Source organism: Variovorax sp. GW458-11-26-14-LB1, from assembly GCF_059423965.1.
Map to the genome: position 1 here is coordinate 1 of NZ_JBWKYW010000053.1, position 48,368 is coordinate 48,368.

The window sequence follows — 48,368 nt, forward strand, 5'->3', positions numbered from 1 at the left end:
GGCGGGAGACGGTGGCGGCGGGTGCGGGCGAAACAGCGGGCGTTTCGGCGGCGACTGGTGCGGCACCGTCTTCCGTGGCGGCGTCTTCCGTCGTGGCGCCTTCGGCGACGACGTCTTCAGTGGGCGGCGTCACCGGCACGCTCAGCGATGCATCGCGCGGCATGGCTTCGGCCATGGCGGGCGGTGTGGGTTCGGTGGCTTCGGTCGATTCGACGGGAGCGACGGGTTCGGCTTCTGCGGCAGTCGCATCGACTGGCAATGCTGCTTCGGTCGGCTCAGGAGCCACAGCGTCAGTGAGTGCAACAACGTCAGTTGCTTCAACAGGCGCAGCCGCTTCGGCTTCGCCTTCGACAACCGCAGCAGCCTCCGGCGCAGGCACTTCCGGCGTCTCGACCACCGCAGCGTCCGCCACAGGGGCTTCTTCGCTCAAGGCCAGTTCGGCCTGGGCAGGCGTTTCAACGACAGGTTCGGCGACGGCGGTTTCGACCGGCACTTCCGCCTCGGCTTCCACCACCGGCACCTCGACCGTCTGCAGGTCGAGCAGCGCGCGCGCGAACAGGTCCAGCTCGCCGCCGACCACGAGGCCCACGGCCTTGGCGGCATCGACGACCGGCGCCAGCGTCGCGGGCGACAGACCCGGCGAGCGGTACACGGCGCGGATCGGCGTGCCTTCGACCAGCGCGGCCGTGAACGGCCCGCCGATGAAAGTGGCGTCGGGCAGCTCGGCCTGCAGCGTCGCGAGCGAGGCGGGCGCCTCACGCGTGTCGGCCACGGTCACGACCGCGCCGTGGCGCGCGCACCAGCGCGCCATCGCCAGCCCGGACGCGCCGAGGCCGAGGATGAGAACGGGGAGGTCTTTCAGGTGCCGCATGGTTGTGTTGTTACCGCAGCTTCAGCGTCGACAGGCCGATGAGGCACAGCAGCATCGTGATGATCCAGAAGCGCACGACGACTTGCGTCTCGCGCCAGCCGCTCTTCTCGAAGTGGTGGTGCAGCGGCGCCATCTTGAGCACGCGCCGGCCTTCGCCGAAGCGCTTCTTCGTGTACTTGAAGTACGTGACCTGCGCCATCACCGAGATCGCCTCGACCACGAAGATGCCGCCCATGATGAAGAACACGATCTCCTGGCGCACGATGACCGCGATGGTGCCCAGCGCGCCGCCCAGCGCCAGCGCGCCCACGTCGCCCATGAAGACCTGCGCCGGATGGGTGTTGAACCAGAGGAAGGCGAGCCCCGCGCCGGCCATGGCCGAGCAGAACACCAGCAGCTCGCCCGAGCCCGGGATGTTGGGGAACAGCAGGTACTTGGAGTACACCGCGCTGCCCGTGACGTAGGCAAACACGCCCAGCGCAGAGCCCACCATCACCACCGGCATGATCGCCAGGCCGTCCAGGCCGTCGGTGAGGTTCACGGCGTTGCTCGCGCCCACGATCACGAGGTAGGTGAGGATCACGAAGCCGATGCCGCCCAGCGGGTAGCTGACTTCCTTGAAGAAAGGCACCAGCAGGTTGATCTTGGGCGGAAAGTCGAGGTCGAAGCCCGAGCGCACCCAGGCGTAGAACAGCTCGAGCACGCGCCAGTTGGAGCTCTCGGAAATGCTGAACAGCAGGTAGAAGCCCGCGAGCAGGCCGACCAGCGATTGCCAGAAGTACTTCTCGCGCGAGCGCATGCCTTCGGGGTCCTTGCGCACCACCTTGCGCCAGTCGTCCACCCAGCCGATGGCGCCGAAGCCCATCGTGACCCACAGCACGATCCACACGAAGCGGTTCGAGAGATCGAACCACAGCAAGGTAGCGAAGGCGATGGCGAACAGCACGAGCACGCCACCCATGGTGGGCGTGCCGCTCTTGGTCAGGTGCGTTTCCATGCCGTAGCCGCGGATCGGCTGGCCGATCTTGAGCGCGGCGAGGCGACGAATGACGTACGGGCCGGCCACCAGGCCGACGACGAGCGCGGTCAGCGCGGCCATGAGGGCGCGGAACGTGAGGTAGTTGAAAACGCGCAAGAACCCGAACTCGGGCGACAGCGTCTGCAGCCATTGGGCCAGGGACATCAGCATGGTGTGTTGCGCGGCTCATGCGTCATGACCGGCCTCCTTTTGTTGTTGTGCTTCGATCGCCTGCACCACGCGCTCCATCTTCATGAAGCGCGACCCCTTGACCAGCACGCTGCCCAGCTGCGGCAGGCGGGCGAGCACGGCCGCGCGGAGCGTGTCGAAATCGTCGAAATGGCGTCCATCGACACCATCGTTGTTGTTGAAAGCCGTCGCCGCATGCACGGTCTCGCCGCCCAGCGTGTAGACGGCGTCGAGGCCGCGCTGGCGCGCCCAGGCGCCGACCTCGGCGTGGAATTCCGGTGAGCGGTCGCCGACCTCGCCCATTTCGCCGAGCACCAGCAGGCGCGGCGCGGGCAGGCCGGTGAGCACGTCGATGGCGGCAATCACGGAATCGGGGTTGGCGTTGTAGCTGTCGTCGACCAGCGTGAGCGCGTGCCCGCCGGGCAGCACGACCTCGCTGGCGCGCGAACGGCCTTTGACCGGTTCGAAGGCCGACAGGCCCGCGGCGATGGTGTCGAGCGACACGCCGGCCGCCAGCGCGCAGGCGGTGGCAGCGAGCGCGTTGCCCACGTTGTGGCGGCCCGCGATGTGCAGGCGCGCGTCGAAGGCGCCCAGTGGCGTGCGCACGCGCACGCGCCAGGCGCCCTGCTGCCATTCGGCGCTGTCGAGCGAGATGTCGGCGTCGGCGTGCTCGCCGAAGGTCAGGCAGCGGCGCGAACCGCTCTGGCGCGCCAGGTCGGTCCACAGCGAGGTGAAGGTGTCGCCGTAGGGGAACACGGCCGTGCCGTCGTCGGGCAGTTCGGCGAACACGGCGGCGTTCTCGATGGCGACCGCCTCGACGCTGGCCATGAACTCCTGGTGCTCGCGCTGCGCGTTGTTGACCAGCGCGATGGTCGGGCGCGACATGGCGGCCAGCCGCGCGATCTCGCCCGGATGGTTCATGCCCAGTTCGAGCACCGCCAGCTGGTGCTGCGCGCGCAGGCGCAGCAGCGTGAGCGGCACGCCGATCTCGTTGTTGAAGTTGCCAGCCGTGGCCAGCGCGCGGTCGGCGCGGAAGGCGGCGAGCACGGCCGCGATCATCTGCGTGACCGTGGTCTTGCCGTTGCTGCCGGTGACGGCGATCAACGGCAGCTGGAACTGCGCGCGCCAGCCGGCGCCTAGCGCACCGAGCGCGATGAGCGAATCGGGCACCTCGAGGCCAGCAAGCCCCGCGGCTTCGAGGCCGCCGTGCGCAATGGCGGCCACGGCGCCCTGCTTCTTCGCGTCGGCCAGGAAGTCGTTGGCGTCGAAGCGCTCGCCCTTGAGCGCGACGAACAGGTCGCCGGCGGCCAGGGTGCGGGTGTCGGTGTGGACGCGCGCGATCACGGTGGCCGGATCGCCCACGAGGCGCGAACCCGGCACCCATTGCTGCGCCTGCGCCAGCGTGAGGTTGAGCGGGGTGGAGACGGGCGTGGCCATGGCGGTCATGCGGCACCCCGCTTCGCGAGCGCGTCGAGCGCGTGGGTCTTGTCGGAGAACGGCAGGCGCTGGCCGGCGATCTCCTGCCACTCCTCGTGGCCCTTGCCGGCGATCAGCACCACGTCTTGTGGTGCGGCCTGGGCGATGGTTTCGGCGATGGCGCGCGCACGGTCGACCTGCACGCGGGCCGCTTCGACGCGCGTGAAGCCGCGCAGCGCCTGGCTGATGATCGCGTCGGGGTTCTCGTTGCGCGGGTTGTCGCTGGTGAGCACGACATGGTCGGCCTGCCGCTCGGCGACGGCCGCCATCAGCGGGCGCTTGATCGGGTCGCGGTTGCCGCCGCAGCCGAACACGCACCACAGCGCGCCGCCGCGCTGTTTGGCCAGCGGGCGCAGGCCCGCGAGGGCCTTGTCGAGGGCGTCGGGCGTGTGGGCGTAGTCGACCACGGCCAGCGGCGCGCCGTCGGTGGGTTGTACGCGGTCCATGCGGCCCGGCACGCTGCTGAGGTGGGCGCAGGCGGCCACGGCCTGGGCGAGCGTGAGGCCCAGCGCGCGCAAGGTGCCGAGCACGCCGAGCAGGTTGGCGACGTTGTACTGGCCGATGAGCCCGGTCGCGAGCCGTTCGGCCGGCGCCGTGCTGCCGTGCTCGGCCACGGTGAACTGCAGGCCCTGCGCGTCGTAGCCGATGTCGCGCGCCACCAGCCGCGCGGGCTTGCCGCCGGCCGAGACGGTCCAGACGTCGAGCGCGCCGATGCCGGCGTCGAGCAGGTTGGCGCACAGGCTGGCGCCGTGCATGTCGTCGATGTTGATCACCGCGGCGCGCAGGCCGGGCCAGCGGAACAGCTCGGCCTTGGCCTGCCAGTAGGCGTCCATGCTGCCGTGGTAGTCGAGGTGGTCCTGCGTGAAGTTGGTGAACACGGCGACCGCGATGCGGCAGCCGTCGAGCCGGCGCTCGGCGATGCCGATCGACGAAGCCTCGATGGCGCAGGCACCGAAGCCCTCGGTGACGAAGCCGCGCAGCGCGCGCTGCAGCATCACGGGGTCGGGCGTGGTCAGGCCGGTGTAGGTGAGTTCGGGCGGCACGCCGATGCCCAGCGTGCCAACCACGGCGCAGGGCGACGGGGCGCCGCGCTCGGTGGTGCCGTCGGGGCGCATGGCGCGCACGCCGCCGGCCGCGCGCAGCGTGGACAGCGATTCGGCCAGCCACCACGCGGTGGAGGTCTTGCCGTTGGTGCCGGTCACGGCCAGCAGGTCGAGCTGGGCCGAGGGGTTGTCGTAGAAGGCGGCGGCGATCGGGCCGGTGGCGGCCTTGAGGCCGGGGTAGCTCACGATGCGCTCGTCGCCGTCGAAGCCGAAGGCGTCCACGCCCTCGTGCTCGACGAGGCAGGCCACGGCGCCCTGCGCCAGCGCGGCCGCCACGTGCTGGCGGCCGTCGGTGGCGGCACCGGGCCAGGCGATGAAGGCATCACCCGGGCCGACCGCGCGGCTGTCGGCGAGCAGCGCGCCCTGCACGCGCTCTTTCAGCCAGAACGCGGCGGTGATGGGGGAAGTGAGTGTCAGCATGTCAGAAGCTCTCGGGGACGTCTTGCGTCTGCACGAGGGGTTTGACCGCCAGATCGGGCGGGACGTTCATCATGCGCAGGGTCTGCTGCACGACTTCGCTGAACACCGGCGCCGCGGCGAGGCCGCCGAAATACTGGCCGTCGGTCGGCTCGTCGATCATCACCGCGACGATGATGCGCGGCTTCTCGATGGGCGCCATGCCGGTGAACCAGGCACGGTACTTGTTGCTGGCGTAGCCCTTGCCGACCTGCTTGTGGGCCGTGCCCGACTTGCCGCCGACCGAGTAGCCCACCGTTTGCGCGCGCGTGCCGGTGCCGCCCGGGCCGGCGGCCATCTGCAGCATCTTGCGCACGGCGAGCGCGTTGGACGGCGAGAACACCCGCACGCCGACCGGCGGCTCGGTGTTCTTCAGGATGGTGACCGGAATGATGGAGCCGTCGTGCGCGAACGAGGTGTACGAATGCGCCATCTGGAACAGCGACGCCGACAGGCCGTAGCCGTAGGCCATGGTGGCCTGCTCGACCGGCTTCCAGGTCTTCCACGGACGCAGCCGGCCCGTCACGGCGCCGGGGAACTGGATCTGCGGCTTCTGGCCGTAGCCCAGCGCGGTGTAGGTGTCCCACATCTCGTGGGGCGTCATCTTCTGGGCGATCTTGAGCGCGCCCACGTTGCTCGACTTCTGGATCACGCCCTCCACGGTCAGCGCCCCGTAGTTGTGGGTGTCGCTGATGGTGAAGCCGCCCAGCTGGTAGCGCCCGGGCGCGGTGTCGATGATGGTCGAGGGCTTCACGCGGCCGGCCTCCAGCGCCATCGCCACGGTGATGGGCTTCATGGTCGAGCCGGGCTCGAAGGTGTCGGTGAGCGCGCGGTTGCGCAGCTGCTCGCCGGTGAGGTTCTGGCGCTTGTCGGGCACGTAGCTCGGGTAATTGGCCAGCGCCAGCACTTCGCCGGTGGTGCTGTCGAGCACCACCACGCTGCCGGCCTTGGCGCGGCGCGCGGTGACAGCGTCGCGCAGCTTCTGGTAGGCGAAGAACTGCACCTTGCTGTCGACGCTGAGCTGGATGTCGCGGCCCTCGACCGGCGGCACCTGCTCGCCCACGCCCTCGACCACGCGGCCCAGCCGGTCCTTGATGACGCGGCGCGAACCGGCCTTGCCGGCCAGCTCCTTGTTGAACGCCAGCTCGATGCCTTCCTGGCCGTTGTCTTCCACGTTGGTGAAGCCCACCACGTGCGCGGCCGCCTCGCCCTCGGGGTACTGGCGCTTGTATTCCTTGCGCTGGTAGATGCCCTTGAGGTTGAGCGCGGCGATCTGCTTGGCGATGGGCTCGTCGACCTGGCGCTTGATCCAGACGAAGGTCTTGTCTTCGTCTTCCAGCTTCTTGTCGAAGTCCTTCTGCGGCATGCCGAGCAGCTTGGCCACCTGCTTGAGCTTGGCGCGCACCTCGGGGTCGTCGCGCTCCACGTCTTCGGGAATGGCCCAGATGCTGGGCGCCACCACGCTGGAAGCGAGGATGAGCCCGTTGCGGTCGAGGATGCGGCCGCGGTTGGCCGGCAGCTCCAGCGTGCGCGCAAAACGCACCTCGCCCTGGCGCTGGAAGAAGCTGTTGTTGAAGACCTGCACGTACGCGGCCCGCCCCGCCAGCATGACGAAGCCGAAGGCGATGCCGGCGACGATGAACTTGCTGCGCCACACCGGCGTCTTGCTCGCGAGCAAGGGGCTGGTGGTGTAGCGCACGCTGCGGTTGCCGCGGCTCATCGGGCGGGCCTCGCGGTGGTGCCGGGCTTGGGCGGCGTGGTCGGCGGCAGCGGCGCGACGGCCGGGATCACCGAGCCGTCGGGGCGCACGTACTGCGTGATGGCCGGCGAGGCCGTGCGCATCTGCAGCTGTTCCTTGGCCAGCTTCTCCACGCGCAGCGGCGTGGCCTGGGCGCGCTTCTCGACCTGCAGGCGGTCATGCTCGGTTTCGAGCTTGCGCGTCTCCTGCAGCGCGCGGTCGAACTCCGTGTAGAGCTGGCGCGACTGGTACTGGGTGTGCACAAGGTACAAAGCCGTCGCAATGACGGCCAGCAGAAGAAGCAGGTTGATGCGCGCCATGGCTACCCGGCCTCCGTGCGTTCGGCCACCCGGAGGATGGCGCTGCGCGAGCGCGGGTTGCCGCGCACTTCTTCTTGGGACGGCTTGATGCGCTCGAGCGCGTGCAGCTTCATCACCTTGGGCGCAGCGAAGGGCGCGCGGCGGTCGTAGACCTCCTTCGAGTGCTTGGCGATGAACTGCTTGACGATGCGGTCTTCGAGCGAATGGAAGCTGATCACCGCGAGCCGGCCACCGGGCGCGAGCACCGACAGGCTGGCTTCTAGCGCTTGTTGCAGCTCCTCAAGCTCGGCGTTGATGAAAATCCGAAAAGCCTGAAATGTGCGCGTTGCAGGGTTCTGGCCCTGCTCGCGGGTTTTGACCGTGCCAGCCACGAGCTCGGCCAGTTCGGTGGTGGTTGAAATTGCGCCCCGTTCTTGTCTGCGAGCAACAATCGCCTTTGCAATCTGAACAGCAAACCGTTCTTCGCCATAGTCACGGATCACCTCTGCAATTTGTTGAAGTTCGGCCGTTGCCAGCCATTCGGCCACGCTCTCGCCGCGCGTGGTGTCCATGCGCATGTCGAGCGGACCGTCGAAACGGAAACTGAAACCGCGCACCGGGTTGTCGATCTGCGGCGAACTCACGCCCAGGTCCATCAGCAAGCCGTTGACGCTGGCGTCGGGCAATTCGCCCAGCGAGCGGAATCCCTGGTGGCGGATAGAAAAACGCGCATCCGAGATGCGCGCTGCTTCGGCCACCGCTTCTGCATCCTTGTCGAATGCGATGAGCCTGCCTTCCGGCGCCAGCCGCGCGAGGATGGCGCGCGCATGTCCTCCGCGGCCGAAGGTGGCGTCCACGTACGTGCCCGTGGCTGCCGCGCTGCCGGAAAGAAGGGCTTCCACCGCCTCGTTCAACAAGACGGTCGTGTGGGTCAGGGGGGTGTTCACGGGGCTCCTCAGAACGCGAAGTCCTGAAACACATCCGGCATCTCGCCCTGGGTGGCCTCGGCCTCCTTGGCCTCGTAGGTGGCCTTGTCCCAGAGTTCGAAGTGGTTGCCCATGCCCAGCAACAGCGTCTCGCGGTTGATGCCGGTGGCGGCGCGCAGCTCGGGCGACACCAGCACGCGGCCGGTGCCGTCCATCTCGACGTCCATCGCGTTACCGAGGAAGACGCGCTTCCACCACTGCGCCGACATCGGCAGCGCAGCAATGCGTTCGCGGAATTTTTCCCATTCGGGGCGGGGGAACACCATCAGGCATCCGTGCGGATGCTTGGTGATCGTGAGCTGGCCGCCTGCCGTGGCGCTCAGGACGTCGCGATGCCGGGTCGGCACGGAGAGCCGCCCCTTGGCATCCAGACTGAGCGATGAAGCGCCTTGAAACACGACCACGAAACCCCTGTGGTGGGAGGTGCCGCGACACCCGGAAGGGGCGTTGCCCGCACTTTTTCCCACTTAACTGCACTTTTTTCCACTGTAGCAGGAAACACTTGCGACGCAACTGGGGCTCGGGGGTATTTTTTGTAATGGAATCAACGACTTAGCGCCGATTTCCAAACCTGGAAATCGGCGAATTGTGTTGAAAATGAAGTACTTAGCTCACGCAGTGAAAGTGATGCGTGAAGGACGACCCCGTTACAGGGGCCGAGGGAGGCGGCTTCAGAGGATGAAGCGCGAAAGGTCTTCGTCGTGACTTAGTGCCGCGAGGCGCTCGTCGACATACGCGGCATCGATGCGGACCGTCTGGCCCTCGATGCGGGTGGCATCGAAGCTTACCTCATCGAGCAGGCGCTCCATCACGGTCGAGAGACGGCGTGCGCCGATGTTCTCGGTGCGCTCGTTCACCTCGAAGGCGATGGCCGCCAGCCGCGTGATGCCGTCGGACGCGAAGTCGAGCGTCACGCCTTCGGTGGCCAGCAGCGCCTGGTACTGCTTCACGAGCGAGGCACGCGTCTGCGTGAGGATGCTCTCGAAGTCCGACACCGAGAGCGATTGCAGCTCGACGCGGATCGGAAAGCGCCCCTGCAGCTCCGGAATGAGGTCGCTCGGCTTGCTCAGGTGGAAGGCGCCGCTCGCGATGAACAGCATGTGGTCGGTGCGCACCACGCCGTACTTGGTGGACACGGCCGTGCCCTCCACGAGCGGCAGCAGGTCGCGCTGCACGCCCTGGCGCGAGACGTCGGAGCCCTGCGCTTCGCTGCGCGTGGCGACCTTGTCGATCTCGTCGATGAACACGATGCCGTTCTGCTCGGCGTTGGCGATGGCCTGCGTGCGGATCTCGTCCTCGTTGACCAGCTTGGCGGCCTCCTCGTCGATCAGCAGGCGCATCGCCTCGGCGATCTTCAGCTTGCGCGTCTTGCGCTTGCCGCCGCCCAGCTGGCCGAACATGCCGCGCAGTTGCTCGGTCATCTCCTCCATGCCGGCCGGGCCCATGATCTCCAGCGGCGCACGCGTTTCGGCGAGGTCGAGTTCGATTTCCTTGTCGTCGAGCTGGTGCTCGCGCAGCTTCTTGCGAAAGGCCTGGCGCGTCGGATTGGGGCTGTCGAGTGCGGGCGCAGCACCGTCGACACCACGCGCCGGAGGCAGCAGCGCGTCGAGGATGCGCTCCTCGGCCGCGTCTTCGGCGCGGGCGCGCACCTTCACGCTTTCGGATTCGCGCGTCTGCTTGACGGCGATCTCGGCGAGGTCGCGAATGATGGAGTCGACGTCCTTGCCCACATAGCCCACCTCGGTGAACTTGGTGGCCTCGACCTTGATGAACGGCGCGTCGGCCAGGCGGGCCAGGCGGCGCGCGATTTCGGTCTTGCCGACACCCGTCGGGCCGATCATGAGGATGTTCTTGGGCGTGATCTCGTGGCGCAGCTTCTCATCGACCTTCTGGCGGCGCCAGCGGTTGCGCAGCGCGATGGCCACGGCGCGCTTGGCGGCGGGCTGGCCGACGATGTGGTTGTCCAGCTCGGAGACGATTTCCTGGGGGGTCATGGACATGGTCAGAGCGCTTCCACCGTGTGGTTCATGTTCGTGTAAATGCAGATTTCTCCGGCGATCGCCAGCGATTTGCGCACAATCTGCTCGGCCGAGAGCTCGGTGTTGTCGATCAGCGCCTTGGCCGCCGACTGGGCGTAGGCACCGCCCGAACCGATGGCGATCACGCCGTCTTCAGGCTCCAACACGTCGCCATTGCCGGTAATGATGAGCGAAGTCGTGGCGTCGGCCACGGCCAGCATGGCCTCGAGCTTGCGCAGCACGCGGTCGGTGCGCCAGTCCTTGGTGAGCTCGACCGCCGCGCGGGTCAGATGGCCCTGGTGCTTCTCGAGCTTGGCCTCGAAGCGCTCGAAGAGCGTGAAGGCATCGGCGGTGGCGCCGGCGAAACCCGCCAGGACCTTGCCGTGATAGAGCCGGCGCACCTTGCGCGCCGTGCCCTTGATGACGATGTTGCCGAGAGTGACCTGCCCGTCCCCGCCGATGGCGACCTGATCGCCTTGGGGGGTCTTGCGGCGCACGCTCACGATGGTGGTGCCATGAAACTGTTCCATCGCAGCCATCTGGGGATGGGCCCCGCCAATGCAACCCTTGCGGTCGGACAAACTGCTGGCGGAAAACACGGCCGCGCAGGGGCCGCGGAACCCCTGTGACGGGGTCAGTTCTTGCGGACCGCGACCGTGGCGTGGTCGGTGATGCCGATCAGCCCGAACAGCGCGGCGATCAACCGATGGGCATCGACGAACTGCACCCGCTCACCGTTCGCATCGCGCTCGCGGACCCAGCTCAGCAGCGTGCCGGCCGCCGTCAGGTCCATGCGCAGCAGGGCCGCGCATGAGATGACCGGCGCCGTCGTGTGGCGCAGGTCGTGGTCCAGGCGCTGCCAGCACGACAGCGAATCGCCGCGCAGGTCGCCCGCCAGCGCGGCAAAGCCGCTGTCGGTGGACGGGAAGCTCTCGGAATCGCCCCCGACCGACAGCAGCGACCAGACCGAGCTCGGCCGGCTTGCCGGCGGCGCGGCCAGCGAGGTGCACTCGCCCTTCGGGTCCTGCCAGGACGGCGGCGACACCTCGTAGGTGATGCAGTAGTTGAGCGCCACCAGCTCGAAGTCGTCGGGCAGATGCATCATGCGCAGCGCCGCCAGGCGCAGCTGCCACCAGGCGTCGTCGGGATGGCGCTCGTTGTTGGGCGTGGCCGCGGCCAGCACGGCCATGAGTTGCGAGGCGCCGAAGAAGCGCAGCTGCACCAGCGAATCGGACCAGTGCGCGAACAGGATGCGCAGCGGCGCGGCGGCCGGCGGATCGATCTCGGTGAGCGCGCGCCAGTCGAGCGTCCAGACCATGCCGGCCTGCGAGAGCGCGCGCGTGAGTGCCATGAGCCCTTCGCGCGTCAGGTGTGCGGGGCTGGCCCAGTCGGCGGCGCCCGTCGTGTCAGAGGCCGCTTCGGCGTCCTCGCTGGCGGTGACGGCCTTCACGCTGCGCGCGAGTTCGTCGAGCGAGACCCAGTCGGGTCCCATGCGCTTCATGCGCTGCGCATAGCGCATGCGGGCGGCCGCGAACTTGGCGGCGTCGCCGGTGGCGCGGTACAGGTCGAACAGCGCACGCCAGCGGGCGTCGTCGCGCTCCAGCGTGACGGCTGCGGTGGCGTCGTCGGCGGAGAACGCACTTTCGGCGGCCAGCGCTTGCAGCAGGATGGCTTCGGCGCCGGTGTCGTCGCCGTGCGCGAAGCGGATCACCGCTTCTTCGAGCGCGCCGTCGTGCGCGAGGCGCGATGGCTGCGGTGCCGGGGCGGCTGCCGCAACAGCAACCGCTGGCGCTGCGCCCACGGGTTCGGAATCGGCCGGTGCGCCCTGCCCGACCGGCAACTGGTCGCCGCCACTGTCAACCGGCGGCAGCGTTTCAGCGCCCGCGTCGGGCGGCGGATTGACCAGCGTCTCGCCGTTCGGCCCGCGGCCCTTCCACCACTGCTGCGACATCTGCTCTTCGATCTCGTCGATCTTCTTGAGCGTGAGCGCGCGGCCTTCGGATTTTTCGGAGGTGCTGTTGAGGTTGAACGACGACGGCGTGACCGTTGCCTCGAAGGCATGGGCCGCCGCCTCGCGTTGGCGCAGCTTGCGCAGCATGTCGAACTCGCGGCGGCGCACGAAGTCGTTGCGCTGGCGCCGCTCGATCATTTCCTTCAGCATCTCGCGGCTGTAGGTCTGCTCGGGCAGCGACGAGTCGGAGGACGGCGTGTCCAGCTCCGACCAGTCTTTCAGGGGATTTCGAACGAACTTGGCCACCTTCGAGAAAAGGCGGCCTGACTCTTCCTTTGGCATTCAGAGAAGGTTATCGAAAGCGCGGGTTCCGTTCTACCGTGCAGCCGTTCAATCCCCGAACATTTTCTGCTTCAGCTCGCGGCGCTGCTGCGCTTCGAGCGAGAGCGTGGCGGTCGGGCGGGCCAGCAGGCGGCCGACGCCGATGGGCTCGCCGGTCTCGTCGCAGTAGCCGTAGTCGCCGGCGTCGATGCGCTGGATCGACTGCTCGATCTTCTTGAGCAGCTTGCGTTCGCGGTCGCGCGTGCGCAGTTCGAGCGCGTGCTCTTCCTCGATGGTGGCGCGGTCGGCCGGGTCGGGCACGACCACGGTGTCTTCGCGCAGGTGCTCGGTGGTCTCACCGGCGTTCTCGAGGATGCCGCGCTTGAGTTCTTCGAGCTTCAGGCGGAAGAACGCCATCTGCTTGTCGTTCATGTACTCGTCGTCGGGCATCGCGATGACCTCGGCGTCGCTCAGCTCGGCGGGCGTCTTGGTCTTCCAGTTGTTGGCCAGCTTCGGGTCTTTCTTGACGGCCAGGGGCGGCGGCGGCACCAGCGCGGTGGAAGGCGCCTGCGAGAAGCTGGATTTGGCGGCGGTCGAAGCCACGGATTGCGGCATCGAGGGCACGGTCAGTTGCGACAGCCGGGACACGCGGCCACCACGCGCAGCGGGAGCGGGCGTAGCGGGGATCGAGGGTGTCGCCGGGGCGGAAGAAGAGGCGGCAGCCGTTTTTTTCATGGGGGTCGGGGGAGCAGAAAGGGCGGCCGCAGGACGGCCGACCGGTTGGGATGACGTAGGCGCCGCGCCCGCGGACTTGGTTGCGGGCTTGGCGGACTTCTTGGCAGCCGCGGTCCCGGTCTTGGCCGGGGTTGCCGCAGGCTTCTTGGCAGCGCTTTTCTCTTTCGCGGCAGAGGCAGCAGCAGCGGTGGCAGAAACCTTCTTCGTCGCGGGTACAGCCTTCACAGCCGTCGCCTTCTTTGCGGCGGGCTTGGTGGCTGGCGTGGCCTTGGCGGCGGGTTTCTTCACGGTGACTGGCTCCTTGTACGAACTGGAACGCGCTTTCACTGGGTGTCTCCTCCCAAGGGAACCGTTGCGGGTGTCAGGCCGCGTCGGCTCACGTTGTCGGGGGCGTCCTCAAGTGGTGAACCCCGGGGTTATACCCCCGAAAGCCCGCCAAAAACCCTTGGCGCCCCGTGCCGTAAGTCATATCTCGCCCCTGTGGACGAAGCATGGCTCCCGGAACAGGCGCGCGATTGTATAGAGAACTCGAAACGCAAGGCCATCGGGTGACGCACTGCCCTGCTCCGTTAGCATCGCCCGGCGCCGCCACAGGGGGTGGCGCAGGCACGCTGCGGGTCGGGGAGACACCGCGGCGGCCCTTCAAACAACCGATCGGAAAATAATCTTGAGCAAAAAAGCAGTATTGGGAGTCCTGGCCGCGGCCATCGCCGTCGCCTACGGCGGCAGCACCTGGTGGGCCGGCACGCAAATCAAATCGAGCTACGACGTCGCCCTGGGCGAACTGCCCAAGCAGACCGCGCTGGTGCGCGTGATCGAGCGCAGCTACGAGCGCAACTTCTTCGGCGCCGTGAGCACCGTGACGCTCGAACTGGGCTGCCCGGCCGAGGCCGAAGCCGCCACCGCCCCTGCCGCGTCGGCACCCGCCGCCGCGCCGGCCGCCGCCACGACCGACGTCGCCGAGGCCGCGACCGAAGGCGACGAAGAAGAACCCGCCGAAGACGACAGCGACGCCGCGGCCACCCCGCCCAAGCCCGTGCGCATCACCATCCGCGACACCATCCGCCACGGCCCGATCGCCGGCGCCGCGCTGGCCGCGGCCGTCATCGACAGCGAGCTGGCGCTCGACGCCAAGGCGCAGGCCGAGGCCGAGAAGCTGTTCGGCAAGGCCAAGCCCCTGACCGCGCGCACCCAGGTCGGCTTCGGCGGCGGCTTCACCAGCGACTTCACCGTCGCGCCCGCCAAGCTGGCCGAAGAAGGCAAGGGCGAGTTCGCCTGGCAAGGCGCACAGGCCCGCCTGGACATGAACGCGGCCCGCACCCACGTGCGCTACGACATGACGATGCCCGGCCTGGACGTCAGCACCGCCTCCAAGGGCGTGCAGCTGAAGATGGGCAAGTTCACCGCCAAGGCCGACATGGACGGCAGCGCCGGCTGGATGCTTGCCACCGGCAAGTCCGAAGGCCGCCTCGACAGCTTCGAGTTGAACGCGCCCAAGGGACTGGGCCTGGGCGCGGGCACCGAGGCCGCCCCCGCCAAGGCGATCAAGGTGCTGCTGCAAAGCATCGACCTGACCGGCGAAGCCACCATCAAGGACGGCCTGTACGCCTCCGAAGGCGCCTTCAAGGGCAAGGGCAAGGTCAACGAGACCGCCATCGACAAGTTCGAGATCGCCAGCAGCGCACGCCGCATCCAGGCGGCCGGCTACAAGAAGCTGGCCGACGCCTGGCTGCAGTCGACCGCCGGCGCCGGCTGCGGCCAGCGCAGCAAGGCCCAGAAGGACGCGATGCAGGCGCTCATCGAACAGCTCGCGCCCGACCTCAAGGCCATGGCCAAGCACAGCCCCGAAGCCGGCCTGGACCGCATGCTGGTCGAAATCGGCGGCAAGAGCGCCGAGCTCAGCTACTCCGTGGCCCTCGCCGGCGTGACCGACGAAGACCTGAAGCTGCCCGGCAACGCGCTGGTGCTCCAGCGCGGCGTGCTCAAGGCCAATGCGCGCGTGCCCGTGAAGTGGATCGAGAAGCTGGCCGAAACCGGCGCCGAGAGCGGCCAGATGCCGCCGCCTGAAATGGTCGCGGGCCTGATCGAACAGGCCGAGCAGAACGGCTACGTGAAGCGCGCAGGCGACGACGTGGTCAGCCAGGTCGAGTTCAGCGAAGGCCAGCTCAAGCTCCTGGGCAAGCCGATGGGGAATTTCGGCAAGTAGCCGTTGTCTGCCCCATGAAAAACGGCGCTGACCTCGCGGTCAGCGCCGTTTTTTCATTTCAAGCGGGCTTGCTCAGACCAGGCACTGCTCCAGCCCCTGCTCCAGGATCTCGCGCGGCAGCTCGATGCCGATGAACACCATGCGGCTCTGGCGGTTTTCGTCCTTGCCCCACTCCGGTCCCAGGTCGCTGCCCATCAGCTGGTGCACGCCCTGGAAGATCACCTTGCGCTCGGTGCCCTTCATGTTCAACACGCCCTTGTAGCGCAGCATGCGCGGGCCGTAGATGTTCACGATGGCGCCCAGGAAGTCCTCGAGCTTGGCCGGGTCGAAAGGCCGGTCGGCCTTGTAGACGAAGCTCTTCACGTCGTCGTCCGTGTGGTGATGGTGGCCGTGGCCCTCGTGCTTGTGCGAGGGGTGGTCGCACGCCTCGCCATGCGCGTGGTCATGGTCGTGATGGTCGTGGTCGTCTTCCTTCAGGAAGTCGGGATCGATGTCCAGCTTGGCGTTCAGGTTGAAGCCGCGCAGGTCGAAGATGTCCTTCAGCGGCACGTCGCCGAAGTGCGCCTTCTGCTGCGGCGCGCGCGGGTTCATGTGCTTCAGGCGGTGAATGAGCGCCTCGGTCTCCTCGGCCGACACCAGCTCGCTCTTGCTGATGAAGATCTGGTCGGCAAAGCCCACCTGGCGGCGCGCTTCCTGGCGGTCGTTGAGTTGCTGCGGCGCGTGCTTGGCGTCGACCAGCGTCAGGATCGAGTCGAGCAGGTAGCTCTCGGCGATCTCGTCGTCCATGAAGAAGGTCTGCGCCACGGGGCCGGGGTCGGCCAGGCCGGTGGTCTCGATCACCACGCGGTCGAAGTCGAGCAGGCCCTGGCGCTTCTTGGCGGCCAGCAGCTGCAGCGCCTCGCGCAGGTCTTCGCGGATGGTGCAGCAGACGCAGCCGTTGCTCATCTGCACGATCTGCTCCTTCGACTCGGTCACGAGGATGTCGCTGTCGATGTTCTCCTCGCCGAACTCGTTCTCGATGACCGCGATCTTCTGGCCATGGGCCTCGGTCAGGATGCGCTTGAGCAGCGTGGTTTTGCCCGAGCCGAGAAAGCCGGTCAGGATGGTCGCGGGAATGAGGGCCATGGAAAAGTGCTCCGGAAACGGAAAACAGAAAAAGGCGGGGGATTGGCGGGCAGTTTAGCCAATGCCACTGAGTTGCGTTGCCGACGGGGTCAAGCCCTCGTTCACAGGGGCTTTCTCACCACCACCAGCCCCTTCAGGTACTCCCCTTCCGGGAACTCGATGGTCATCGGGTGGTCGGGCGAGGCGCCCAGGCGCTCGGCGATGTAGCCGTCCACGCCCGCGTCCAGCCCCGCCGAGGCCACGATCTTGTGGAACAGGTCGGCGCTGATGCCGCCCGAGCAGGAAAACGTGAGCAGCACGCCGCCGGGCTCCAGCAGCTTGAGCGCCAGGCGGTTGATGTCCTTGTAGGCACGCGCCGCGCGCTCGGCGTGCGCCACCGTGGGCGCGAACTTCGGCGGGTCGAGCACGATGGCGTCGAAGGTGCGGCCCTGGTCGATGAACTCGCGCAGCACCGTGTTCACGTTGGCGTCGAGAAACTCCGTGGCAATGCCCTGCCCCTCGAAACCGTTGAGCGCCAGGTGCGCGCGCGCCCGCTCGAGCGCGGGCTGCGACGAATCGACCGACACCAGCGAGGCACCCTCGAGCGCCCCGGCGGCCTTCAGGCCCGCGAGCGCCGCCACGGTGAAGCCGCCCGTGTAGCAGAAGCAGTTGAGCACGCGGCGAAAACGCCGGTGCTGCGCCAGCTCGGCAAAGCGTTGGCGGCTGTCGCGCTGGTCGAGGTAGAAGCCGGTCTTGTGGCCGGTGGCGATGTCCAGCGACAGTTGCCAGCCGTGCTCGCGGATGGTGATCTGCGTCGGGCCCTCGCCGCGCAGCCAGCCCGTGACGGGCTTCAGGCCCTCGCGCTCGCGGCCGCTGGCGTCGGAGCGCTCATACAGCCTGGTGAGCCCCGTGGCCTTGAGCAGCGCATCGGCCAGCACGTCTTTCCAGCGCTCCACGCCGGCCGACAGAAACTGCGCCACCAGCGTGTCGCCATAGCGGTCGACGATCAGCCCCGGCAGGCCGTCGGCCTCGCCGTGCACCAGCCGCACGCCGTCGCTCTGCAGGTCGAACAGGCCGCGCGCATGCACCGCGCGCGCGCAGACGGTGGAAAAAAAAGCAGCGTCGATGCGCTGCTTCTCGTCAAAGCTCCAGGCCCGCGCCCGGATCTTGGAGGTGGGGCCGAAGGCCGCCCACGCGAGGAAGTGGCCGTCGTGCGACTCCACGCGCACCGTTTCCCCCGAGTCCGCGCCGCCGCGCGCAATGGCGGATTCGAAGACCCAGGGATGGCGGCGTTGGAGCGAGCGCTCCTTGCCCGGCTTGAGGCGGAGGGTTTTCATGGGAGATGAATGAAAGAAGAAATGAAAGACGAAAGAAAACGATGCAGGCGACGGGCCGTGGCTACTTGCCGTCCTTGTCCGGCCGGGCCTTGGCGCGCGGATGCGCCGCGTCGTAGACCTTGGCCAGGTGCTGGAAGTCCAGCCGCGTGTAGACCTGCGTGGTCGCGATGTTGGCATGGCCCAGCAGCTCCTGCACCGCGCGCAGGTCGCTGCTCGACTGCAGCACGTGGCTCGCGAACGAGTGGCGCAGCATGTGCGGATGCACCGGCGCGGCCAGGCCCGCCTTCAGGCTGCGCTCGCGCAGCAGCTTCCACACCGCCTGCGACGACATGCGCGCGCCGCGCGCACTGACGAACAGCGCCGGCTCCTGGCGCTCGCCGCGCACCGCGAGCCAGTCGCGCAGCGCCTCGGCCGCCTTGCTGCCCACGGGCACGCTGCGCCGCTTGCTGCCCTTGCCGAGCACGTGGGCTTCCATGGCGTCGAGATCGACCCAGCCGAGCGCCGTGGCGCTGGCCTGTGCGTCGAGCCCCGTGAGCTCGCTCACGCGCAGGCCGCAGCCGTAGAGCATTTCGACGATGGCGCCGTCGCGCGCTTCGGTCCAGGGGTCGGCATCGGGGTCGTACAGCTCGGCCAGGCGCACCGCGTCGTCCACGCCCAGCGCCTTCGGCAGCGGCCGGCCCGCCTTGGGCGCGTGCACGTCCTGCACCGGGTTGAAGCCAATCAGCCCTTCATGGCCGAGCCAGCGGTAGAAGCTGCGCCAGCACGACAGCACCAGCGCAATGCCGCGCGGCTCGCGCCCGGCGCTGTGCAGCTGCGCCATCCAGCGGCGGATGTGGGCGGTCTGCACGCGGTCCAGCGGCAGGTTGGCCTCGGCGGCGTGGTCGGTCAGCGCGCGCAGGTGGAAGGCATACAGCTCGACCGTGCGCGGCGCGAGCCGACGCTCCACGCGCACGTGTTCGAGGTATTTGTCGATCCATTCCATGGTGTAGTCGTGCTCCGTGCGCCACGCGGCGCCCGCGCTAGCTAGAACAGATAACCGAGCGATGCATTGTTCACGATGGCGGCGGGCTCACGCAATGCGCCCTTGAACAGCATGCCCCAGCGGCGCCAGCACGAGGTGGGCGCGGCGGCGTACTGCACGTCGAAGGCCTGGTCGAAGCCGCTGGCACGCACCAGCCGCTCGATGCGCCACAGGTGGTACGGCTCCGACACGATGATCACGCTGCGCACGCCATTGGCTTCGAGCACCGTGCGCGACAGCGACAGGTTGGCGCGCGTGGACGACGACACCGACTCCAGCACCATCGGCCCCGTGTAGCCCTCGGCCGTGGCGTGGTCGCGCATCACCTCGGCCTCGATGCGGCCGTCTTCCACGTCGACGCCGCCCGAGAACACCAGCGTCTGCGCGCGACCCGCGCGCGCCAGCACGATGCCCTGGTCGACCCGGCCCGTGAGGCAGGGGTTGGGCTTGCCGTCGAGGTAGGCGCGGTTGCCCAGCACCAGCGCCACGTCGGCCGCGCGCGGCATCGGGCCGGCCAGTGCGGCCTCGGCACGCTGCCAGATCACGCCCGCGATGGCGGCATACGTCAGCACGCCGGCCAGCAAGACCACGCACAGGCCGGTCAGCCAAGGCCGGCGGCGCCACCCGCTTCGCGCGGAACGGCTCAAGGGCGCAGCCGCGACAGCGCGCCCGACGACAGCTCGGCGATGCGCTCGAGAAAGTCCGTGCCCATTTCGGCGTTGAAGCGCTGCGCGTCCGGCGAGGCCAGCACCAGCAGGCCGAAGGCCGGCGACTCGGCGTCGGGGCGCAGCGGAATCAGCGCGATCGACGCGGCGCCCTGCGGCTCGGGCAGCCAGTTGGCCGCCTCGAAGCCCGCGTTGAGCCCGCAGTACGGCGAAGTGAGCGAGGTGGCCAGCGCCTTCACGTCGTCGCTCACCCACTGGGCATAGGCTTCGTTCAGGTACTCGGTGCCGCAGTCCCACACCTTGATGGCCGTTTGCGGCACCAGGAACAGCGACTGCAGGTCGACCGCGATGCGGTACGGCAGGCTGCGCGGGTCGCGCGTGGTCAGCAGGCCCTTGGTCCAGCGCTGCAGGCGGTCGGCGATGACGACGTTTTCGGTGCCGTGGCGCACCATGTCCATCAGGCGGTGTTCCAGCGCCTTGATCTTCTCGCGCAGCATCTCGGCCTGGCGCTCCTGCAGGCTCACGGCGCGGTTGCCGTGCGGGCTGGTGAGCTGCACCTGCGCCAGGAGTTGGGCATGGCGTTCGAAGAAGTCGGGCGTGTTCGACAGGTAGTTCGCGATGTCGTCTTCGGTGATCGGGTTCATGGCGTTGTTGTCGTGGGTGAATTGGGTCATGGCTGTTCCGAAATGTCGGGCACGTCGATCTCGCCCTCGAACACCGTCGTGGCCGGTCCTGTCATGAGCACCGGCCGGCCGTCGCCCTGCCACTCGATCGTGAGAATGCCGCCGTGCGTCTGCACGTCGACACGGGAATCCAGCAGCCCCAGGCGGATGCCCGCCACCACGGCCGCGCAGGCGCCCGTGCCGCAGGCCAGCGTTTCGCCGGCGCCGCGCTCGAACACCCGCAGCTTGATGTGGGTGCGGTCGACCACCTGCATGAAGCCCGCGTTCACGCGCTGCGGAAAGCGCGGGTGGTGCTCGATCTGCGGGCCCTGCTCGGCCACGGGCGCGGTGTCGACGTTGTCGACCACCTGCACCGCGTGCGGGTTGCCCATGGACAGCACCGCTACCGAAACGATAGCGCTGCCGGCCCGGGTGCCCAGCGCCAGGTGCCAGGTCTGCCACGCGCCTTCGTGCTGCGGGTCGAGCCCGGCCGTGTCGAAGGGCACGCGCGCCGGCTCGAAGACCGGGGCGCCCATGTCGACCGTCACGCGGCCGTCGTCGCCCATGCGCGGCTCGATCACGCCGGCCAGCGTCTGCACGCGCACGTCTTTCTTCTCGGTCAGGCCGTGCTCGCTCACGAAGCGCATGAAACAGCGCGCCCCGTTGCCGCACTGCTCCACCTCGCCGCCGTCGGCGTTGTGGATCACGTACTGGAAGTCGATGCCTGCAGCGGGCGACGGGCGCACCGTGAGGATCTGGTCGGCGCCGACGCCGAAATGGCGGTCGGCCAGGAAGCGGTACTGCGCGGCCGTGAGGCCCAGCGTGCCGCGCGTTTCGTCCAGCACGACGAAATCGTTGCCGGCTCCCTGCATCTTGGTAAAGCGGATTCGCATCGCCGGATTATCGCCACCGGCGCCGCCCTTCGCGCCGGAAGGGCCGCAGGGCGCGGCCCTTTCGACACACCCGGCCTCAGCCCTGGATGAACGCCAGCAGGTCGGCGTTGACCTGCGCCGCGTGCGTGGTGCAGGTGGCGTGCGGCGCGCCGGCGTACACCTTGAGCTGGCTGCCCTTGATCATTTCGGCCGCCAGCTTGCCCGTGGCCTCGAAGGGCACGACCTGGTCGTCGCCGCCGTGGATCACCAGCGTGGGCACATCGATCTTCGCCATGTCGGGGCGGAAGTCGGTCTCGGAGAACGCCGTCACGCAGTCGATGGTGGCCTTGATCGAGGCCTGCAGCGCGATCTGCAGCGTCTGCTTGAACACGCCCTGCGACACCTTCGCGCCCGGGCGGTTGGTGCCGTAGAACAGCGTGCTGAAGTCGTCGATGAACTGCGCCCGGTCGGCGGCCAGCCCGGCGCGGATGCCCGCGAAGAGCGACGCCTCGGGCCCCACGGGATGGTCGGGCGTCTTCATGAACAGCGGCGTCACCGCGCTGATGAGCGCCAGCTTCGCCACGCGCGCGCTGCCCTTGCGCGCGATGTAGCGCGTGACGTCGCCGCCGCCCATCGAGAAGCCCGCCAGGATCACGTCCTTGAGGTCGAGCGTTTCGATCAGCTCGGCGATGTCGTCGGCGAAGGTGTCGTAGTCGTAGCCGGTCCAGGGCTGGCTGGAGCGGCCGAAACCGCGGCGGTCGAACGCGATGACGCGGTAGCCGCGCTCGGCGAAGAACAGCATCTGGGCGTCCCACATGTCGGCACTCAACGGCCAGCCGTGGCTGAAGACGATGGGCTGGCCGCTGCCCCAGTCCTTGTAATAGAGCTCGGTGCCGTCGCGAAGGGTCAGTGTGGTCATGGTTTTTCCTTGAGATGGACGAAAGGGTGAAAGGGAAAGAGAAAGAATCCGCGCCGCTCAGAGCGCCAGGAAGTGATGCACCTCGGGCTTGCCCGGGCCGATGTGAAAGCGCAGCGCCTCGGCCTGCAGGTCGGCGTCGGCGTGCGACACGCGGTGGTGCTGGCGCAGGTGCTCGGCCCACGACTCCACGAGGAACCACTCCATCACGCGCTCGGCATCGGCCGTGTGCTCGTGCACGCCCCAGGCGTAGGCGCCGTCGCGGCGGCGCTCCAGCGACAGGCGCTTCATCGCATCGAGGAACGCCGGCCGGTCTTCCTTGCGGATGCGGTACTCGACCTGGATCATCACCGGCCCGCGGTCGTGCGCCACCGGCTCGGCCAGGAGCGGCTCGGGCCAGTGGTTCGAGGCCTGCAGGTCGGCCTCGCCGGCGGGCAGCCGCACGCGATGGAACACCAGCCCCATCACCACCAGCCCCGCGGCGCCCGCCACCAGCGTGGCCGGCACGCCGATCTGCTGCGCCACCAGGCCCCAACCCAGGCTGCCGGCGGCCATGGCGCCGTTGAACACCGTGAGGTACACGGCCAGCCCGCGCCCGCGCACCCAGTTCGGCAGGATCGACTGCGCCACCCCGTTGAGCGTGGTCAGCGCAATGATCCAGCCCAGCCCCAGCACGCCCAGCATCGGCACCGCCAGCCATTGCGGCGGCGCGAACACCAGCGCGCCCATCACCGCGGCGGTGAGCAGCGAGGCCAGCAGCAGCATGCCGTCGGCATCGAGCCGCGCACGCAGCCGCGGCATCACCAGCGCGCCGCCGATGGCCCCCGCGCCCACGGCGCCGAGCAGGATGCCGTAGAAGCTCGCCGTGCCGCCGAGCATCTGGCGCGCCACCAGCGGCAGCAGCGCCCACACCGAACTGGCGAACAGGAAGAACACCGCCGCGCGCAGCAGCACCACGTGCAGCTCCTTGCTGGCCCGCGTGTAGCGCAGGCCGGCGCGGAAGGCGCCGAAGAAGTTCTCGGACAACCCGCTGTCCACCGCCGCCGGGCGCTTCCACCACAACAGCGCCGCGATCACGAACACATAGCTCAGCACGTCCAGCCCGTAAGTGGCGGCCGCGCCGAAGCTCGCCAGGATCAGCCCGCCCGCCGCCGGCCCGATGGAGCGCGCGATGTTGATGCCCAGCGAGTTCAGCGCCACCGCGCCCTTGAGCTCGCTGCGCGGCACCAGCTCCGGCACGATCGACTGCCAGGTCGGCCCCATGAGCGCCGCACCGATGCCGCCCACGAAGGTCAGCGCAATCAGGTACTCGACCGTGAGCGTGCCCGTGTGCGACAGCAGCAGCAGCGTGCCGCTCACCGCGGCCAGCAGCACCTGCACGAAGATCAGGAAGCGCCGGCGGTCGAGGATGTCCGAGAGCACCCCCGCCGGAATCGCCAGCAAAAAGATCGGCAGCGTCGCCGCCGTCTGGATCAGCGCCACCGCCGTCGGGCTGGCCGACAGGTCGGTCACCAGCCACGAGCTGGCCACGTCGCGCATGAAGCTGCCGATGTTGCCCAGCACCGTGGCGGCCCACAGCACGGCGAAGACCGGCTGGCGCAGCGGCGCGAACGCGCCGGCGGCTTTGGCTTGGGGCTCAGTCATCGTGGCGCTCCTTGAGGTCGAGCCAGGCAACGAGCACGAAGCCGCCGACCAGGCCCAGGTGTTCGAAGAAGGAGTTGGCCGCCATGAAGCGTTCCTGCCCCAGCGGCATCTCCCAGAAACGCAGCGCGACGAAGGTCGCCATGAGCGTGAAGCCGCCCAGCGCGAGCGCGCCGAGCCAGCGCCAGAAGCCGGTGAGGATGAGCGCCGCGGCGCCCAGCTCCAGCACGATCACCGCCACGGCCAGCGGGCCGGCCGGCGCCAGGCCGAAGTGGTTCATCTCGGCGATGGCGGCGTTGAAGTCCAGCGCCTTGTTCAGGCCGCCCTGCAGGTAGGCCGCGCACAGCAGCAGCAAGGCGATCCAGCGCACGGCGGGCGAAAGGGTCCAGTGCATGGCCTTCATCACACCGCCCAGCAGGCGCAACCCAGCGCACCCCAGAAGCTCTTCAGGTCGGCGATGGGCAGCTTGCTGCTCCAGGCCGTCGCGTGGCTGTGGCCGTGCACGTTGCAGTCGTTGGCGCAGGCGCACGACATCGCGGCGTTGCGCATCACCTTCTGCAGCGGTGCGCCCTCGGCCGTGTCGGCCCAGCCGGCATAGCCCCCGAAGGTGCGCGCGGGCGACCAGTCGGGCATGGCGGGCGGCAGGCCGCCTTCGTCGTGCGCGGCGAACGGGCCGGCGCCGTAGACCACCTTGCCGCCCACCATCGTGAGCAGCGCCGTGGTGTCGGCAATCTCCGATTCGGCGCAGGCGAAGAAGTCGCGGTCGGGCACCACCAGGTCGGCCAGCTGGCCTTCCTGGATGCGGCCCTTCTTGCCCTCCTCGTTCGAGAACCAGGTGACGTTCTCGGTCCACATGCGCAGCGCCGCCTCGCGGTCCAGGCAGTTGCGCTGCGGGTACAGCTGCATGCCGCCCACCGTCTTGCCCGTGACCAGCCACGACAGCGACACCCACGGGTTGTACGAGGCCACGCGCGTCGCGTCGGTGCCGGCCGACACCTTCAGGCCGCGCTCCAGCATCTTCTTGACCGGCGGCGTGGCCTCGGCCGCGCCGGGGCCGTAGCGCTCCACGAAATACTCGCCTTGGTAGGCCATGCGGTGCTGCACCGCCACGCCGCCGCCCAGCGCGGCGATGCGGTCCATCGACTTCTCGGAAATCGTCTCGGCATGGTCGAAGAACCAGTTCAGGCCGGCCAGCGGTGTGTCCTTGTTGACCTTCTCGAACACGTCAAGCGAGCGGCTGATGGTTTCGTCGTAGGTCGCGTGCATGCGCCAGGGCCAGCGGTTCTGCGCCAGGATGCGCACCACGCCTTCGAGGTCGCCTTCCATCTCGGGCGCCATGTCGGGGCGCGGCTGGCGGAAGTCTTCGAAGTCGGCCGCCGAGAACACCAGCATCTCGCCCGCGCCGTTGTGGCGGAAGTAGTCGTCGCCCTGCTTGTACCTGGAGTTGGCGGTCCAGTTCAGGAAGTCGTCCTTCTCGGCCTTGGGCTTCTGCGTGAAGAGGTTGTAGGCCAGGCGGATCGTGAGCTGCCCGTCGTCGTGCAGCTTCTGGATCACTTCATAGTCGTCGGGGTAGTTCTGGTTGCCGCCGCCCGCGTCGATGGCGCCGGTCACGCCCAGGCGGTTGAGCTCGCGCATGAAGTGGCGCGTCGAATTGAGCTGGTAGTCGAAGGGCAGCTTCGGCCCCTTGGCCAGCGTGGCGTAGAGGATGGCCGCGTTCGGCTTGGCCAGCAGCAGGCCCGTGGGGTTGCCGGCGCTGTCGCGCACGATCTCGCCGCCGGGCGGCGCGGGCGTCTCCTTGGTGTAGCCCACGGCGCGCAGCGCGGCGCCGTTGAGCAGTGCGCGGTCGTACAGGTGCAGGATGAACACCGGCGTGTCGGGCGCCACCGCGTTCAGCTCGGCCAGGGTCGGCAGGCGCTTCTCGACGAACTGGTGCTCGGTGAAGCCGCCCACCACGCGCACCCACTGCGGCGCAGGCGTGATCGCCACCTGGCGCTTGAGCATGCCCATGGCATCGGCCAGGCTCTTCACGCCGTCCCAGCGCAGCTCCATGTTGTAGTTCAGGCCGCCGCGAATGATGTGCAGGTGGTTGTCGATGAGGCCCGGCAGCACGCGCTGGCCCTGCAGGTCGATCACGCGGGTGTGGCTGCCGGCCAGCGGCAGCACGTCTTCGGCGCGGCCCACGCGGGTGAAGCGGCCGTCCTTGATGGCCACCGCGTCGGCCGTGGGGTTGGCACGGTCCAGCGTGGTGAAGCGGCCGTTGCGCAGGATGAGGTCGGGGGTCTGGGTGGTGGCCATGGTGGATGCGGGTGCGAGGGTGGTGGCGGCAAGGGCGCCGAGGGCGCCCAGGAAGTGGCGGCGTTGCGGGTCGGGAGCGTTCATGCGTCGCTCCGTTCGGACGGGCGGCTGCCGGCGGCGGCAGACTTCACCGCCCCGGGCTGCGCGCAGGTCGGCAGCTCGCCGAACACGTGCGGCTTGACCTGGTCATGCAGCCACGAGGTGGCGGCCGGCCGGTCGAACACCTGCCGCACCAGCGGCGGGATTTGCTCGCCGAGCAGGATGCCCAGCAGGCCCACCAGGGCGATCACCGGCGGCGCCGGCGAGCGCACCTGGAAGAGCGCGTAGATCACGCCGACCAGCAGGCCGAGCGCGAGGGAAACGACATAGGTCTTCATGGTCGGTCGGCCTTGCGGGTGCGCTGCGCTCAACCCTCGTGGGCGCCGAACATCGTCTTGGCGTACGTCACGCCCAGACCGTAGGCGCCGCCCACCTTCTTCGCAATACCGGTCGTCAACTCGTAGGTGTCGCCACGCGCCCAGTCGCGCTGCAGCTCGAGCAGGTACTGCAGCGAGGTCATCGGCTGCGCGCCGGCCTGCACCATGCGCTCCATCGCGCGGTTGTGCGCCTCGGTGGACACGTCGCCGCAGGCGTCGGCAATCACGTACACCTCGAAGCCCTGGTCCAGCGCCGACAGCGCCGGGCCCACGATGCACACGCTGGTCCACAGGCCCGCCAGCACGATGCGCGGCTTGCCGATGGCGTTCACGCGCTCGATCACGGCGGCGTCTTCCCAGGTGTTCATCGAGGTGCGGTCCAGCATCTTCTGGCCGGGGAAGGCGTCGGTGATCTCGCTGAACATCGGGCCCGAAAAACTCTTCTCGGCCACCGTCGTGAGGATGGTCGACACCTTGAAGCCGGCCGCCGCCTGCGCCACCAGCGCGGCGTTGTTGCGCAGGTTCACGGCGTCGATCGAGTGCGTGGCAAAGGCCATCTGCGACTGGAAGTCGATCATCACCAGCGTGTGGTCGGTGGGGGTGAGCAGCTTGGCGCCGGCGGTGGGGGTGGCTTGGACGGTCATGAAAGGCTCCTTCGGCAAATTTGGGTGCGTGGATATTCGATTCGGTTCACAATCGCTTTCGGAGGGAATTTCCTTGGCGTGGGCTGAATCATCCGGTGCACACAGGGCCCCATCGACGAAACTTTTCACCATCAATGATCGAAGTTTTCGATCATTGCTTTTCCTGCGAGGAACGCCCCGTGCTCAAGCTCACCCTGGAAGCCATCGAGGTCGTCGACGCCATCGCGCGCCACGGCTCCTTTGCCGCCGCCGCCGCGCGGCTGAACAAGGTGCCCTCCACCATCTCCTACGCCGTGGGCAAGCTCGAAGAGCAGCTGGGCATGCTGCTGTTCGAGCGCAACGGCCCGCGCGTGACCCTCACCGCCGCCGGCGAGGAAATGCTCAAGGAAGGCCGCTGGCTGCTGGGCGCCGCGAGCGACCTCGAATCGCGCATGCGGCAGATTGCCACCGGCTATGAATCAGAACTGCGGCTGGTGCACGACTCGCTCATTCCCACGCAGGCCTTCATGGACGACATCCGCGCCTTCGAAGACCTGCGCTGCGGCACGCGGCTGCGCATCGGCTGCGAGGCGCTCACCGGCAGCTGGGAGGCGCTGCGCGAGGGCCGCGCCGACATCGTCGTGGCCGCGGGCGAAGGCCCGGCCGGCGGCGGCCACCAGGCCGTGGCCGTGGGCAGCCTGGCGTTCGCCTTCTGCGTGGCGCCCACCCACCCGCTCACGCGGCTGAAGCGCCCCGTGCAGCGCGGCGACCTCATCGACTGCAACGCCATCGTGGTCGGCGACACCGCGCGCACCCTGTCGGACCGCACCGTGGGCCTCATGGCCGGCCAGCCGCGCATCACCGTGCCGTCGATGGCCGCCAAGGTCGCCTGCCAGGTCGCCGGGCTGGGCCACGGCTTCTTGCCGCGCGCCTGCATCACCGACGAGCTGGCGCGCGGCACGCTGGTCGAACTGCCGACCGAGGAACCGCGCGCACCCGAAGCCTTCTGGCTCGCGTGGAAGACCGGCGCGCAGGGCCAGGCGCTGCGCTGGTGGCGCGAGCGGCTGCACCGCACGCTCGTGCCCGCGCTGCTGCCGCGCTCGTTCCTCTGAAGAAAAAAGAGAGCCTGTCGCTCAGCCGCCGGCGCGCAGCTTGTCGAGCGCCCGGTCGAGAAACGCCAACCGGTCTTGTCCCCAGAAGCGCTCGCCGTTCAGGATGAACGTGGGCGCGCCGAACACGCCCGCTTCCACCGCGTCGGCGCTGTTGGCGCGGTACACGGCCAGCACCTCGGCCGACTGCTCCAGCGCCTGCAGCGCCGCGCCGTCGTAGCCGTTTTCATCGGCGATCGCGATGCGCACCGCGGCCTGCGCCGTGTCGCGCTCCTCGGCCCACAGCGCGCGCAGCAGCGCGTGCGACAGCGGCTGCGCGTCGAGGCCCTGCAGCTGGGCGGCGATCACCATCCAGCCGGGGTACTTGTTCCAGTTCGGGTCGGTCGGCGCGCCCTTCGGGTAGTGCGCGGGCTCCAGGTTCATCGGCATGCCGAGGTAATCGCGCCAGCGCGACAGCTCCAGCGCGTGGTACGTGCGGCGCGGCTCGGGGCGCGTCTTCAGCGGAATGCCGCCGGTCTGCGGCACCACCGCCTGGAAGTCGTAGGGCTTGAGCGTGAGCTGCACATGGTGGCGGCGCACGATGTCTTGCAGTTGCGGGCCGCCGAGGTAGGCCCAGGGCGAGGAAAGGCTGTAGTAGCAGTCGATGGCGATCATGCGGGGATTATCTTCAGCCCCCGGCCGGCGCGCCGCGCGCCACGGCCATACACCTCGCAACGCACCGCCTCGCGAACGCGGTGAAACTACGCCCCTTGCGCGTTGTGCACCGGCCGGGCCCTGCCCTTGCGATGCCACGCCGCCACTTTCCCGGGAGCCCTGATTTGCAGAAGAACACCCAAGCCAAGATTGCCCGCATTGCCCTGTCGGCCTCGGCCGCCGCCATTGGCAGCCTGGCCGCCTACTGGACCCTGCTCGCCACGCGCCAGGGCCACATTCTTTTCAACGCCCGCAAGCTGCCCGTGGTGCATCTGTCGGACGACTTCTCGACCTACTCGCACCCCGTGCCCGGCGGCATGGTGCGCGGCTACGTGTACCACCCGCAGGGCGAAGACGCGCTGCAGGACCTGTTCATCTACTTCGCCGGCCGCGGCGAAGACGTGCGCGCCACCGCGCAGATGCTGCACTGGCTGCCCGAGGGCTTCGGCTTTGCGGCACTCAACTACCGGGGCGTGGCCGACTCGCAGGGCGCGCCGTCCGAGATCGCCTCCGTGGCCGACGCCGCCCAGTTCGCCAGCCACCTGCGCCGCGCCTTTCCGCAGGCGCGCCTGCACGTGGTGGGCCGCAGCCTGGGCACCGGCGTGGCCATCCAGCTCGTGGCGCGGCAGGAATTTGCGAGCCTGCAGCTCATCACCCCCTACGACTCGCTGCTCGAAGTCGCCAAGAAGCGCTTTCCGCTCGTGCCGCTGTCGCTGTTGCTGCGGCACCGCTTCAACTCCATCGAGCACAGCAAGGAAGTCGCCGCCAAGACCCAGGTGCTGCTCGCCGCGAAGGACGACGTGGTGCCGCACGAACGCTCCGAAAAACTCATCGCCGCCTGGCCCACGCCCGTGAGCGTGCAGACCGTGTCGAACTCGGACCACCACAACATCACCGGGCTCGAAGAGACCTGGCTGATGCTGGTGGACTTTGCGTTGACGGCGGTGTTGCCGGAGACGAAGGCGGCGTAGGGAGCGCAAGCGGCCAGGGCTTTTTCAAAGCTCCCTGCAATAGCAGCTGACAGGCTCCCGCGCCAACTCCCCCGCCAGCGCCTCCCAGGCCCCCGACGCCACCGCGCCCGCAATGTGCGCCTGGTGGTGCGCCTGCGACGCCCACGATTCGACCAGCGTGAAAACGCAGTCGTTGTCGCTGCGCCCGAACAGCCGAACACCCCGGCACCCATCCGCCGATGGCAGCGACTGCTTGACCTGGTTCATGAGCTCCGCGAACGCAGACGCGCGCTCGGGCTTGGCTTCGAAAGTGATGATGACGTTGATCGGGTCCATGGACATTTCTTCTTCGCGTTGGCTTGTGGATTCAATGAATGAATGAAAAGAGAGAGCAGGCAGGTTAGCCAGCCCCCTCCCCCGCGCCTAGGCACGAAGCTGCGAAGAAATTGACCATGGCTGCGAAGGACACACGCAGCCACGCCGGGATCACCCAGGCATCACGCCGCCTGCATGCGCCGCACGTACTCCGCAGGCGTCGTCTCGAACCGTCTGCGAAACGCGCGATTGAAATGCGCCGCGCTCTCGAACCCCACCTTGGCAGCCGCATCGCCGGGGCGCAGCCCGGCGCCCAGCATCAGCGAGCGCGCCTCTTCCAGGCGCAGGTCGCGAATGCAGCGCATCGGCGTGACGCCGGCCACCTCGCGAAAGCTGTGCGCGAAGTGCGAGGGGCTCATGTGGACGTGGCTCGCGATCTCGGCCACCGACAGCGGCCGGCCCAGATGGCGGCGCATGAAGGCGATGGCCGTCTGTATGCGCGCGCCGGCCTTGGTGACGGCGCCCGCGCTGCGGATGGCGGCGGCCGCCTCGGAGCGCAACAGCCGCAGCACGATTTCCTCGACGGCCAGCGGCGCGAGCGTGCGGCGGTCCACCGGGTCATCGGCCGCCAGCAGCAGGCGGGCGAAGGCCTCTACCACCTCCGGCCCCACCGGGGCCGTGAAGTGCTCGCGCACGCGGGCGGGCTCGGCCGGCAGTGCTCCGCCGCCTTCGGCCAATGCGAGGACCGACTTGACCAGCACGTCGGGCGGCAGGTCCAGATGAATGGCCAGGTACGGCGCCGCGGCGCTCGCCCCGACGACCGTGCCGAGGCACGCGACCTCGGCCCCGAGCACCAGGCACTGCGTGGCGCCGTAGGCCAGCGAACGGCCGCCGCCGAGGTGCGCGGTCTTGCGGCCCTGCAAGACCACCACCACGCCCGGCGTGAGGCGCTGGGTTTTCTCGTAGCGGATCGGGTGTGAGAAGCGGTAGCAGCGCAGGCCCGGGTACAGCGCGTCGGTGCGGCCGTCCGCAGGGGTTCGCGCTGCGACCATGTCGCGCAGGCGGGTCCAGGCGGCGGGAAGGAAGGTGGCCTCTTCGGGTTTGTTGTTGGTGCTGTCGTCGGCGGCAATGAGCGCAACTGGCATCGGCTTTGTCGTGGAGAAGAGAGAACGCTGGAAAGCGAACGGGATGCGCAGCGTAGCCGGTCAGCGCGCGCCCGTGCGCGTGCAGGCCGTGTCGAACTCGGACCCCCACAACATCACCGGGCTCGAAGAGACGTGGTTGATGCTGGTGGACTTTGCGTTGACGGCGGCGTTGCCGGAGACGAAGGCGGCTTGAGGGTCGCGAGCCGGTCGTGAGGCAGAGGCTTCACGCCGGCCGCCGGGGGCTAGGCCGGCTTGAGCGAGGGGTGCGCTTGCAGCGCATCGCGTACCGCGCCGGCTGTTGCGTTGACGGTGGCGATGCGCGTCATCAACGCTTCGTTGAGCAGGCGCAGCAAGGCGCTCAGTTCGGTGCGGGTGGGGGTGAGTTCTTCGCTGTCGTTCAGGCCGCTGGTGTCTACGAGCTTTTCTAGGGCGGTGTAGGCGCGCATTACAGCGTTGAGGTTGTCGGCGTCGTCGCAGGCTTGGGCAGCGAGGTCGTCAAGGTCGGAAGTCGGAGAAGTGGGACGGGCGCTCGGTTGCGCTGGGACGGATGCAGATTCAGCCATGTGCGGCCTCCGAAGGGATTTTGGTTTGCCACAACCGACGCCCCCGCTTCCAAACGATGGCGGCAGCTCGAACGGGTTGGAAGACCGGAAAACCCCTTGTAGAGAAACCGGCAGGACTCGCGCCCTCCCGTCCGAGCCGCCTAAAAAAGCAGCGCGAACGAAAAAGCCGCAGACCATGTGCGGGTCCTGCGGCTTTCGTCGCAGGGGTTTTTTGCGGGCTTCCAAACCCGATCACGCTTTTTTTGCGCGACCAAACAGTATATCTACGGACTCGATCACAACCACGTAGATCAACCGTTTAATAACTGTCAAATGGGTGTAACCCAAGGGGCAAGTTCGCGCAACAGCGAGCTACGATGAGAAAAACAGGAGGTTGGAGCGTGATCGACGTAAGAAAAATTGATGGGCAAATTTTCCGAGGCTGGCATGTTGGCACCGAAATCGGCCGTGGAGCCGACGGCATTGTCTACAAGGCATCTCAAGAGGAACGAGAGGTTGCCTTAAAGCTTTTCTTTCCCGAAGTCGTTCAGAAAAACGGCTTGGGTGAGGAACGCGAACGCTTGGAGTTGCAGCTCGGGCTAGTTGGTGAAAAACATCACCCTCATCTTGTAGAGATTTACGAAGGAGGGATCGACGAAGAGTCTCAGACTCTTTACCTGGCCATGGAATATGTACCAGGCAACTCTCTCGATAAGGTACTTGACACCCTCCCACGTCAAGCAATTGCCCCTCTTTTAAAGCAGTTAGCTGAGGCAGCAAGGTTTTTGCATGATCGAGGCCTTGCTCATAGAGATATTAAGCCTGCGAATATTGTGGTTAGCGAAGACTTTTCCACATTGACCCTACTAGACCTGGGCGTTGCCACTCGCGACATTGAAAACGCCGATGAAAAACAGCTATCAGGAGATGAGTTTGTTGCATCCGTTCGTTACAGTCCGCCTGAATTTGTCTGGAGAGATGAGGCCCGATCGGACCTGAACGCATGGACGGCAATTTCTTATTATCAAATCGGGGCCACACTCCACGACATGTTAATGAAGAAGCCAATTTTTCAAGGCTTTGATGCACCGAGAGCAAGACTTTACGATGCCGTACGGCTCAGGGCTCCAGAAATTAATGCCCCTGATTGCGAGTCGTGGCTCGCTCAGGTCGCGAGAGCATGCTTAGTTAAAAGTTGGCGTGAGCGATTGAAAATCGTGAATTGGGATTTGTTCGCAGGGCCTCCAGCTACCGGAGGTGAAACATCGCTAAAACTTTTGGACATTCGTTTGAGGCAAGTTCTCGCTGACCAAGAGAAGATACGAATGGCTGAAGAGAAGGCGGGGCAGCCGCAACCAGACAGAATTCAAGAGCTATGGAGACTCCAAAGCGACACTTTTCTTCGAATCCGACAATTCCTGATGACTACCGACGTCTTTCCTCGTTTCAGTGGGACTCACGAGCAAAGCACGAATGCAAGATATACCCTTAAGTATCATTTTGAAAAAAACGAAGACTTACTCTTCAAAAAATCTCTTCTCGTAGAAATCATATTTGCGGTGAGCCCGTCCACACAATTGACCACCGATCTAACTTTAATTGCCTCGACAGAAGAGCAGGAAATATCACACTCTGCGTGGTCTGAGGCTTTTACCGTTGAGACCGCCTCCGACTTGTGTCAAAGAGCTTTAATTCAGCTTGCCGAACAAATGATTGAAGCTCAATAAATCGAGGAAAAAATGTCGCACACATTTTGGGTTAATGACAAACAGCTCGATGCCGAACAAGGCATGGCAATTCAAGGTCAAAAAGAGGATGCAAGCTTCTTGCTTCGTGGCCCGGCAGGCTCCGGAAAAACAAATGTCTTATTGCTTCGCGCAAGATGGTTGAAGTTCAAAAAAATAAGCGACATTCGAATCGTTGTTTTTACCTCAAGCCTCAAGACATTTATGCAGGAGGGATGCATTCAGTATGGAATTGAACCTGAATGCGTAGTGACCGGGATGCAGTTTTTTCGCGACCTTCTTGTTGAATACGGCGTCGATTTCGAGCGAACGGGAAATTTTCAGGAAGATCGAGATCTTCTCGCTGGAAAAGTTAAGGCTTTAATTGAATCAAAGAAAATATCTGAAATTTATCAAGCAATTCTAGTCGATGAATCTCAAGACTATACAGACACAGAGCTACTCATCTTCCGGCAGCTTACGAGGCGTTTGGTTCTTGCGGCAGATTCGCGTCAATCGATTTATCGAGTAACGCATACGACTGGTCTGCCGGAGCAACTTGTGCAGGAAAACGCACTCACATTGAAGTATCACTATCGGAGCGGCTTTAAGCTTTGCACGGTTGCTGATGCCATATTGAAGGACAACGTGAACTTTCCACCGATGAAAGGGGAATGCAAGTATGACGAGGACGCTCGCCCCTCCTCAGTCGAACTTCACGAATTGGCGACATTCGCCGATCAGATAAATGCGATGCTCCAAAAAATCGCTGGACAGCTAGACCTCTATCCGGGCGAGAAGGTAGGTGTTCTTTTTCCCAAACGCGAACAGGAAGCGGAGTTCTCTCAGGCACTCGTGTCTGCGGGCCTTCCACAAGATCGAGTCTGGAGTGACACCCTACACGGAGGCAAGGGATGGGAGTTCAGGGCTGTGCACATTGGCGGCTGCGAAGCGCTATACAAGATGGGGGCAACTCAAAAGCGGCTTGTCTACACTGGGATCTTGCGTGGTCGAACGGCTGCGAACCTCTACTACTCTGGTACCGTTCCGGGATACCTCGATAGTGCCGTTGCGCAGCTTGCGCCCCCTCCCGCTGATCCTGAACTATCTCAACTGTTCGGATAAATTTATGACTGAACAGAAGCTCCAATCTTTACGCCAAATCTTTGAAGAAGACCGACAACTAGGAAAAAAAGTCGGGGATCTTTTTTCTTCGACAAAAACGCAAGAGCAAACCGTCCATCTTTGCGCCTATGAAGACAAGGATGCATTGGGGTTACCAGTTGTTGTAATTCCCTCCAAAGACGACCTCGAAAGCTTTTTCGCAGATATCGCCACCTATTTCCCTGAGCGCGCTCCAATATCAGCATACGCACACGTCGTAAGTGTATCGTCGTACCAAGCCTTGACGTTGCAGTCCAAGGCTCGCAACAAACAGCTTCGTGATAAACGTGAGTTGTCTGCATTGATTGGACTGACTCTCGGCGAAGGTCTTTCAATGCAGCGATCCATCGGCGGTCAACCTGGATTTCCCAATTACTCGTCGTGCAAGAGAACCCTTTCTTATTGTGTTGCTCGCGCTGCATTTCTCTATCCTAACCTTTCGACATCAGAAGTCGTAACGCGCTGGCTTCAGATTCGACAAATGACCGGCATGGATTCGTCCTCTGCGATGGCCTCCGTCATCAATTGGTCTACCGAACTAATTAAAGGAGATCTCTCGACGCAGGAGGACTCGGAATTGGGAGGGATAACTGAAGCATTATCTAAGTACCTAAAAAAACGCGCCCCACGCGAACTTTTAGCCACTCACCTGATGTCTCTCTATCCAGGTCTTCGCGAAACTGCGCCTCTACTGTATGACGCGTACGACAAGCGCATCGACGTATTCAGCGCGATCGTTAAGGCAATCCGCGAGGGAAGTAGGGGAGAAATTATGGACTCCCTTAGCGTCGCCTTCTTTTGCAACCTGATATTGCCCGGCTCATTTTCTCATGCAGTTCTTATTGAGAGGCTTGGCCCTATCTTTCCACATAGCATGTTGTGGTATGGCTTATTTGCAGGCTCTTCGGACGAGTTCACATGGACCTCAACCGTGGGTAGCATTGCTCAGAAACTCCTACGCGATTTAGTTTCGCCCTTTGATCTGACGCAGCGACCAACATGCGACATTTCCATCGAAGAATACGAGGTACTTGCAAGACTGCCACTACGCGCTGAAGTTCTAAAGCCGACTCAGGCTAAGGCGGTCTTAGTTTCCTTGTATCCAGGCGTTGAAGTGTATGTAAGGTCAGTGATGGAAGATGACGAGGGGAGCGAGAGAAATTCTATTTCGAACATGATGGCCGAGCGAAATTCCCGCCTTTCTCGTGTCCGCGACCTCCTGCGACATGCGGATCAAATTCTTGAGGAAGACCGTTATCTCGAGCAGCCCCCTCGCTACTCAACGAGGCCGACTAGAAAGCCGCGATAAAACCCAGATCGAAAATGAACTCATTCGAAACACTGCCTTTCTATCGAGGTTTGTCGCGTGATATTCCGCTCGATCGCCCATCACTACTTCATACCCGCAAAGATCGAAACCCGAGGGATACGCCAATTCATTTGCACGATGCAGCCAATGCATGGTTCAAGGAATCGTTTGGAGTACCGTATCGCAGTGAAGCACTTTTTCTGACGCCAAATCGAATAATTGCTCAATTCTATGGGAAATCACCCGATCACTGCGTGCGCGTCATACCGCTAGATGCCTATTCATATTGTTGGTCAAGTAAGTACGCTGATTTTTTGCATTTAGCAAAAGACACTCCGACCCCAGACGAACTGACGCGCCGCCTCAATGACTCAGGCTACAGCACAACAAATCTAGCTTTAGCTCATAGCAGTGGCAATGAGTTAATGCTCTATTGCGAAATGTATTTAGCAGTACCTATCGGACTACTCAATTCGAACGCTGAGCCAATGCCGACGTCAAACATCATTCTTTGATCATGATCGGCCTCTGACGCAGCAGCTGTCTCTTTCTAGTAGGAAACACATTCACTCTTGCTGCTGCAGCAATTATTTTCTGCTACGCACCCCCTTAATTCGCAAAGGTAACCGCAAGACACTCCTCCTCATCCCAGAAGGAGTGCTCTCATGCCAATCGCCTTACTCGCGCTGACCCTCAGCGCCTTCGCCATCGGAACGACCGAGTTCGTCATCGTTGGCCTCATTCCCACCGTCGCTGCCGACCTCGGCATCGGCCTTCCCTCGGCGGGCCTGCTGGTCAGCCTCTATGCGCTGGGCGTTGCCATTGGCGCGCCGGTGCTCACGGCCCTCACGGGCAAGCTGCCGCGCAAGGCGCTGCTGCTCGGGCTGATGGCGCTCTTCACGGTCGGCAACCTGCTGGCGTGGCAGGCGCCCAGCTATGAATCGCTGATTGCCGCCCGCGTGCTCACGGGGCTGGCGCACGGGGTGTTCTTCTCGATCGGCTCGACGATTGCCACCGGCCTGGTGCCGAAGGAAAAGGCGGCGAGCGCCATCGCGATCATGTTCACGGGCCTCACGGTGGCGCTGGTCACGGGCGTGCCGCTGGGCACGTTCATCGGACAGCACTTCGGCTGGCGCGAGACTTTCCTGGCGGTGTCGGCGTTGGGCGTGATCGCCTTCGTGGGCAGCTGGATCTTCGTGCCGGGCAACATCCGCCACACGCCGCCGGCCTCGCTGGCGCAACAAGCGAAGGTGCTGGCCGAGCCGCGCCTGCTGCTGGTGTATGCCAAGACGGCCATCGGCTATGGCGGCTCGTTCATTCCGTTCACGTTCCTCGCGCCGATCCTCACCGACGTGTCGGGCTTCAGCGCCGGCGCGGTGGGCTGGGTGATGCTGGTGTACGGCATCTCGGTGGCGGTGGGCAACATCTGGGGCGGCAAGCTGGCCGACCGCATGGGCCCGATTCCGGCGCTGAAGATCATCTTTGCGCTGCTGGCGGCCGTGCTGCTGGTCTTCAACTTCGCGGCGCCGCACAAGTGGCTGGCGCTGGTGGCGGTGCTGATGTGGGGCGCGGTGGCATTCGGCAACGTGCCGGGGCTGCAGGTGTACGTGGTGAAGCAGGCCGAACGCTTCACGCCGCAGGCGGTGGACGTGGCCTCGGGCCTGAACATCGCGGCCTTCAACCTGGGCATTGCGGGCGCGGCCTGGGCCGGCGGTTTGATCGTGACGCACCTCGGGCTGATGCACACGCCCTGGATCGGCGCACTCGTCGTGCTGGTGTCGCTGGCCCTCACGCAGTGGAGCGGCTCGCTCGACCGCCGTGCCGGCATTCCGGTGCGCGCCTCGGGGCCGGTGCCGGTCGGGCACTGAGTCCTCTCCCCTCTTCTTTTTCTTTCTTTGAACACAAGGAACACACACGCCATGACCACGAACATCCACACCCCCATTCCCGCCTTCGGCCTCGGCACCTTCCGCCTGCAGGGCCAGGTGGTGATCGACTCGGTGAAGAACGGCCTCGACCTGGGCTACCGCACGATCGACACGGCGCAGATCTACGGCAACGAAGCCGAGGTGGGCCAGGCGATTGCCGAAAGCGGCGTGGCCCGCAACGAGCTCTTCATCACCACCAAGATCTGGACCGACCACTACGCGAAGAGCAAGCTGGTGCCCAGCCTGAAAGACAGCCTTGCCAAGCTGCGCACAGACCATGTGGACCTGACGCTGATCCACTGGCCCTCGCCCGCCAACGCGGTGCCGGTGGCGGAGTTCATGGGCGCGCTGGCCGAGGCCAAGGCGCTGGGGCTCACGAAGCAGATCGGCGTGTCGAACTTCAACATCGCGCTGATGCAAGAAGCCATTGCGGCCGTGGGCGCATCGGCCATCGCCACCAACCAGATCGAGCTGCACCCCTACCTGCAGAACCGCAAGGTGGCGGCCTTCGCGCAGAGCCAGGGCATCCGCATCACCTCGTACATGACGCTGGCCTACGGCAAGGTGCTGAACGACCCGGTGATCGGCGCGATTGCCACGGCGCACGGCGCCACGCCCGCGCAGGTGGTGCTGGCCTGGGCGATGCAACTGGGCTACGCGGTGATCCCGTCGTCGACGAAGCGCGCGAACCTCGAGAGCAACCTGAAGGCGCAGCAACTGACGCTGACCGAAGCCGAGATGGCGCAGATCGCCACGCTCGACCGGGGCGAGCGGCTGACCGATCCGCAAGGGCTGTCGCCGGCGTGGGATTGATCACCCCGGCCATTCCCGGCCGCTTTTGTGCGACCGCATTCGCGGGTCGCGCGTGCGCCGATGACGCGCTCCCAACCGGTTGACGATAGACAACAGTGTTAGCGCGCTCGCCCACATACAACGCCCCGTCATCAAACGGGAGCGTATCGAATGGAGCGAAAGATTCTTGTGGTTGGAGACCCACCAGTCCCTGGTGGTCGAATCCTTCCCTACAGCGGACCCATGTTCGACCTGCACGGGCATCGGGTCGCCCTGATCGGCGGCAGGGCCTATTGCGAGGGCTGCAACAGCGTCGGCATCATTGCCAAGGCCGGAGGGCCGCGGCGCCCTCGATTCATCTCGGAGGCTGCGCTGGAAGGAGACGTGGTGGTCTGCCACTGTCCGGTGCCACAGCCGCTGGTTGCCACACTTCAGCACACATCGACCTGCGACGACGGGGCTTGGCAGGCTGCTACGGCGCAGACGAATCTGGCGGCATCGGCGATGACGGCAGTCACCGGGCCTTCAGCGGAGATGGCAGCCCTGAAGCAGGCGGTGGACGAAGGCGTCACGCATCCACCCGAAGCGGAGCAGACCGAAAGAATCTGCCCGAACATGACGAACAAGGAGTTCGCCGCCTTGGTGATGAAGCTGCGCGACATGGCGATCGACTACATCGCGAAAAAGCGGCTCCCGGAACTGGAGCGATGGGACAAGGGGGCTCAGGCCCGGGTGAGCGAATGGTTTGGCGTGGCCGATCAAGGCATCCGCGAACATCTGCAGAAAGGCCTGTCCGCATGCATCCGTGTGCTTCAAGGCATGGAAGCGAAAAACTTCATTCGATACACGGAAGACGGCAAGGTGGCGACCTGCGTTCTGCCCAGCGCGAACGGCGCCGCCGCGGCAGTCTGCAAGCCGGACACGGGCACCCACACCGTGGCGATTGCGCTTGTTTTCTGCGACTTCAGGTTCGACAACAAGACCAATTTCGACACAGGTGCCGTGCTGGACGGTGACTCGCGATTGCTGACGCTGATCCATGAGGTCACCCACTTCGATGACACCTTTGGCTCGGACGACACCTGGTACGGAACCTCGAACTCCAGAGAGCATGCGAAGGAATTCAAGTCCCGGCTGAATGCAGACAGTCTTGCGGCCTATATTCTTGGCGTTACCCGCTAAGGCACACCGTGATCAGGCATCTGAAATCTCTGAGGGGCGTGGCTCTCGCTCTGGCAACACTCGGGCCGACCGCCGTGCTCGCATGCAGTCCCATCAAGGTCTTCTACGTGTACTTCGACCGAGACTCCGCGGCCGTATCGGCCGATCAAGTGCTGCGGCTTGGCAGCTGGATGACAGAGCTTCGAATGCGCTATCCCAACCATGAGGCGATCTATGTCGGAGCCTCGGTCGAGCCCCAGGAGCGTGACCATCGCCCTCACGGGCTGGGTTTGGAACGAGGTCGCAACGTGGCCCGCGTGCTTCGGGAGAACCTGCAATTCACCGCCAGGATCGATCTTCCGAAAACCAGCAACGTTGTCGGCCGTGAGCCGTCTGCGAACAAGTCGGTAGAGAACCAGCGGGCCCTCGGCGTTCAGCTCGACTTTTTGCCGGCCTGTCCGCATGAATGCACCTGCCAGATGGGTGACCCGCTCTACAAGGCACCGGCTCCGCGGCACTCGACCGGGGCGAGCGGCTGAGGTCCGAAAACAGAAATGACGCCGCGCGGCAGAATGCAGTGACCCCTCGGGGCGCCTCCACCGACGCCCTTTTCTTCTGCTTCTTTTCCCTGCCAGCCATGACCGACCTCCACACCCGCATCTCCGACAGCTTCAACGCACAGGGCCTGATGGCCACGCTCGGCGCGCGGCTGGTGCATGTGGGCGATGGCGAGGTGCACATCGAGATGCCGTTTTCAAAAGCGCTGTCGCAGCAGCGCGGCTATGTGCATGCGGGCGCGGTGACGAGCATCGTCGACAGCGCCTGCGGCTACGCGGGGCTCACGAAGGCGCCGCAGGGCTGCGACGTGGTGACGGCGGAGTTCAAGATCAACTTCATGCGGCCCGCGCTGGGCGAGCGCTTCCTGGCGGTGGGCCGGGTGCAGAGCTCGGGCAAGCTGCTCGCGGTGTGCACGGGCGAAGTGCGTGCCTTCGCGAAGGCGGGCGACACGGACTACAAGGTGGTGGCGATGATGCAGGCGACCATCGTGAACGTGCCGCAGTGAACGAACGACACGCCGCTTCGCGCGGCTAGCAGCGCGGCGTGGTGACTTCGCTCTGGTCTTGTTGCTGCTGCTTCTGCTGCTCGGCGATCACCGCGCGGCACAGGGCCTGCAGTTCGGCCGCGACGATGTCGGGCGCCTTGCGCAGCTCGGCAATGTCGCGCTCGCCGACGCAGTGGCCTTCGAGGCGCACGTAGATGCGACTGAAGTTGCCGCCGAGCGCGCGTGCAATGTCGCGCAGGCAATCGGCCACGCTGGCAAAGCCGGTGTGGCTGTACGAGCTGGGCGGGATCACGCCCTTGGAGCGCGGCGCGCGCACGGAATACAGGTACGACGCGCCTTCAGACCGCAGCTCCACCACGGGCTGCAGGCCGCGCTGAACGTCGTTGCTTCCTTGCTTTCCTTGCATGGGGCGGAGTGTAAATCTGGCGAAGGCAGAATCTGCCGACCAGGCCGAAGGCCGCTTCGCGAGAGGCGGCTCTTCTTCATTCTTGTCACGGCGACGCGCTCGCATTGCAGCCGCCATTCACACTTTGATCCATGGCCAATCGTTCTTACCTCTACAGCCTCACCAACCGGCCCACGGCGTACACGGACCGGCCCGAAACCATCTCGGGCCTGTCCGAATGGAACTACGACATTCCGTTCATGTACCGGCTGCTGATGTCGGGCGATCCGCAACTGTGCGCGTCGCTGATCTCCGACGGACTCGACAGCGACGAGGGGGATGAGAAGGTCCGGCTGTACGCGATCAGCGGCCGCTTCGAGCCGGGCTTTGCGCGGGTGAAGCGGCTCATCGACATCATGCGGTACCTAGCGGCGCAGGCGCCGGTGCCTGCGCCCGCGCCCGCAGTAGCGCCCGTCGTGGCCGCGCCGAAAGCCACGTCGTTCGTCGACCGGCTCAAGGGCTGGTTCTCGCCGCCCGCCGCACCGAAGGCACCGCCTGCGACTGCCGCGCGCGCAGCGGCCACACCCGCGACGGGCTCGACGCAGCTGCCGGGCTGGCTGGACGAGACCCTGGCTTTTCTCGAAGCCCACCGCAACGAGCACCTGCTGCTGGAGACGGTCGAGCTCGACACCATGACCGAATCGGAAGAGGCCCCGCTGCGGGCCTGCGTCGAGAAGGAGCTCGCGCGCTGCCAGCAGGCCGGCGCCGCGCTCGATGCGCTGCCGCAAGACATCGCGGCAGCGGCGCAGGTGCTGCGCGAAGCCGGTGCGAAAAAGCAGGCGGCCCCGCTCGATGCGTTCTTCGGGCTGCGCTTCGACGACGACTGCGACAGCACGCGCAGCCGCGCCACGGAATATCCGCTGGGGCTGCAGTGGTACGACGTGCTGTACTTCGGCCTGCTCAATCGCGCCGAGTTCGAAGCCGCAACGCGCGGCGACGCTGCTGCCGCGTAGCGCTTGCTTCAGTCGCCGCGTCGCGGCTCGGCCCACGCCGAGAGGATGCGCACGGCTTCGGCGTCCATCTTCTGTTCGGCCGGCTGCGCACGCGCGGCCAGCGGTGCGCCGGCTTCGGTGCGCAGCACGTCGACGTCGATGGGGTGGCGCGCCGCCACGGTCACGCCTTTGAAAGCCTCGCCCGACTGCGCCAGCGTGGCCGCGTAGTACAGCTGGCCGATGCCCGCGATGTGCATGGCCGCCACGCACATGGCGCAGGGCTCGCACGAGGTGTAGAGCTCGCAGCCCGACAGGTCGACGGTGCCCAGCCGGCGGCAGGCATCGCGAATGGCTTCGACCTCGCCGTGCGAGGTGGGGTCGTGGTGCGCGACGGAGTGGTTGAAGCCCTCGCCCACCACCTCGCCGTTCTTGACGACGACCGCGCCGAAGGGCTCGGTGCCGGGCTCCTGGAGCGCCCGGGCCGAAAGGGCCAGGGCGCGCTGCATGAAGTGTTCGTTGTACATGGGTCGAATCTCCTTGGGTCTCAGGCTTTGCGGGCCTGGTCGATGGGGGACGGCGCGGACGCAGCCTGCGCACCGAACAGGCCGGCGGTGGCACTCGCGTAGCGGCGCGGGTCGAAGCGCAGCACGGCGGGCAGCAGCAGCACGGTGACGGCGGCCAGGTAGGCCCAGGCCATGGTGAAGCCGCCGGTCTGCTCGCGCACCCAGCCGGTGACGAAGGGCGCGAGCGCCGCGATCATGAAGCCCACGCCCTGCATGAAGCCCGCGAGCGCGCCGGCCTGCGCGGGGTCGGGCCGGTGGTCGAGCGCGAGCACCATGCACAGCGAGAACGCACCGCCCAGGCCGGCGCCGAGCACGACGGCGATGACGGCCGCCGGCACGGGCAGCGCAAGCCCGAGCGCCGCAAAGCCCGCCAGTTGCGCGAGCAGCGCACCGACCAGCCAGCGCCGCAGGTCGCGCTGGCCGCCGCGCCGCGCGAGCGCCGGCAGCGTGAGCGCGCCGACGACCTGCGCCAGCGTCATGAGCGCGAGCACGGCGCCGCCCTGCTGCGCCGTCCAGCCGCGCTCGGCATGGAAGTAATGCGGCAGCCACGCGACGAGGCTGGTGTAGCCGCCATTGATGAGGCCGAAGCACAGCGCCAGCAGCCACGCGCGGCGATGGCCGAAGCAGCGCAGCCAGGCGCGGTCGAGCGACGGGTCGGTGGCGCCTCGCGCAGATGACGACGCGGACGGCAGCTGCCGCGCACCGCGCAGCCACGCCACCAGCGCCACGATCGCGAGCACCGCCCACATCGCGAGGCCGGCGTGCCAGTCGAGTTGTGCATCGCCACCCACGGCGCGCGCGAGCCACGGGCTGGCCATGGCGCCGAGCCCGCCGCCGCCCATGATGGCGGCCGAGTAGAGCCCGGTCATGAGGCCGAGCCGCGCGGGGTAGGCCTGCTTGACCACGCCGGGCATGAGCGCCTGCACCAGCCCCACGCCCGCGCCCGCGAGCGCGGCGCTCCACAGCAGCGCCGCGGCGCCGCCCGCCACGTAGCGGCTGGCGCAGGCCAGCGCGATGGCACCGAGCCCGAGCGCGATGCCGCCGCGCGCGCCCAGGCGCTGACCCACGGCCGCGCCCGACAGCGACACCGCGCCCATCGCGAACATCGGCAGCACCGTGAGCAACGCGACGGCATGGAAGCCGATGCCGGTGGCGGCGCGGATCGGTTCGAGCAAGGGGCTGCTCGACGTGAGAAAGGCGCGCAGGTTGAGCGCCACCAGCACGACCACGCAGGCGAAGAAAACCGGGCCCGCGCCGGTGCGCGGGTTGTCGGGTGCGGGGCGTGCGACGCGGCTCACGCGGGCACGGCGCCGGGCACGAGCGTGCCATGGCGCGCGACCACGCGGCCGCCCGACACCACGAGCTTGCGCACCGGGCGGCCCACCACGGCCTGCGCGGGCGTTTGTGCGTCGACCAGCACGAGGTCGGCGCGGCAGCCCACGTCGAGCCCGTAGGCCGCGAAGCCGCAGCCGCGCGCGCCGGAATGGGTGACGGTGTCGAGCGCCACTTCGAGCTCGTCGTCGCGGCGCAGGTTGTAGCGCAGGCCGATGAGCATGGCGCGCTCGAGCATGTCGGGGTTGCCGTAGGGCGACCAGGTGTCGCGGATGCCGTCGTTGCCGCCGAGCACGGTGACGCCGGCGGCGCGGCACGCCATGAGCGGCGGCACGTTGCGCGAGGCCGGCGCGCTGGTGACGAGCACCACGCCCAGCTTGGCCATGCGCGCGAGCAGCACGTCGCGCTCGCGTTCGCTCACGTCGCCCAGGCAGAAGCCGTGGCTGATCGCGACCTGGCCCTGCATGCCGAGCGCCTCGGTGCGCTGCAGGATCAGCTCGAGCGAGAAGGCACCCATGGCGCCGGGCTCGTGCAGGTGGATGTCGACGGGGCGCTGGTGCTTGTGGGCGATGCCGAAGAGCACGTCGAGCGACTTCACGGGGTCGCCGTCGATGGCGCAGGGGTCGAGGCCGCCGAGCACGTCGGCGCCCAGGGCGAGCGACTGGTCGAGCAGCTCGGCGGTGCCGGCGCGCCCGAGCAGGCCCGACTGCGGAAACGCGACGACCTGGATCTGCTGCACCTCGCGCAGCGTCTCGCGCGTGCGCAGCGTGCCTTCGAGGTGGCGCAGGCCGGCCTGGGTGTCGACGTCGACGTGCGTGCGCAGGCGCGTGGTGCCGAGCGCGAGAAAGGCCTTGGCCAGCACCAGCGACTGCGCGGCGGCGTCGTGCCCGCTGGCGTGGCGGAAGGCGCGCTCGTTCTCGATCTTGTCGGTGAGATTCGTGCCGACCTCGTTGCGGTACCAGTCCATGCCCCACATGGTCTTGTCGAGGTGGGTGTGGCCTTCGACGAGGCCGGGCAGCAGCAAGGCGCCCTCGCCGTCTTCGACGATGGCGCCGGCCGGTGCGGCCAGCGCCGCGCCGATCTCGGCAATGCGGCCGTCGTGCACGCGCACATCGACAGGAGACGCACCCAGGGGGCGCACGTTGCGGATCAGGAGCTGCGAGGTCATTCGATTTCGTTCGTGGGTCAGAGGCAAAGGAAGACCGGTCAGGCGGGTTGCGCCGCCACGGTGCGCGGCAGCACGCGCGGCGTGACGAGCGCCACCGCCACGAAGACCAGCGCGTTGACCGCCAGCGCCACCAGTCCGGTGTTGAGCGACTTGAAGACCACGGGCGCCGCCGGGAACAGCGTGCCGAGGTTCGCGCCGGTGGTCATCGTGAAGGCCAGCACCGCACCGCCCGCGAGGATGCCCGCAAAGGCGGCGTGCTTGCTGCCGAAGGGTTTCTTCATGAGGCTGAACAGCAGCGAGGGCAGCAGCTGCGTGAGCAGGCTCGACGCGAAGATGGCCACGGCCACGATGGTCGTGCCGCCGCGCAGCACGAAGTACACGGCCACCAATGCGAACACGGGCAGCACGCCGCGCGCCACGCGCGAGACCTGCTTGTCGGTGGCATGGGGCGCGAAGCCTTCCTTGTAGACGTTCTTGCCGATCACGGTGGAAGCGGTGAGCAGGATCATCGAGCCCGGCACCAGCGCGGTGAGCACGCCCGTGCCGCCGATCACGCCGACGAACCACGGGTCGAAGGTGTGCTTCACGAGGCCGAACAGGGCCAGGTCGACCTCGGAGCCCTTGAGCCCCGGCACCTGCAGGATGGCCGCGAAGCCCACCAGGAACAGGAAGGCGATGACCACCTGGTACAGCGGCATCAGGATGGTGTTGCGGCGCACCGCGCTCGCGCTGCGGGCGGCATACACCGAGGTGAGGTTGAACGGGTACAGGTAGTAGCCCAGCGCCGTGAGCAGGATGGTCGAGTTGTACCAGGTGAGGTTCAGGCCCTCTTTCGGAAACTCGAAGAAGCTGGGGTTGGCCGCGTGGATGGCGCTGAACATCGGCGTGACGCCGCCGTAGTAGTGCCAGGGCAGGTACACGCCCAGGAACACGGCGAGCACGAGGATCAGGATGTCCTTCACGATGGCGATGCTGGCCGAGCCGTGGATGCCCGAGAACAGGATGTAGCTCACCATCACGAGCGTGCCGATCCAGATCGCCACCTGCGGCGCGATGGAGCCGTACGAGGCCTCCGACACGATGATGCCCAGCCCGCGCAGCTGGATGGTGAGCAGCGCCACCATGCCCATGAGCGCCACGACGGACACCAGCACGCCGAGCGGGCGGCTGTCGTACTTGTGGGCGAAGAAGTCGGAGAACGACACCAGCTTGTGCGCGGTGGCGTAGCGCCAGATGGCCGGCAGCATCCAGAAGGCCATGAGGTAGGCCAGGCCGCCGTAGGCCAGGATGTAGAAGGCCGGCGAGCCCTTGCTGTACGACCAGCCGCTGGCGCCCAGGAAGGTGAAGGTCGAGAACGACTCGCCCGCCATGAGCAGGAACACCATGATCGTGCCCAGCCCGCGCCCGCCCAGCGCCCATTGCTCCAGGCTCATGGTGCGCCCGCGCCGCGCGAGCACGGCCAGGCCGAGGGCGCCGGCCACGAACAGCGCGATCACGCCGAGTGCGGCGTTCATCGCGCGTCTCCTGCAGCCTGCGCGTCCTGCGCGTCGAGGTCGCCTTCGGCGCGGTCGATCACCACCATGATGAGCGAGGTCAGCACCAGCCAGCTCACGTTCCAGACCATCAGGAAAGGCATGCCGAGCACGAAGGTGGGCGCGACGGACGACAGCCATCCCCCGCTGAAGAAGGCGGCGACCGGCAGCAGGGCCAGCCATTTGGCGAGTTTCATGGGATGTCTCTGTGTGTTCGGGTGGTTGGAAATTCGATCCTATTTTGGTTAACCATTTTATATATTTTGGTTAACCAAACGGCGCGAATGGTACGGAGCCGGGCGGGCCGCGTCAATCCGGGGGCTTTCCCGGAGGTGGCGGGGTGCAGGCAATAATCCGCAGGCCCATGCCTGCCGCCACCCGCCGATCCGCCGCGCCCGCCCCTTCGACTGAACCCATCGAGTCCGCTGACGACGCGAACGTGGACGAGCGCGTCTACGCCGCCGTGTCCAAGGCGCTGCTCAGCGGCAAGCTGCGCCCCGGCACGCCGCTGCGCGAGCGTGCGCTGGCCGAGGCGCTGGGCTGCACGCGCGGCGCGGTGCGCAAGGTGCTGGCGCGGCTGGGCTCCGAGAAGCGGCTGGTGCTGGAGCACAACCGCGGCGCCTTCGTGCCCAACCCGTCGATCGACGACATGCGCGGCATCTACCGCGCGCGCCGCATCGTGGAGGCCGGGCTGGTCGCCACGCTGTTCGGCCGGCTGGCGCGCGAGCAGGTGGCCGCGCTGCGCAAGCACGTGCAGGCGGAGCAGAAGGCGTTCAAGGAAGGCCGGCGCGAGGACGCGATCCGCCTGGCCGGCGACTTCCACCTGCTGCTGGCGCAGATGGCGGGCAGCGACGAGCTGCTGTCGTACATCCGGCGGCTGATTGCGAACACCGAGCTGTACAAGGCACTGTACGACTCGGCCGAGGCCGCGAGCTGCGCGCCGCGCGAGCACGAACAGATCATCGAAGCGCTCATGGGCGACTCGCTCGACGCCGCGCTGGCCGTGGCGCTGGAGCACCTGGACGAGCTGGAGCAGCGCGTGATCGCGGGGGCGGCGGCGGAGCAGGAAGTGGACCTGGCGGCGCTGCTGAACGGCAGTGCCCCGGCGCGAAGCCACGGCCACGATCACTGAGGCTTTCGCGCCCACATTTCGTCCACGAGCGAAGTGTCGAGGGGCCGGTCTCGCGAAGATCGGCGCACCATGCCAACGACCCCGCTCGCCGCTTCAAGCCGACCCCACGCCCCTGCCTTCGAATGGGCGCTGCTCGCGGTGCTCGCGACCTGCTGGGGTGCCTCGTACACCTTCATCAAGATCGGCGTGGCGACGATCCCGCCGGTCACGCTGATCGCGGCACGCACCCTGATCGCGGGGTTGCTGCTGCTCGCGGTGCTGCGCCTGCGCGGCGTGCGATTGCCGAAAGACGGCGCAACGTGGCGGCGCTTCGCGCTGCAGGCTTGTCTGAACAGCGTGCTGCCGTTCACGCTGATCGCGTGGGCCGAACGCAGCGTGGATGCGGGGCTGGCGACCATCCTCAACTCGACCTCGCCGATCTTCATCTTCCTGCTGGGGTGGGGCCTGGGC

Annotated in this window: 49 protein-coding genes and 1 pseudogene; 16 read left to right on the forward strand and 34 right to left on the reverse strand. The window is 66.7% G+C overall.

Going from position 1 to position 48,368, the window contains the following annotated elements; translation table 11 throughout:
• The 12 genes and pseudogenes from AC07YS_RS26260 to dksA all read right to left on the reverse strand — a co-directional run.
• Positions 1-871: pseudogene (locus AC07YS_RS26260) on the reverse strand (UDP-N-acetylmuramoyl-L-alanine--D-glutamate ligase); the annotation flags it as partial.
• 10 nt (positions 872-881) lie between these two features.
• Positions 882-2,060 (reverse strand): phospho-N-acetylmuramoyl-pentapeptide-transferase, encoded by a 1,179-nt coding sequence (gene mraY / locus AC07YS_RS26265; RefSeq protein ID WP_062474230.1) that lies wholly within the window; start codon positions 2,058-2,060, stop codon positions 882-884.
• Between the two features lie 15 nt (positions 2,061-2,075).
• Complete coding sequence (locus AC07YS_RS26270; protein ID WP_495269158.1) at positions 2,076-3,515, reverse strand: UDP-N-acetylmuramoyl-tripeptide--D-alanyl-D-alanine ligase; 1,440 nt, start codon at positions 3,513-3,515, stop codon at positions 2,076-2,078.
• 5 nt (positions 3,516-3,520) lie between these two features.
• Positions 3,521-5,077, reverse strand: coding sequence for a UDP-N-acetylmuramoyl-L-alanyl-D-glutamate--2,6-diaminopimelate ligase (locus AC07YS_RS26275; protein ID WP_495269134.1), 1,557 nt, complete (start codon positions 5,075-5,077; stop codon positions 3,521-3,523).
• Between the two features lies 1 nt (position 5,078).
• Positions 5,079-6,833 carry a peptidoglycan D,D-transpeptidase FtsI family protein gene (locus AC07YS_RS26280; protein ID WP_062474234.1) on the reverse strand — a complete coding sequence of 585 codons (1,755 nt, stop codon included), beginning with the start codon at positions 6,831-6,833 and terminating at the stop codon, positions 5,079-5,081.
• A complete protein-coding gene (gene ftsL / locus AC07YS_RS26285; protein ID WP_062474236.1) occupies positions 6,830-7,171 on the reverse strand; it encodes a cell division protein FtsL in 342 nt (113 codons plus the stop codon). Before ftsL ends, AC07YS_RS26280 begins: the two co-directional genes overlap by 4 nt.
• A 2-nt stretch (positions 7,172-7,173) precedes the next feature.
• The gene (rsmH, locus tag AC07YS_RS26290) at positions 7,174-8,097 is read right to left on the reverse strand and encodes a 16S rRNA (cytosine(1402)-N(4))-methyltransferase RsmH (RefSeq protein ID WP_070060132.1); all 924 of its coding nucleotides are present in this window, start codon (positions 8,095-8,097) and stop codon (positions 7,174-7,176) included.
• A gap of 8 nt (positions 8,098-8,105) precedes the next feature.
• Positions 8,106-8,534, reverse strand: coding sequence for a division/cell wall cluster transcriptional repressor MraZ (gene mraZ, locus AC07YS_RS26295; protein WP_056576192.1), 429 nt, complete (start codon positions 8,532-8,534; stop codon positions 8,106-8,108).
• A 273-nt stretch (positions 8,535-8,807) separates the two neighbouring features.
• Complete coding sequence (gene hslU, locus AC07YS_RS26300) at positions 8,808-10,136, reverse strand: ATP-dependent protease ATPase subunit HslU (protein WP_495269135.1); 1,329 nt, start codon at positions 10,134-10,136, stop codon at positions 8,808-8,810.
• Positions 10,137-10,138: 2 nt separating this feature from the next.
• Positions 10,139-10,684 carry an ATP-dependent protease subunit HslV gene (gene hslV / locus AC07YS_RS26305; protein ID WP_056508874.1) on the reverse strand — a complete coding sequence of 182 codons (546 nt, stop codon included), beginning with the start codon at positions 10,682-10,684 and terminating at the stop codon, positions 10,139-10,141.
• Between the two features lie 104 nt (positions 10,685-10,788).
• On the reverse strand, positions 10,789-12,447 hold the full coding sequence (locus AC07YS_RS26310; protein ID WP_495269136.1) for an STAS domain-containing protein: 1,659 nt from the start codon (positions 12,445-12,447) through the stop codon (positions 10,789-10,791).
• Between the two features lie 48 nt (positions 12,448-12,495).
• Positions 12,496-13,386, reverse strand: coding sequence for an RNA polymerase-binding protein DksA (gene dksA, locus AC07YS_RS26315; RefSeq protein ID WP_409574652.1), 891 nt, complete (start codon positions 13,384-13,386; stop codon positions 12,496-12,498).
• A 442-nt stretch (positions 13,387-13,828) separates the two neighbouring features.
• Here dksA and AC07YS_RS26320 point away from each other — a divergent pair, with 442 nt between their 5' ends.
• Positions 13,829-15,367, forward strand: coding sequence for a YdgA family protein (locus AC07YS_RS26320; RefSeq protein ID WP_495269137.1), 1,539 nt, complete (start codon positions 13,829-13,831; stop codon positions 15,365-15,367).
• Positions 15,368-15,439: 72 nt separating this feature from the next.
• Here AC07YS_RS26320 and AC07YS_RS26325 read toward each other — a convergent pair whose 3' ends face one another.
• From AC07YS_RS26325 to AC07YS_RS26380, 12 genes are all read right to left on the reverse strand, one after another.
• Positions 15,440-16,492 carry a CobW family GTP-binding protein gene (locus AC07YS_RS26325; RefSeq protein ID WP_495269138.1) on the reverse strand — a complete coding sequence of 351 codons (1,053 nt, stop codon included), beginning with the start codon at positions 16,490-16,492 and terminating at the stop codon, positions 15,440-15,442.
• A 101-nt stretch (positions 16,493-16,593) separates the two neighbouring features.
• On the reverse strand, positions 16,594-17,808 hold the full coding sequence (locus tag AC07YS_RS26330; protein ID WP_489059351.1) for a class I SAM-dependent rRNA methyltransferase: 1,215 nt from the start codon (positions 17,806-17,808) through the stop codon (positions 16,594-16,596).
• 61 nt (positions 17,809-17,869) lie between these two features.
• Positions 17,870-18,790 (reverse strand): tyrosine recombinase XerC, encoded by a 921-nt coding sequence (locus AC07YS_RS26335; RefSeq protein WP_495269139.1) that lies wholly within the window; start codon positions 18,788-18,790, stop codon positions 17,870-17,872.
• Between the two features lie 41 nt (positions 18,791-18,831).
• A complete protein-coding gene (locus AC07YS_RS26340) occupies positions 18,832-19,476 on the reverse strand; it encodes a YdcF family protein (protein ID WP_489059354.1) in 645 nt (214 codons plus the stop codon).
• Entirely contained in the window at positions 19,473-20,168 is a 696-nt protein-coding gene (locus AC07YS_RS26345; RefSeq protein ID WP_062474254.1) for a DUF484 family protein, read from the reverse strand. The genes AC07YS_RS26340 and AC07YS_RS26345 overlap by 4 nt, the downstream gene beginning before the upstream one ends.
• A complete protein-coding gene (gene dapF, locus AC07YS_RS26350) occupies positions 20,165-21,049 on the reverse strand; it encodes a diaminopimelate epimerase (RefSeq protein ID WP_492686305.1) in 885 nt (294 codons plus the stop codon). The genes AC07YS_RS26345 and dapF overlap by 4 nt, the downstream gene beginning before the upstream one ends.
• A gap of 76 nt (positions 21,050-21,125) precedes the next feature.
• Entirely contained in the window at positions 21,126-21,947 is an 822-nt protein-coding gene (locus AC07YS_RS26355) for an alpha/beta fold hydrolase (RefSeq protein ID WP_495269140.1), read from the reverse strand.
• 57 nt (positions 21,948-22,004) lie between these two features.
• Positions 22,005-23,588 carry an MFS transporter gene (locus AC07YS_RS26360; RefSeq protein WP_495269141.1) on the reverse strand — a complete coding sequence of 528 codons (1,584 nt, stop codon included), beginning with the start codon at positions 23,586-23,588 and terminating at the stop codon, positions 22,005-22,007.
• Complete coding sequence (locus AC07YS_RS26365; RefSeq protein ID WP_495261897.1) at positions 23,581-23,979, reverse strand: DoxX family protein; 399 nt, start codon at positions 23,977-23,979, stop codon at positions 23,581-23,583. Before AC07YS_RS26365 ends, AC07YS_RS26360 begins: the two co-directional genes overlap by 8 nt.
• Positions 23,980-23,987: 8 nt before the next feature.
• Positions 23,988-25,880, reverse strand: a complete 1,893-nt coding sequence (locus AC07YS_RS26370) for an amidohydrolase (RefSeq protein ID WP_495269159.1) — start codon at positions 25,878-25,880, stop codon at positions 23,988-23,990.
• Positions 25,881-25,960: 80 nt separating this feature from the next.
• Positions 25,961-26,257 carry a DUF1427 family protein gene (locus AC07YS_RS26375; RefSeq protein WP_159273859.1) on the reverse strand — a complete coding sequence of 99 codons (297 nt, stop codon included), beginning with the start codon at positions 26,255-26,257 and terminating at the stop codon, positions 25,961-25,963.
• 29 nt (positions 26,258-26,286) lie between these two features.
• A complete protein-coding gene (locus AC07YS_RS26380; RefSeq protein ID WP_062474264.1) occupies positions 26,287-26,940 on the reverse strand; it encodes a hydrolase in 654 nt (217 codons plus the stop codon).
• A 179-nt stretch (positions 26,941-27,119) separates the two neighbouring features.
• Between AC07YS_RS26380 and AC07YS_RS26385 the strand changes: the two genes are divergently transcribed.
• Positions 27,120-28,031 (forward strand): LysR family transcriptional regulator, encoded by a 912-nt coding sequence (locus AC07YS_RS26385; protein WP_056575757.1) that lies wholly within the window; start codon positions 27,120-27,122, stop codon positions 28,029-28,031.
• A 21-nt stretch (positions 28,032-28,052) separates the two neighbouring features.
• Here AC07YS_RS26385 and AC07YS_RS26390 read toward each other — a convergent pair whose 3' ends face one another.
• Positions 28,053-28,682: a 2-hydroxychromene-2-carboxylate isomerase gene (locus AC07YS_RS26390; protein WP_070060143.1), complete on the reverse strand. Its 630-nt coding sequence runs from the start codon at positions 28,680-28,682 to the stop codon at positions 28,053-28,055.
• 164 nt (positions 28,683-28,846) lie between these two features.
• On the opposite strand from AC07YS_RS26390, the gene AC07YS_RS26395 reads away from it, so the two are divergent.
• A complete protein-coding gene (locus AC07YS_RS26395) occupies positions 28,847-29,692 on the forward strand; it encodes an alpha/beta hydrolase (RefSeq protein WP_235944225.1) in 846 nt (281 codons plus the stop codon).
• A gap of 24 nt (positions 29,693-29,716) precedes the next feature.
• Here AC07YS_RS26395 and AC07YS_RS26400 read toward each other — a convergent pair whose 3' ends face one another.
• Together AC07YS_RS26400 and AC07YS_RS26405 are read right to left on the reverse strand one after the other, a co-directional pair.
• Complete coding sequence (locus AC07YS_RS26400; RefSeq protein WP_492686310.1) at positions 29,717-30,007, reverse strand: putative quinol monooxygenase; 291 nt, start codon at positions 30,005-30,007, stop codon at positions 29,717-29,719.
• Between the two features lie 161 nt (positions 30,008-30,168).
• Positions 30,169-31,131 carry an AraC family transcriptional regulator gene (locus AC07YS_RS26405; protein WP_495269142.1) on the reverse strand — a complete coding sequence of 321 codons (963 nt, stop codon included), beginning with the start codon at positions 31,129-31,131 and terminating at the stop codon, positions 30,169-30,171.
• Here AC07YS_RS26405 and AC07YS_RS26410 point away from each other — a divergent pair.
• The gene (locus AC07YS_RS26410; protein WP_495269143.1) at positions 31,115-31,324 is read left to right on the forward strand and encodes a hypothetical protein; all 210 of its coding nucleotides are present in this window, start codon (positions 31,115-31,117) and stop codon (positions 31,322-31,324) included. The genes AC07YS_RS26405 and AC07YS_RS26410 overlap by 17 nt on opposite strands.
• A 49-nt stretch (positions 31,325-31,373) precedes the next feature.
• Here AC07YS_RS26410 and AC07YS_RS26415 read toward each other — a convergent pair whose 3' ends face one another.
• On the reverse strand, positions 31,374-31,694 hold the full coding sequence (locus AC07YS_RS26415; protein WP_495269144.1) for a hypothetical protein: 321 nt from the start codon (positions 31,692-31,694) through the stop codon (positions 31,374-31,376).
• Between the two features lie 380 nt (positions 31,695-32,074).
• Here AC07YS_RS26415 and AC07YS_RS26420 point away from each other — a divergent pair, with 380 nt between their 5' ends.
• The 9 genes from AC07YS_RS26420 to AC07YS_RS26460 all read left to right on the forward strand — a co-directional run bounded on the left by AC07YS_RS26420 (position 32,075) and on the right by AC07YS_RS26460 (position 40,814).
• Positions 32,075-33,400 carry a serine/threonine protein kinase gene (locus AC07YS_RS26420; protein ID WP_495269145.1) on the forward strand — a complete coding sequence of 442 codons (1,326 nt, stop codon included), beginning with the start codon at positions 32,075-32,077 and terminating at the stop codon, positions 33,398-33,400.
• 12 nt (positions 33,401-33,412) lie between these two features.
• On the forward strand, positions 33,413-34,522 hold the full coding sequence (locus AC07YS_RS26425) for a UvrD-helicase domain-containing protein (protein WP_495269146.1): 1,110 nt from the start codon (positions 33,413-33,415) through the stop codon (positions 34,520-34,522).
• A 4-nt stretch (positions 34,523-34,526) separates the two neighbouring features.
• Positions 34,527-35,870 (forward strand): hypothetical protein, encoded by a 1,344-nt coding sequence (locus tag AC07YS_RS26430; RefSeq protein ID WP_495269147.1) that lies wholly within the window; start codon positions 34,527-34,529, stop codon positions 35,868-35,870.
• A gap of 14 nt (positions 35,871-35,884) precedes the next feature.
• Positions 35,885-36,385: a hypothetical protein gene (locus AC07YS_RS26435; RefSeq protein WP_495269148.1), complete on the forward strand. Its 501-nt coding sequence runs from the start codon at positions 35,885-35,887 to the stop codon at positions 36,383-36,385.
• A 150-nt stretch (positions 36,386-36,535) separates the two neighbouring features.
• Positions 36,536-37,738 (forward strand): MFS transporter, encoded by a 1,203-nt coding sequence (locus tag AC07YS_RS26440; RefSeq protein WP_062474273.1) that lies wholly within the window; start codon positions 36,536-36,538, stop codon positions 37,736-37,738.
• 51 nt (positions 37,739-37,789) lie between these two features.
• The gene (gene dkgB / locus AC07YS_RS26445) at positions 37,790-38,611 is read left to right on the forward strand and encodes a 2,5-didehydrogluconate reductase DkgB (protein ID WP_495269149.1); all 822 of its coding nucleotides are present in this window, start codon (positions 37,790-37,792) and stop codon (positions 38,609-38,611) included.
• A 222-nt stretch (positions 38,612-38,833) separates the two neighbouring features.
• Positions 38,834-39,772: a M35 family metalloendopeptidase gene (locus AC07YS_RS26450; protein ID WP_495269150.1), complete on the forward strand. Its 939-nt coding sequence runs from the start codon at positions 38,834-38,836 to the stop codon at positions 39,770-39,772.
• Between the two features lie 8 nt (positions 39,773-39,780).
• Positions 39,781-40,290: a hypothetical protein gene (locus tag AC07YS_RS26455; RefSeq protein WP_495269151.1), complete on the forward strand. Its 510-nt coding sequence runs from the start codon at positions 39,781-39,783 to the stop codon at positions 40,288-40,290.
• A 98-nt stretch (positions 40,291-40,388) separates the two neighbouring features.
• Positions 40,389-40,814 carry a PaaI family thioesterase gene (locus AC07YS_RS26460; RefSeq protein ID WP_070060148.1) on the forward strand — a complete coding sequence of 142 codons (426 nt, stop codon included), beginning with the start codon at positions 40,389-40,391 and terminating at the stop codon, positions 40,812-40,814.
• A gap of 25 nt (positions 40,815-40,839) precedes the next feature.
• Here the strand turns inward: AC07YS_RS26460 and AC07YS_RS26465 are convergent, their stop codons facing one another.
• Entirely contained in the window at positions 40,840-41,220 is a 381-nt protein-coding gene (locus tag AC07YS_RS26465; protein ID WP_095948154.1) for a hypothetical protein, read from the reverse strand.
• 131 nt (positions 41,221-41,351) lie between these two features.
• Here AC07YS_RS26465 and AC07YS_RS26470 point away from each other — a divergent pair, with 131 nt between their 5' ends.
• A complete protein-coding gene (locus AC07YS_RS26470) occupies positions 41,352-42,212 on the forward strand; it encodes a DUF7822 domain-containing protein (protein WP_495269152.1) in 861 nt (286 codons plus the stop codon).
• 8 nt (positions 42,213-42,220) lie between these two features.
• Here AC07YS_RS26470 and AC07YS_RS26475 read toward each other — a convergent pair whose 3' ends face one another.
• Genes AC07YS_RS26475 through AC07YS_RS26495 form a run of 5 tightly spaced genes read right to left on the reverse strand, consistent with a single transcriptional unit; the run spans position 42,221 to position 46,983 of the window.
• The gene (locus AC07YS_RS26475) at positions 42,221-42,715 is read right to left on the reverse strand and encodes a nucleoside deaminase (RefSeq protein ID WP_447741076.1); all 495 of its coding nucleotides are present in this window, start codon (positions 42,713-42,715) and stop codon (positions 42,221-42,223) included.
• Between the two features lie 20 nt (positions 42,716-42,735).
• Positions 42,736-44,052, reverse strand: a complete 1,317-nt coding sequence (locus tag AC07YS_RS26480) for a cyanate transporter (RefSeq protein WP_495269153.1) — start codon at positions 44,050-44,052, stop codon at positions 42,736-42,738.
• On the reverse strand, positions 44,049-45,254 hold the full coding sequence (locus AC07YS_RS26485) for an amidohydrolase family protein (protein WP_495269154.1): 1,206 nt from the start codon (positions 45,252-45,254) through the stop codon (positions 44,049-44,051). Before AC07YS_RS26485 ends, AC07YS_RS26480 begins: the two co-directional genes overlap by 4 nt.
• A gap of 38 nt (positions 45,255-45,292) precedes the next feature.
• Complete coding sequence (locus AC07YS_RS26490) at positions 45,293-46,768, reverse strand: sodium:solute symporter family protein (protein ID WP_159278585.1); 1,476 nt, start codon at positions 46,766-46,768, stop codon at positions 45,293-45,295.
• The gene (locus tag AC07YS_RS26495) at positions 46,765-46,983 is read right to left on the reverse strand and encodes a DUF3311 domain-containing protein (RefSeq protein ID WP_095948148.1); all 219 of its coding nucleotides are present in this window, start codon (positions 46,981-46,983) and stop codon (positions 46,765-46,767) included. Before AC07YS_RS26495 ends, AC07YS_RS26490 begins: the two co-directional genes overlap by 4 nt.
• A gap of 167 nt (positions 46,984-47,150) precedes the next feature.
• On the opposite strand from AC07YS_RS26495, the gene AC07YS_RS26500 reads away from it, so the two are divergent.
• Positions 47,151-47,918, forward strand: coding sequence for a GntR family transcriptional regulator (locus AC07YS_RS26500; RefSeq protein ID WP_495269155.1), 768 nt, complete (start codon positions 47,151-47,153; stop codon positions 47,916-47,918).
• 69 nt (positions 47,919-47,987) lie between these two features.
• The coding region (locus AC07YS_RS26505; protein WP_495269156.1) for an EamA family transporter at positions 47,988-48,368 on the forward strand (381 nt) is incomplete at its 3' end.

Bases quoted from the DNA above. Each gene is read 5' to 3' on its own strand.
- AC07YS_RS26380 (WP_062474264.1), bottom strand. From the start codon at position 26,940: ATGACCGTCCAAGCCACCCCCACCGCCGGCGCCAAGCTGCTCACCCCC.
- mraY (WP_062474230.1), bottom strand. From the start codon at position 2,060: ATGCTGATGTCCCTGGCCCAATGGCTGCAGACGCTGTCGCCCGAGTTC.
- AC07YS_RS26410 (WP_495269143.1), top strand. From the start codon at position 31,115: ATGAGCGCAACTGGCATCGGCTTTGTCGTGGAGAAGAGAGAACGCTGG.
- hslV (WP_056508874.1), bottom strand. From the start codon at position 10,684: ATGGAACAGTTTCATGGCACCACCATCGTGAGCGTGCGCCGCAAGACC.
- AC07YS_RS26415 (WP_495269144.1), bottom strand. From the start codon at position 31,694: ATGGCTGAATCTGCATCCGTCCCAGCGCAACCGAGCGCCCGTCCCACT.
- AC07YS_RS26400 (WP_492686310.1), bottom strand. From the start codon at position 30,007: ATGGACCCGATCAACGTCATCATCACTTTCGAAGCCAAGCCCGAGCGC.
- AC07YS_RS26370 (WP_495269159.1), bottom strand. From the start codon at position 25,880: ATGGCCACCACCCAGACCCCCGACCTCATCCTGCGCAACGGCCGCTTC.
- AC07YS_RS26270 (WP_495269158.1), bottom strand. From the start codon at position 3,515: ATGGCCACGCCCGTCTCCACCCCGCTCAACCTCACGCTGGCGCAGGCG.
- AC07YS_RS26330 (WP_489059351.1), bottom strand. From the start codon at position 17,808: ATGAAAACCCTCCGCCTCAAGCCGGGCAAGGAGCGCTCGCTCCAACGC.
- AC07YS_RS26450 (WP_495269150.1), top strand. From the start codon at position 38,834: ATGTTCGACCTGCACGGGCATCGGGTCGCCCTGATCGGCGGCAGGGCC.
- AC07YS_RS26485 (WP_495269154.1), bottom strand. From the start codon at position 45,254: ATGACCTCGCAGCTCCTGATCCGCAACGTGCGCCCCCTGGGTGCGTCT.
- AC07YS_RS26460 (WP_070060148.1), top strand. From the start codon at position 40,389: ATGACCGACCTCCACACCCGCATCTCCGACAGCTTCAACGCACAGGGC.
- AC07YS_RS26335 (WP_495269139.1), bottom strand. From the start codon at position 18,790: ATGGAATGGATCGACAAATACCTCGAACACGTGCGCGTGGAGCGTCGG.
- AC07YS_RS26275 (WP_495269134.1), bottom strand. From the start codon at position 5,077: ATGCTGACACTCACTTCCCCCATCACCGCCGCGTTCTGGCTGAAAGAG.
- AC07YS_RS26345 (WP_062474254.1), bottom strand. From the start codon at position 20,168: ATGACCCAATTCACCCACGACAACAACGCCATGAACCCGATCACCGAA.
- hslU (WP_495269135.1), bottom strand. From the start codon at position 10,136: ATGTCCATGACCCCCCAGGAAATCGTCTCCGAGCTGGACAACCACATC.
- AC07YS_RS26390 (WP_070060143.1), bottom strand. From the start codon at position 28,682: ATGATCGCCATCGACTGCTACTACAGCCTTTCCTCGCCCTGGGCCTAC.
- AC07YS_RS26470 (WP_495269152.1), top strand. From the start codon at position 41,352: ATGGCCAATCGTTCTTACCTCTACAGCCTCACCAACCGGCCCACGGCG.
- AC07YS_RS26375 (WP_159273859.1), bottom strand. From the start codon at position 26,257: ATGAAGACCTATGTCGTTTCCCTCGCGCTCGGCCTGCTGGTCGGCGTG.
- AC07YS_RS26355 (WP_495269140.1), bottom strand. From the start codon at position 21,947: ATGACCACACTGACCCTTCGCGACGGCACCGAGCTCTATTACAAGGAC.
- ftsL (WP_062474236.1), bottom strand. From the start codon at position 7,171: ATGGCGCGCATCAACCTGCTTCTTCTGCTGGCCGTCATTGCGACGGCT.
- AC07YS_RS26310 (WP_495269136.1), bottom strand. From the start codon at position 12,447: ATGCCAAAGGAAGAGTCAGGCCGCCTTTTCTCGAAGGTGGCCAAGTTC.
- dkgB (WP_495269149.1), top strand. From the start codon at position 37,790: ATGACCACGAACATCCACACCCCCATTCCCGCCTTCGGCCTCGGCACC.
- AC07YS_RS26365 (WP_495261897.1), bottom strand. From the start codon at position 23,979: ATGCACTGGACCCTTTCGCCCGCCGTGCGCTGGATCGCCTTGCTGCTG.
- AC07YS_RS26440 (WP_062474273.1), top strand. From the start codon at position 36,536: ATGCCAATCGCCTTACTCGCGCTGACCCTCAGCGCCTTCGCCATCGGA.
- AC07YS_RS26495 (WP_095948148.1), bottom strand. From the start codon at position 46,983: ATGAAACTCGCCAAATGGCTGGCCCTGCTGCCGGTCGCCGCCTTCTTC.
- dapF (WP_492686305.1), bottom strand. From the start codon at position 21,049: ATGCGAATCCGCTTTACCAAGATGCAGGGAGCCGGCAACGATTTCGTC.
- AC07YS_RS26360 (WP_495269141.1), bottom strand. From the start codon at position 23,588: ATGACTGAGCCCCAAGCCAAAGCCGCCGGCGCGTTCGCGCCGCTGCGC.
- AC07YS_RS26500 (WP_495269155.1), top strand. From the start codon at position 47,151: ATGCCTGCCGCCACCCGCCGATCCGCCGCGCCCGCCCCTTCGACTGAA.
- AC07YS_RS26430 (WP_495269147.1), top strand. From the start codon at position 34,527: ATGACTGAACAGAAGCTCCAATCTTTACGCCAAATCTTTGAAGAAGAC.
- AC07YS_RS26405 (WP_495269142.1), bottom strand. From the start codon at position 31,131: ATGCCAGTTGCGCTCATTGCCGCCGACGACAGCACCAACAACAAACCC.
- AC07YS_RS26325 (WP_495269138.1), bottom strand. From the start codon at position 16,492: ATGGCCCTCATTCCCGCGACCATCCTGACCGGCTTTCTCGGCTCGGGC.
- AC07YS_RS26475 (WP_447741076.1), bottom strand. From the start codon at position 42,715: ATGTACAACGAACACTTCATGCAGCGCGCCCTGGCCCTTTCGGCCCGG.
- AC07YS_RS26425 (WP_495269146.1), top strand. From the start codon at position 33,413: ATGTCGCACACATTTTGGGTTAATGACAAACAGCTCGATGCCGAACAA.
- AC07YS_RS26280 (WP_062474234.1), bottom strand. From the start codon at position 6,833: ATGAGCCGCGGCAACCGCAGCGTGCGCTACACCACCAGCCCCTTGCTC.
- AC07YS_RS26435 (WP_495269148.1), top strand. From the start codon at position 35,885: ATGAACTCATTCGAAACACTGCCTTTCTATCGAGGTTTGTCGCGTGAT.
- AC07YS_RS26465 (WP_095948154.1), bottom strand. From the start codon at position 41,220: ATGCAAGGAAAGCAAGGAAGCAACGACGTTCAGCGCGGCCTGCAGCCC.
- AC07YS_RS26490 (WP_159278585.1), bottom strand. From the start codon at position 46,768: ATGAACGCCGCACTCGGCGTGATCGCGCTGTTCGTGGCCGGCGCCCTC.